Source organism: Pelagibius marinus, assembly GCF_014925385.1.
In the GTDB taxonomy this organism is placed as follows: Bacteria; Pseudomonadota; Alphaproteobacteria; order Kiloniellales; family Kiloniellaceae; genus Pelagibius; species Pelagibius marinus.
In genome coordinates, this window is the sequence record NZ_JACSDK010000008.1 from 55,615 (window position 1) to 113,285 (window position 57,671).

46 protein-coding genes and 1 tRNA gene (2 of these 47 only partly in view) are annotated in these 57,671 nt (G+C 66.9%); 25 read left to right on the plus strand and 22 right to left on the minus strand.

Features of this window, described 5'->3' with window-relative positions:
• The 5 genes from H7X47_RS08865 to H7X47_RS08885 all read left to right on the plus strand — a co-directional run.
• Window positions 1–133: the final stretch of a VOC family protein gene (locus tag H7X47_RS08865; RefSeq protein WP_193368304.1), read on the plus strand. It extends 359 nt beyond the left edge of the window; only the last 133 of its 492 coding nucleotides appear in the window; its start codon lies beyond the left edge, outside the window; its stop codon occupies window positions 131–133.
• A gap of 124 nt (window positions 134–257) precedes the next feature.
• Window positions 258–761, plus strand: coding sequence for a hypothetical protein (locus H7X47_RS08870; protein WP_193368305.1), 504 nt, complete (start codon window positions 258–260; stop codon window positions 759–761).
• Window positions 762–887: 126 nt separating this feature from the next.
• Window positions 888–1,598 carry a hypothetical protein gene (locus H7X47_RS08875; RefSeq protein ID WP_193368306.1) on the plus strand — a complete coding sequence of 237 codons (711 nt, stop codon included), beginning with the start codon at window positions 888–890 and terminating at the stop codon, window positions 1,596–1,598.
• A gap of 319 nt (window positions 1,599–1,917) precedes the next feature.
• The gene (locus H7X47_RS08880) at window positions 1,918–2,358 is read left to right on the plus strand and encodes a hypothetical protein (RefSeq protein ID WP_193368307.1); all 441 of its coding nucleotides are present in this window, start codon (window positions 1,918–1,920) and stop codon (window positions 2,356–2,358) included.
• Window positions 2,359–2,392: 34 nt separating this feature from the next.
• Window positions 2,393–3,808, plus strand: a complete 1,416-nt coding sequence (locus H7X47_RS08885) for an MbnB/TglH/ChrH family RiPP precursor modification enzyme (protein ID WP_193368308.1) — start codon at window positions 2,393–2,395, stop codon at window positions 3,806–3,808.
• A gap of 87 nt (window positions 3,809–3,895) precedes the next feature.
• On the opposite strand, the gene xsc is transcribed toward H7X47_RS08885, so the two are convergent.
• Window positions 3,896–5,671 carry a sulfoacetaldehyde acetyltransferase gene (xsc, locus tag H7X47_RS08890; RefSeq protein ID WP_193368309.1) on the minus strand — a complete coding sequence of 592 codons (1,776 nt, stop codon included), beginning with the start codon at window positions 5,669–5,671 and terminating at the stop codon, window positions 3,896–3,898.
• A gap of 330 nt (window positions 5,672–6,001) precedes the next feature.
• On the opposite strand from xsc, the gene H7X47_RS08895 reads away from it, so the two are divergent.
• The 4 genes from H7X47_RS08895 (at window position 6,002) to H7X47_RS08910 (ending at window position 13,453) form a co-directional block, all read left to right on the plus strand.
• On the plus strand, window positions 6,002–6,949 hold the full coding sequence (locus H7X47_RS08895) for a sugar-binding protein (RefSeq protein WP_193368310.1): 948 nt from the start codon (window positions 6,002–6,004) through the stop codon (window positions 6,947–6,949).
• A 105-nt stretch (window positions 6,950–7,054) separates the two neighbouring features.
• Entirely contained in the window at window positions 7,055–8,557 is a 1,503-nt protein-coding gene (locus H7X47_RS08900; protein WP_193368311.1) for a sugar ABC transporter ATP-binding protein, read from the plus strand.
• A gap of 5 nt (window positions 8,558–8,562) precedes the next feature.
• Entirely contained in the window at window positions 8,563–9,585 is a 1,023-nt protein-coding gene (locus H7X47_RS08905; protein ID WP_193368312.1) for an ABC transporter permease, read from the plus strand.
• A gap of 214 nt (window positions 9,586–9,799) precedes the next feature.
• Entirely contained in the window at window positions 9,800–13,453 is a 3,654-nt protein-coding gene (locus H7X47_RS08910) for a DUF748 domain-containing protein (RefSeq protein WP_193368313.1), read from the plus strand.
• A 30-nt stretch (window positions 13,454–13,483) separates the two neighbouring features.
• Here the strand turns inward: H7X47_RS08910 and H7X47_RS08915 are convergent, their stop codons facing one another.
• Both H7X47_RS08915 and H7X47_RS08920 read right to left on the minus strand, forming a co-directional pair.
• Complete coding sequence (locus tag H7X47_RS08915) at window positions 13,484–14,149, minus strand: hypothetical protein (RefSeq protein ID WP_193368314.1); 666 nt, start codon at window positions 14,147–14,149, stop codon at window positions 13,484–13,486.
• Window positions 14,150–14,396: 247 nt separating this feature from the next.
• Window positions 14,397–14,813 (minus strand): CBS domain-containing protein, encoded by a 417-nt coding sequence (locus tag H7X47_RS08920; RefSeq protein WP_193368315.1) that lies wholly within the window; start codon window positions 14,811–14,813, stop codon window positions 14,397–14,399.
• A gap of 287 nt (window positions 14,814–15,100) precedes the next feature.
• Here H7X47_RS08920 and H7X47_RS08925 point away from each other — a divergent pair, with 287 nt between their 5' ends.
• The 3 genes from H7X47_RS08925 to H7X47_RS08935 all read left to right on the plus strand — a co-directional run bounded on the left by H7X47_RS08925 (window position 15,101) and on the right by H7X47_RS08935 (window position 17,797).
• The gene (locus H7X47_RS08925; RefSeq protein WP_193368316.1) at window positions 15,101–15,979 is read left to right on the plus strand and encodes a 5'-nucleotidase, lipoprotein e(P4) family; all 879 of its coding nucleotides are present in this window, start codon (window positions 15,101–15,103) and stop codon (window positions 15,977–15,979) included.
• 194 nt (window positions 15,980–16,173) lie between these two features.
• A complete protein-coding gene (locus H7X47_RS08930) occupies window positions 16,174–17,151 on the plus strand; it encodes a hypothetical protein (protein ID WP_193368317.1) in 978 nt (325 codons plus the stop codon).
• Between the two features lie 85 nt (window positions 17,152–17,236).
• Window positions 17,237–17,797, plus strand: coding sequence for a hypothetical protein (locus H7X47_RS08935; protein WP_193368318.1), 561 nt, complete (start codon window positions 17,237–17,239; stop codon window positions 17,795–17,797).
• Window positions 17,798–17,868: 71 nt separating this feature from the next.
• On the opposite strand, the gene H7X47_RS08940 is transcribed toward H7X47_RS08935, so the two are convergent.
• Window positions 17,869–17,945 (minus strand) — tRNA-Met (locus H7X47_RS08940).
• Between the two features lie 266 nt (window positions 17,946–18,211).
• On the opposite strand from H7X47_RS08940, the gene H7X47_RS08945 reads away from it, so the two are divergent.
• Window positions 18,212–20,056 carry a B12-binding domain-containing radical SAM protein gene (locus tag H7X47_RS08945; RefSeq protein WP_193368319.1) on the plus strand — a complete coding sequence of 615 codons (1,845 nt, stop codon included), beginning with the start codon at window positions 18,212–18,214 and terminating at the stop codon, window positions 20,054–20,056.
• A gap of 199 nt (window positions 20,057–20,255) precedes the next feature.
• Here the strand turns inward: H7X47_RS08945 and H7X47_RS08950 are convergent, their stop codons facing one another.
• The 3 genes from H7X47_RS08950 to H7X47_RS08960 all read right to left on the minus strand — a co-directional run bounded on the left by H7X47_RS08950 (window position 20,256) and on the right by H7X47_RS08960 (window position 23,261).
• Window positions 20,256–20,567, minus strand: a complete 312-nt coding sequence (locus H7X47_RS08950) for an SCP2 sterol-binding domain-containing protein (RefSeq protein WP_193368320.1) — start codon at window positions 20,565–20,567, stop codon at window positions 20,256–20,258.
• Window positions 20,568–20,644: 77 nt separating this feature from the next.
• Window positions 20,645–21,784 (minus strand): tRNA 2-thiouridine(34) synthase MnmA, encoded by a 1,140-nt coding sequence (gene mnmA / locus H7X47_RS08955; protein ID WP_193368321.1) that lies wholly within the window; start codon window positions 21,782–21,784, stop codon window positions 20,645–20,647.
• A gap of 55 nt (window positions 21,785–21,839) precedes the next feature.
• On the minus strand, window positions 21,840–23,261 hold the full coding sequence (locus H7X47_RS08960; protein WP_193368322.1) for a hypothetical protein: 1,422 nt from the start codon (window positions 23,259–23,261) through the stop codon (window positions 21,840–21,842).
• A 168-nt stretch (window positions 23,262–23,429) separates the two neighbouring features.
• On the opposite strand from H7X47_RS08960, the gene H7X47_RS08965 reads away from it, so the two are divergent.
• Window positions 23,430–23,921 carry a DUF302 domain-containing protein gene (locus tag H7X47_RS08965; protein WP_193368323.1) on the plus strand — a complete coding sequence of 164 codons (492 nt, stop codon included), beginning with the start codon at window positions 23,430–23,432 and terminating at the stop codon, window positions 23,919–23,921.
• Between the two features lie 111 nt (window positions 23,922–24,032).
• On the plus strand, window positions 24,033–24,464 hold the full coding sequence (locus H7X47_RS08970) for a YqaA family protein (RefSeq protein ID WP_193368324.1): 432 nt from the start codon (window positions 24,033–24,035) through the stop codon (window positions 24,462–24,464).
• A 305-nt stretch (window positions 24,465–24,769) separates the two neighbouring features.
• Here the strand turns inward: H7X47_RS08970 and H7X47_RS08980 are convergent, their stop codons facing one another.
• Both H7X47_RS08980 and H7X47_RS08985 read right to left on the minus strand, forming a co-directional pair.
• Window positions 24,770–25,687 (minus strand): FxLYD domain-containing protein, encoded by a 918-nt coding sequence (locus tag H7X47_RS08980; protein ID WP_193368325.1) that lies wholly within the window; start codon window positions 25,685–25,687, stop codon window positions 24,770–24,772.
• Window positions 25,688–25,904: 217 nt separating this feature from the next.
• Window positions 25,905–26,342, minus strand: a complete 438-nt coding sequence (locus tag H7X47_RS08985) for a hypothetical protein (RefSeq protein WP_193368326.1) — start codon at window positions 26,340–26,342, stop codon at window positions 25,905–25,907.
• A gap of 819 nt (window positions 26,343–27,161) precedes the next feature.
• Here H7X47_RS08985 and H7X47_RS08990 point away from each other — a divergent pair.
• A complete protein-coding gene (locus tag H7X47_RS08990) occupies window positions 27,162–28,364 on the plus strand; it encodes a hypothetical protein (protein ID WP_193368327.1) in 1,203 nt (400 codons plus the stop codon).
• Between the two features lie 175 nt (window positions 28,365–28,539).
• Entirely contained in the window at window positions 28,540–28,818 is a 279-nt protein-coding gene (locus H7X47_RS08995) for a hypothetical protein (protein WP_193368328.1), read from the plus strand.
• Window positions 28,819–28,897: 79 nt separating this feature from the next.
• Here the strand turns inward: H7X47_RS08995 and H7X47_RS09000 are convergent, their stop codons facing one another.
• Genes H7X47_RS09000 through cysE form a run of 5 tightly spaced genes read right to left on the minus strand, consistent with a single transcriptional unit; the run spans window position 28,898 to window position 33,002 of the window.
• Window positions 28,898–29,227, minus strand: coding sequence for a ferredoxin family 2Fe-2S iron-sulfur cluster binding protein (locus tag H7X47_RS09000; protein WP_193368329.1), 330 nt, complete (start codon window positions 29,225–29,227; stop codon window positions 28,898–28,900).
• 38 nt (window positions 29,228–29,265) lie between these two features.
• A complete protein-coding gene (locus H7X47_RS09005) occupies window positions 29,266–30,480 on the minus strand; it encodes an IscS subfamily cysteine desulfurase (RefSeq protein WP_193368330.1) in 1,215 nt (404 codons plus the stop codon).
• A 10-nt stretch (window positions 30,481–30,490) separates the two neighbouring features.
• A complete protein-coding gene (locus H7X47_RS09010) occupies window positions 30,491–31,591 on the minus strand; it encodes a cysteine desulfurase family protein (protein WP_193368331.1) in 1,101 nt (366 codons plus the stop codon).
• Between the two features lie 43 nt (window positions 31,592–31,634).
• Window positions 31,635–32,165 carry an Rrf2 family transcriptional regulator gene (locus H7X47_RS09015; protein ID WP_193368332.1) on the minus strand — a complete coding sequence of 177 codons (531 nt, stop codon included), beginning with the start codon at window positions 32,163–32,165 and terminating at the stop codon, window positions 31,635–31,637.
• Window positions 32,166–32,213: 48 nt separating this feature from the next.
• Window positions 32,214–33,002 (minus strand): serine O-acetyltransferase, encoded by a 789-nt coding sequence (cysE, locus tag H7X47_RS09020; RefSeq protein WP_227010329.1) that lies wholly within the window; start codon window positions 33,000–33,002, stop codon window positions 32,214–32,216.
• Between the two features lie 312 nt (window positions 33,003–33,314).
• Here cysE and H7X47_RS09025 point away from each other — a divergent pair, with 312 nt between their 5' ends.
• A complete protein-coding gene (locus tag H7X47_RS09025; RefSeq protein ID WP_193368333.1) occupies window positions 33,315–33,980 on the plus strand; it encodes an alpha/beta hydrolase in 666 nt (221 codons plus the stop codon).
• Window positions 33,981–33,994: 14 nt separating this feature from the next.
• Here the strand turns inward: H7X47_RS09025 and H7X47_RS09030 are convergent, their stop codons facing one another.
• Window positions 33,995–35,095 (minus strand): anhydro-N-acetylmuramic acid kinase, encoded by a 1,101-nt coding sequence (locus tag H7X47_RS09030; protein WP_193368334.1) that lies wholly within the window; start codon window positions 35,093–35,095, stop codon window positions 33,995–33,997.
• 210 nt (window positions 35,096–35,305) lie between these two features.
• Between H7X47_RS09030 and tyrS the strand changes: the two genes are divergently transcribed.
• Window positions 35,306–36,562 (plus strand): tyrosine--tRNA ligase, encoded by a 1,257-nt coding sequence (gene tyrS, locus H7X47_RS09035; RefSeq protein WP_193368335.1) that lies wholly within the window; start codon window positions 35,306–35,308, stop codon window positions 36,560–36,562.
• Window positions 36,563–36,568: 6 nt separating this feature from the next.
• Here the strand turns inward: tyrS and H7X47_RS26295 are convergent, their stop codons facing one another.
• Window positions 36,569–40,102 carry a YhdP family protein gene (locus H7X47_RS26295; protein ID WP_193368336.1) on the minus strand — a complete coding sequence of 1,178 codons (3,534 nt, stop codon included), beginning with the start codon at window positions 40,100–40,102 and terminating at the stop codon, window positions 36,569–36,571.
• A gap of 79 nt (window positions 40,103–40,181) precedes the next feature.
• Between H7X47_RS26295 and H7X47_RS09045 the strand changes: the two genes are divergently transcribed.
• The 5 genes from H7X47_RS09045 to H7X47_RS09065 all read left to right on the plus strand — a co-directional run bounded on the left by H7X47_RS09045 (window position 40,182) and on the right by H7X47_RS09065 (window position 46,087).
• The gene (locus tag H7X47_RS09045; protein WP_193368337.1) at window positions 40,182–43,199 is read left to right on the plus strand and encodes a bifunctional [glutamine synthetase] adenylyltransferase/[glutamine synthetase]-adenylyl-L-tyrosine phosphorylase; all 3,018 of its coding nucleotides are present in this window, start codon (window positions 40,182–40,184) and stop codon (window positions 43,197–43,199) included.
• A gap of 43 nt (window positions 43,200–43,242) precedes the next feature.
• A complete protein-coding gene (locus tag H7X47_RS09050) occupies window positions 43,243–43,665 on the plus strand; it encodes a hypothetical protein (protein ID WP_193368338.1) in 423 nt (140 codons plus the stop codon).
• Between the two features lie 100 nt (window positions 43,666–43,765).
• Window positions 43,766–44,227, plus strand: coding sequence for a thioredoxin-dependent thiol peroxidase (gene bcp, locus H7X47_RS09055; protein ID WP_193368339.1), 462 nt, complete (start codon window positions 43,766–43,768; stop codon window positions 44,225–44,227).
• Between the two features lie 9 nt (window positions 44,228–44,236).
• Window positions 44,237–45,034: a ferritin-like domain-containing protein gene (locus H7X47_RS09060; RefSeq protein WP_193368340.1), complete on the plus strand. Its 798-nt coding sequence runs from the start codon at window positions 44,237–44,239 to the stop codon at window positions 45,032–45,034.
• An 81-nt stretch (window positions 45,035–45,115) separates the two neighbouring features.
• A complete protein-coding gene (locus H7X47_RS09065; RefSeq protein WP_193368341.1) occupies window positions 45,116–46,087 on the plus strand; it encodes a DMT family transporter in 972 nt (323 codons plus the stop codon).
• Between the two features lie 202 nt (window positions 46,088–46,289).
• On the opposite strand, the gene H7X47_RS09070 is transcribed toward H7X47_RS09065, so the two are convergent.
• The 6 genes from H7X47_RS09070 to H7X47_RS09095 all read right to left on the minus strand — a co-directional run bounded on the left by H7X47_RS09070 (window position 46,290) and on the right by H7X47_RS09095 (window position 55,015).
• Window positions 46,290–47,045, minus strand: a complete 756-nt coding sequence (locus H7X47_RS09070; protein ID WP_193368342.1) for a hypothetical protein — start codon at window positions 47,043–47,045, stop codon at window positions 46,290–46,292.
• 21 nt (window positions 47,046–47,066) lie between these two features.
• Entirely contained in the window at window positions 47,067–48,443 is a 1,377-nt protein-coding gene (locus tag H7X47_RS09075; protein WP_193368343.1) for a phenylacetate--CoA ligase family protein, read from the minus strand.
• 32 nt (window positions 48,444–48,475) lie between these two features.
• Complete coding sequence (locus H7X47_RS09080; protein WP_193368344.1) at window positions 48,476–49,720, minus strand: cytochrome P450; 1,245 nt, start codon at window positions 49,718–49,720, stop codon at window positions 48,476–48,478.
• Between the two features lie 132 nt (window positions 49,721–49,852).
• A protein-coding gene (gene prfB / locus H7X47_RS09085) for a peptide chain release factor 2 (RefSeq protein WP_193368345.1) occupies window positions 49,853–50,981 on the minus strand; the annotation gives its coding sequence in 2 pieces (ribosomal slippage) (window positions 49,853–50,911 and window positions 50,913–50,981; 1,128 coding nt in all).
• Between the two features lie 112 nt (window positions 50,982–51,093).
• Window positions 51,094–53,535, minus strand: coding sequence for a penicillin-binding protein 1A (locus tag H7X47_RS09090; protein WP_227010331.1), 2,442 nt, complete (start codon window positions 53,533–53,535; stop codon window positions 51,094–51,096).
• 253 nt (window positions 53,536–53,788) lie between these two features.
• Window positions 53,789–55,015, minus strand: a complete 1,227-nt coding sequence (locus H7X47_RS09095) for an N-acetylmuramoyl-L-alanine amidase (RefSeq protein WP_227010332.1) — start codon at window positions 55,013–55,015, stop codon at window positions 53,789–53,791.
• Between the two features lie 736 nt (window positions 55,016–55,751).
• On the opposite strand from H7X47_RS09095, the gene H7X47_RS09100 reads away from it, so the two are divergent.
• On the plus strand, window positions 55,752–57,671 hold the 5' portion of the coding sequence (locus tag H7X47_RS09100; protein ID WP_193368347.1) for an Rne/Rng family ribonuclease. Its footprint extends 963 nt past the window's final position; only the first 1,920 of its 2,883 coding nucleotides appear in the window; it begins with the start codon at window positions 55,752–55,754; the stop codon falls past the right edge of the window.

Sequence of the window (57,671 nt, forward strand, 5' to 3'; positions counted from 1 at the left end):
CGACCCCAACGGCTACGTCATCGAACTGACCGCCAAGCGGCCTGAGCACGCGGCCATGATGGACCCGGCGACCAACGGCGCCCGCGAAAAGCTCGACGCCTGGCAGAAGGCCAAGACGGAGGCGGCCGAATAGGCCGCAGCGGCTCGGAAAGGCATCTTCCAATACACCAATAATGCGATTATTGTTTCTTCGGTTGATACCTTTGATTGAGGAAGCATCCATGTCGCCTTTCGCCCGCCGCAGGAAGCGGCCGCCTGTGATTCGGGGCCTCCTGGCCGCCGCCGCCCTGCTCGCCCTTTCGGCCTGTGCCTCTTCGGAAGTGGCCAGCATCAAGGCCGCCAGCCAGGACCAAATCCACGATCTCCGGGTGTCGGAGATCACCGTCACCATCGAGACGCCCAAGCCGCACCCCGAACTGCAGGCCGAGTTGAAGAAGCAGCTTGAAGAGGCCATGCCGATCTGCGCCAAGGGCGCGATCGATCATCGTCTCAACGTCGTCATCACCGAATTCGAGGATCAAGACGTCGGCAAGGCGATCTTTCTGGGCGATGAGATCGAATTGAAGGGCCGCGCCGAGTTCGACGCCGTCGCCACCCGCGAGCAGACCGGGGCCTACTTCGTGGAGAACAGCTTTGCCTGGGGCGGCTTCATCGGCGCGGCCATGATGTCGGACGCTGAGATCTCACTCAGCAAAGGCTTCGCCGAGAACCTCTGCAAAGAGGTCTTCGACGTCGACCTGGCACAGATCCGCAAGAATTAGAGCTGACCGGACCGGCTGCCCGCAGCGGGCGGAGTCGTTGCCGTTTGTGCGTTTGACCACGCCACGGCGCGGTCTGCCGCGTTAGACTGGCGCTTCTCCCGGACCGCAATCACGGAGGGTGGAGCCATGGCAGGCGACGGCGGCAAGGACTATGTCCTGGGACGGCTGATCCTCGACTACATCAAGGCCTTCATGTGGCCGCTGGTCGCGATCATCGTGGTGTTGATCTATCAGGACGACGTCCGCCAGATCCTGTCCGAGCGCGAGGTCGATATCTTCGGCCTGCGCATCGGCGAGAAGGTGGAGCAGATCGAATCCCAGGCGATGGCGGAGATCGAGGACATCCGCCTGTTGCTGGAAGCCCAGCAGGCCGCCGAGCAGGCCGACGCCGGCAGCGAGGCGGCGCCGCAGATCAGCGAAGACATAGATGCCAAGCTCAGGAGCCTGGAGGCCAACCTGTCGCGTGAGATCGCCCGGGTTCAGGTCGAGCAGCAGGCGCTGCGCACGGCGCCGGCGGCCGAGCGCCAGGCGACGGTGGAGGCGGACAGCAGCCGCGCCGGCAAGGCGGCCGCCGCCGAGCGGCGCGGCTTCGAGGCGCTCATCGATCACGACGTCAAGGCCGCCATCGCCGCCTTCGACGAGGCGCGCCGCATTTGGCCGGAATACCACAACGTGGCGGAGATCGGCCGCGCCCTGCGTCGCCTGGAAGCCTCCCTTGCCGACCCAGAAAGCGACGCCTGGCCCCGCCTCTACCGCGAAATCATAACCCGCTATTCCTGGGGCCTGCCGGACGATCTGCGCAACGAAATCCGCGCCGGCGCCGCTGCAGCTTTCTAGGGCAGCGCACTCGTGGACAGAAGTCGATTGGGTGGTACCTCCATTTCTCCGCGACCTGGGCGAAGACCGGACATCACCCACTTCAAGAGGCAAAGTCGCAGATTTGTCATTTGCCGCCATCACGCATTCGATGTTGACTTGCCGCAGTCGGAAGAACGAAGCGCGACTTTATGAACGGATTGCGTGAGCAATCAGTCGCTGTCGACGTTTTCTTATTCAGCTGCGCTTGAGAGAAAAGCGACTCTCCTGACTCAACACTGCAAGTGTGATACCTTCTAAAACTGTACGTGCTGCGCAACTCAGGTTCGGAGGATGTCCTATGGCTGATGTCAAACATCACGCAAACCACAGCGTCCGCGTATCTATCCCAATGTCGGTCGCATCCGACATCGGCAAGTTCAAGGAGACACTGGGCAGCATTCTCGACAGGCTCGGCTGCCCAGCCTGCTGTTCGGCGCACGATATCTATTTCGAGATGCAGCGTGACTTCCGGTTTGACGGTGATCTGGATATCGCCCAAGCGGCCTTCGCACCAAAGCGCCTTGCGGCGGCCGCCTCCGTCCCCGTTGTGTCGGCCAGCCTCTCGCCGAAGCTGGCGGGTAATATCAAGGAGGTGTTCAGTGCGCTCGACCGTATTGTCGACCTCAGCGCACACCCCGCATGCACTTCGGGAGATGACCTCTTCCTGAGGGTCGAGAGCAACTTCTTGATCAACAGTGCCGGCCAGCTCGATGAGCAGGCACTGGTCATTGGCCGGTAAGAACCGGTTCCGGCCCCCAAAGCTGGGGGCCGGTATGATCTACACTCCTGCGCTACGCTCGTTTCTGCAGCCGCGTATCGATAGGTTAGGCGTGCTCGAGGTCGAGCCGCAGACGATGTGGCTGGCCGAAGATGCGATCGACGGGCCGTTTCGCGAGAACTTCGACTTCATCGAAGCGATCGCCGCCCTGCCCGTCGCCAAGCTGGTCCACAGCGTCGGCGCGCCGCTGGGCGGTACGCGCCGGCCGAACCCGGATCAGATTGCGCTGATCCGCGCGACGGCGGACCGGCTGGACAGCCCCTGGGTGAGCGAGCACCTCAGCGTTGCCGGCACACCGCACCGATCGGCGGGTTTCCTGCTGCCGCCGCTGCAGACGCCCGAGGGCGTCGAGACGGCGGCGAAGAATATCCGCATCTTTGCGGAGGGCATCGGCCGCCCTGTCGCCATCGAGACCGGCGTGTCCTATGTCGGCCGGAAGCCGTTCGAGATGGCGGACGGCGAATTCGTCGCTGCGGTGGCAGAGACCGCCGATTGCGGAATCTTGCTGGATCTGCACAACGTCTACTGCAATGAGCGCAACGGGCGCACGACACTCGATACCTATGTTGAGGCACTCCCGCTGGACCGCGTATGGGAGATCCACCTGGCGGGGGGAAACGAGGCGGAGGGCGTGTGGCTCGACGCCCATTGCGGCCAGATGCCGCCGGATCTTGCAGTGCGGGCCCGCGACATCATCCGGGCCCTGCCCAACCTCGGCGCGGTCAACTACGAGATCTATGAGACTTTTCTCGCGGACATGCCGGAGAGCACCCTCGAAGCGATCCTTGACGAGCTGGAGGACCTCTGGGGCGAAGCCGGGCGGGCAAGCACGGCAAGCAGCGGGGAAGCCGAGCGCCGCCCGAGCCCGCCCCCCGACATCGCAGAGCGCCCCTCCCCCAGCGCGTGGGAAGAAGGCATGACACAGGCGGTCTGGCAGGGAACACCCGACTGTCATCCCTTCCCGGACGACACCGCAGCAATACGGCTCTATGCCCGCCTGGCGCGCAGTTTCCGCGGCTCGATGATGCTGAGGGTGCTCAGCCGGTCTCTGCGGTACCTGATCCTGCGCGAGGCCGATCGTGGCGACGCCATTCTGGAACGATACTTCAAGGCGGTATCGCCCAAGCTGTATGCGCATCTCGAAGCCAAGGCATTCCGCGACTGGGTGACCCAGGCGGGCGAAGCCGATCCGCTGCTCGAGGCGCTCATGGACTACGACATCGTCATGGTCGAAATGTTGGCGGATCCGCGCCCGCGCGAGGTCAGGTTCCCCGGTGACCCGCGCCCGGTTTTCGAAGCCCTTGCCGCATCCCAGCTCCCCAAGTTCCCCGAGCCGCCCGCCTGGGAAATCGAGATCCTGCCCGATCAGGGCCAAACCTCGGCCTTCCGGGGGATCGATTCAGGAAGCTGAAACGCGTCCGGCGGGTCGCTTGGCGGGAAATAAGAGGCCCCGGCGCGCCAACGCCGGGGCCTCTTTCTTTCTGCGCCTTGGAAGGGATCAGGCCGGGGCCTGCGGGCGCATGTCCTTGGGGTCGATGCCGGCGACCGCGACCGGCTTCTTCATGGCGTCGCGGCGGAAGGGCTCGCCCAGTTCCTGGTTCAGAATCACCTCGATGAAGGTGGTGACGCCGTCGTCCTGCGCTTTGCAGGCCGTTTGCAGGGCGTCCGTCAGTTCTTTCTGGGTTTTGACGGTGACGCCCTTCAGGCCGCAGCCCTCGGCGACGCGCGCGTAGCTGAGGTGCGGGTCCAGCTCGGTGCCGACGAAGTTGTCGTCGTACCACAGCGTCGTGTTGCGCTTCTCCGCGCCCCACTGATAGTTGCGGAACACCACCATGGTGATGGCCGGCCACTCCGCGCGGCCGACCGAGGACATCTCGTTCATGGAGATGCCGAAGGCGCCGTCGCCGGCGAAGCCGACCACCGGCACGTCGGGACAGCCGATCTTGGCGCCGATGATCGAGGGGAAGCCGTATCCGCAGGGGCCGAAGAGGCCCGGGGCCAGGTACTTGCGGCCTTCCTCGAAGGTCGGATAGGCGTTGCCGATGGCGCAGTTGTTGCCGATGTCGGAGGAGATGATGGCGTTCTTCGGCAGGCCCGCCTGGATCGCCCGCCAGGCCTGGCGCGGCGACATGCGGTCGGCGTCGCGTGCACGCGCGCGCTCGTTCCAGGTGGTGCCGGGATCGTCGTCCTCGTGGTCCATGGAGGAGAGCGCCTGCAGCCAGGCCGACTTGGTCTGGTGGATGAGGGCCTTGCGCTCCTCGCGCCCGGCGTTGCCGGCCTCGGGCGAGAGCTGCTCCAGCAGCTGCTCGGCGACCAGCCTGGCGTCGCCCTGGATGCCGACCGAGACCTTCTTGGTCAGGCCGATGCGGTCGGCGTTGATGTCGACCTGGATGATGGCCGCGTCCTTGGGCCAGTAGTCGATGCCGTAGCCCGGCAGCGTCGAGAAGGGATTGAGCCGGGTGCCCAGCGCCAGCACCACGTCGGCCTTGGCGATCAGCTCCATGGCCGCCTTGGAGCCGTTGTAGCCCAGCGGCCCGGCGAAGAGCGGGTGCGAGCCCGGGAAGGCGTCGTTGTGCTGATAGCCGCAGCAGACCGGCGCGTCGAGGCGCTCGGCCAGGGCCTGGGAGGCGGGGATGGCGCCGCCGATGACCACGCCGGCGCCGTTCAGGATCACCGGGAACTTGGCCCCGGAGAGCAGCCTGGCGGCCTCGGCGATGGCGCGCTTGCCGCCGGCCGGGCGCTCGATGCGTACGATCTGCGGCAGCTCGATGTCGATCACCTGGGTCCAGTAGTCGCGCGGCACGTTGATCTGCGCCGGGGCCGAGCCGCGCCAGGCCTTCTCGATCACCCGGTTCAGCACCTCGGCGATGCGCGTGGGGTCGCGCACCTCTTCCTGGTAGCAGACCATTTCGCGGAACATCGGCATCTGGTCGACTTCCTGGAAGCCGCCCTGGCCGATGGTCTTGTTGGCGGCCTGCGGGGTGACCAGCAGCATCGGCGTGTGGTTCCAGTAGGCGGTCTTGACGGCGGTGACGAAGCCGGTGACGCCCGGGCCGTTCTGGGCAATGGCCATGGCCATCTTGCCGGTCGAGCGGGTGTAGCCGTCACAGATCAGGCCGCCGTTGGTCTCGTGGGCGACATCCCAGAAGGTGATCCCGGCCTTGGGGAAAAGGTCCGAAATCGGCATGAAGGCCGAGCCGATGATCCCGAAGCCGTGCTCGATGCCGTGCATCTGCAGGACCTTCACAAAGGCTTCCTCGGTCGTCATTTTCATTGGTTGAGATTCCTCATTACTGGGATTAAGCCGCGCCGGGCTCCGCCAAGCCCCACAACGATATCTGCCCCTGGTATAGGGCAACGGCTGGCCCCCTCCCAAGAGCCAGATGGCCCGGCCCTATGGAGCCAACCTTCCGGCCGCCGCTTTCGGCTTCCCTGAACGAGATCCCCTCCCGCGCGCCCTGCCGCCACCGAGCCCAGAGGCCGCCGCGCCGTCTTGTTGCAAAACTAATAAATATTATCTTATTATTAGTAATGCGATGCCCGGCTGAAAACAATTTCGACACAGCAACCAGAAGTTCCGGCATCCAACGAACGGGAGGAAAACATGAAACTTGCAAAGGCTGTGGGGCTCGTGCTCGCCGCGAGCGTCCTGGGAAGCAGTGCCGCGGCGCAGGAGAAACCGGCGCTGGCGTTCATCGTGAACGCCGCCTCCGATTTCTGGAAACTGGCGGAGGCCGGCGTAAGGGACGCGCAGGCCGAACTGCCGGGCTACGAGCTCCAGTTCCGCTACCCGGCACAGGGGACGGCCGCGCTGCAGAACGCGCTCATGGACGATCTCCTTGCGGCGGGAACGGACGCGATCATGATCTCGTCGGTCGACCCGAAGACCTCGGTTGACGCCTTCAACCGCATCGCCGCTGAGATTCCCTTGTTCACCACGGACAGCGACGCCCCCGACAGCAACCGGATCGCCTACCTGGGCTCTTCGAATACCGCAGCCGGCATCCAGGCCGGCGAGATCGCGGTAAAGGCCCTGCCGGAGGGGGGAAAGTGCATGGGCTTCGTCGGCTTCCTCGGCGCCGACAATGCCGTTGAACGCATCGCGGGCTTCCGCCAGGCGGTGGAGGGCTCGGGCATCGAACTGGTCGACGTCCGCGGCGACGACGTCGACTTCGCGCGCGCCCGCAGCAATGTCGACGACGTGCTGGCGGCGAACCCGGAAATCGACTGCATGGTGGGCTTCTACTCCTACAACCCGCCGAAAATCTACGAGGCCCTTCAAGCCGCCGGCAAACTGGGGGAGATCACTGTCATCGCCTTCGACGAGGATCCCATCACGCTGGGCGCGGTCCGCGAAGGCTCCTTTGCCGGAACCGTGGTCCAGGACCCCTATCAATGGGGCTATCAAGGCATGAAGCTGATGGCCCGCTACCTGGAGGGCGACAAGTCGATCATCCCGGAAGACGGCCTGATGATCGTTCCGACCAAGGTGATCGACAAAAACAACGTCGACTCCTTTGAAGCCGAGCTGAAAAAACGCATTAACGGATAGGATTCCCGCCGACTGGCCGATAGAGTGCCGGCGATCACCTGATCGCCGGCGCTTTCGGCGACCGTCATGCTTGCCCCGATCATCGGACCGTTCGACGGGTGACACATGAGCACTGATACGGCTTTCGAGCTGCAGCTTCAGAACATCACCAAGGTCTATCCCGGGGTCGTCGCGCTCGACGATGTCTCCCTGCGGATCTCGGCCGGCGAGGTCGTCGGGCTGATCGGGGAGAACGGCGCAGGCAAGTCGACGCTGATGAAGGTCCTGGGCGGGGTCATCGCGCCCTCCTCCGGCTCCATTACGATTTCCGGCGAAACCTACGAGGCGCTCAGCGTCCAGCAGTCCTTCGACCACGGTATCGCCTTCGTCCACCAGGAACTCAACCTCTTCGACAATCTCTCTGTCGCCGCCAACATGCTGCTCGGGCGAGAGATCCGCAGCGGCTTTCTCGGCCTTGTCGACGAGGCGGCCATGGCGCGGGCGGCCCAACCCATCCTCGACAGGATCGGCGCGCGCTTCAGCCCATCGGCCCAGGTGTCGGAGCTGTCGATCGCCGAGCAACAGATGCTGGAGATCGCGAAAGCCCTGTCGATGGACTCGCGGCTCGTCATCCTGGACGAGCCCACCTCCAGCCTGACGCTCTCCGAAACCAACAGGCTGCTCAAGATCATCGCCGACCTGAAGGCGCACGGCGTCGCCGTGCTCTTCATTTCCCACCGCCTTTCCGAGGTGGAGCAGTGCGCCGACCGGGTCGTCGTCCTGCGCGACGGCCGAGACGTCGGCCACCTCTCCCGCGACGAGATCAACTACGATGCGATGATCCGCCTGATGATCGGCCGGACCCTCGCTTCGCGCCCTCCTGAGGAAAAGCGCGCAGCAGAACCGGTCGTCGCCCTGCAGGTCGAGGACCTGCGGACCCATGCCTACCCCGCCGGAAGCGCCAGCCTGGCGGTCCGCAGCGGCGAGATCATGGGGCTCGCCGGGCTGGTCGGCGCCGGCCGCACGGAGTTGGCGCGCGCGATCTTCGGAATCGACGGCGTCCACGGCGGCACGATCAGGATCGCGGGCCGGACGCTGTCCGGCCACAACCCGCAGGAGGCGATCGCCGCCGGCCTCTGCCTCGTGCCCGAGGACCGCAAGGGCCAGGGTCTTATCCTCGATTTCTCGGTCGGTTCCAACATCTGCCTCGCCGACCTCCAGGCGGTCAGCCGCAACGGGTTCGTCGACCGCCGGCGGGAGGCCGCCCGGGCCGCCGAGCAGCGTGACCGGCTGAAGATCAAGGTGGAAAGCCTGGACCGCGCGGCGGCTGAGCTTTCCGGCGGAAACCAGCAGAAGGTGGCGCTCGGCAAGTGGCTCGCCCTGGACCCGCGGGTAATCATCTTCGACGAACCCACCCGCGGCATCGATGTCGGATCCAAGGCCGAGATCTACGGGCTCATGCGGGTCCTGACCAATCGCGGCTGCGCCATCCTCATGATATCCAGCGACATGGAGGAAGTGATCTCGGTGTCCGACCGCATCGCGGTGATGTGCCGGGGCCGCGTGGCCGGGGTCCTGGAACCGCCGGACTTCTCCGAAGAAAACGTGCTTACACTGGCGATCGGCTAAAACACATGCAGAAAAAAGACCTGGGCCTTCTCGTCCTCATCTTCGTCGTCGGCACGGTGGTCGCGTCGATCAACCCGCGCTTCCTCTCGCCGATCAATATCGCGAACACCGCGAACCTGGTGGGACTCTTCGGCCTGTTCTCGATCGCCGAAGCCTTCGTCATCGTAACCGCCGGCATAGAGCTCTCCGTCGGCTCCGTGATCGCCCTCTTGGGCGTGATTTTCGTCGACTTCGTCGTCAACCTCGGCATGCCCTGGCCGCTGGCTCTGCTCATCACCCTGCTGCTGGGTGTGGCGATCGGCGCCTTGCACGGCTTCCTCGTCACCCGCATGCGCATGCAGCCCTTCGTCGTCACCCTCTGCGGCTTGCTCGTCTACCGCGGCATAGCCCGCTTCTATACAGCCGATGCGACTGCCGGCTTCACCTTCGGCGCAAGCTTCCCCAGCCTGGAATGGGTCTTCTCGGGCCGCAGCTACGGCGTGCCGCATTCCATTGTCGCCTTCGGCATCGTCGCGGTGATCGCCTGGGTCGTGCTCCACCGCACGGTGTTCGGGCGCCACCTCTTCGCGGTCGGCAAGAACGAGGAAGCGGCACGCTTTTCCGGCATCCGCACCGCCAGGGTCACCACCATCGCCTACATAATCTGCGCCGTGCTGACGGCGCTCTCGGCGGTCTTCTTCGCCATGTACACGCGGTCCATCTCGCCGGCTTCCCACGGCAGCTTCTACGAACTCTACGGGATCGCGGCGGCGGTACTCGGTGGCTTTTCGCTGCGCGGCGGCGAGGGCTCCGTGGTCGGGGTGGTGCTCGGTGTCATCCTGCTGCAGATGCTGCAGAACCTGGTGAACCTGCTGGGCATCCCGTCATCGCTGAATTTCGCGGTCATGGGCGCGGTGATCCTGATCGGCGTCCTGGCCGACCAGCAGTTCGCGCGCTACCGCGAGCGCCAGCGCCAGGCCCAGTCCCTGAAGCGCGCAACCACCGACGGCGAGCCCGTCCCCCGGCCCGGCGAGACCCCGGCGCGGTGACCGGCAAGGCAAGCCCGGCTCGGGGCGACAGGCGGCCCACCCCGCCCGCAACTTCTAGGAGCATTTTCTCACGCTCCGCCGGATTCGGAGTCTACGAGCCCTGACTTTCTGCGTTAGTCTCTAATCGAAATCCGTAAAGAGGCCCTTGGCGGAACCGCAGGCCGCACCAGTTGATGGGGCAGGGCTGTCGCGCATTCCAGGGAGGGGTGAAGACGTGTCAAAGAAGACCGGGACCGAGACAGAAGAAGCCGGCGCGCCGCCGCCACCGGCGGCCAAGAGGCGCCGCCGCCTCGCGATCCGCCTGGGCATCGGCGCCGGGGCCTTGCTGCTTCTCTTCGTCCTGGTGGTCTTCGTCCTGCCGACGCCGCTGGCGCGCTATGTGATCGACTCGCAGCTCGAAGAGCTTGGCATTCAGCACGACGGCATCGACACCGTCGACATCGACCTCTGGGACAGCCAGGTCCGGGCCGGACCGGTGACCTTCCGCTCCGGTGAGGCGCAGCAGGGTCAGCTCGGCGAGACCGGCTTCGACTACAGCTTCGGCGAGCTGTTCAAGGGCCACGCCTTCGTGCGCACCTTTTACCTGCGCGGCGTCGACGTCTATGTCGCCCGCCGGGAGAACGGCGCCGTCGAGATCAACGGCATCAACCTGCAGGAGCTCGCCGCTGCCGAGGAAGAGGAAACCGCCGCGCCAACGCCCCCCGATGAGGAAGATGACGACGGCTTCGGCTTCGGCGGCGAAAACTTCGAGTTTACCGACAGCCGGCTGGTCTTCGAAGACGTCAGCGGCGGCACCCTGGCCGTCGATCTCGAACGCCTGACGCTGCACCGCCTGCGCAGCTGGACACCCGACGAGCCGACCACCTTCGAACTGCAGGGGCAGATCAACGAAATCGAGCTTGCCGTCGACGGCACCATTACCCCCCTGGGCGACCCGCTGCTGCTCACGATCAATACCCGGGCCAAGGGAATCACCCTGGACCGCGTCGCCCAGTTCATCGGGCCGACCGGTCTGTTGCGGCAGAACGGGACCATGGATACCCAGGTCCACTACGACTACGTGATCAATCGCGACGGCCGGATCGAGGGCGAGATCGACGGCACCTATCACTTCAACGGTTTCGACATCGCCACCGAGACCGGCGGGACCGTGACCCTGGACGACGCCACCCTGAAGGTCGATCTGCGCCAGGAACTGCTGCCCGACGGCAGCGCCACCGCCGCCGGACAGCTGAAGCTGGCGGGCGGCAAACTGGCTTTGGCCACGGCCGCCGGCGATGCCTTGCAGATCGGCGCGCTCGATTTCGCCATCGACAGCCTGGACTTCAAAAAGGATGCCAAACTGCGCGCCGTCTTGGCGGACTCGGCCCCCGAGCAGGCGGCGGCCGATGGGCCGGCGGTCAGCATCGTCCAGCTGATGATCGGCTGGGCACGCGAGCTGGGGGAGAACGCCCTGCGCCACCACCTTTCGGCCGACGGCGAGCCGGTTCTGATCCTGAAAGACGGCCTGCTGCGCGTCGCCGCGCGCGACGGTGTGCCGCGACAGGAACTCCGCTTCGACCAGGCCAGTGTCAATCTCGGTGAGGTCGCGAGCGAGGCCGTCGACGCCGGCTGGAACGCCAACAGCACACTCGATGCCGTCTTCTCCGGCCTGCGCCTGGCCGTCGAGAACGGCCGCGCCGAGGTCGAACTCGCCGAATTCCGGGCCAACTCACGCGCCATCGACTTCGACCTGACGCAGGCGGAAACGGCGCTCAATTTCGACCTCGCCCTCGCACTGCGGGATCTCGCGGCCAGGGAAGACCAGGGCGCCGCGCTGGAGCTCGGCAACTTTTCGCTCGTCACCGACAGTTTCCGGATCGGGGAAACGCCGACGACCGAAGAAGCCGGCGGGCCGCTGACCGTCAGCTTGGACGGCCTGGCCGCGACCCTGCCCGACGACAACGGCGACCTCATGCTCAACGGCGAGAAGCTGAGGGTCGATCTTTCGGCCTTCACCTTGACCGGCAAGCAGGGCGAGGCGGCCCGCGTGGCCGGGACCCTGGAGCTCTCGGAGCTCTCCCTGGAACGCAGCGGCGAGACGCCCCTCACCTTCTCCCTCGCCGCCACGCGCAGCGAGATGCAGGACGTCAGGGTCGCGCCTCTAAGCGCCGAAGCCACGGTCGAAGGCGGCCTCGCCATGAGCCTTTCCGGTATCGCCCTGACAGCCGGCGAGGGCCCCGAAGCCATCACCCTGTCGCTCGACAGCCTCGAGAACCAGGTGGCGGGCTTGAAAGCCTTCGGTTTCGACGGGACGGCGCCCAGCGTCACCCTCGCCAACGAGACCAGCCTGACGGGCCTGACGGCGCGCCTGCCGCTGCCCGGCGGCGAGGCGGTGGAAACGACGGTGGCCTCCCTGCAGGCGCCGCTGTCGGAGCTGGGCTACTCGGAGGCCGGCATCCGGGCCAAGGGCGGTCTCGAGGTCATGGGCATCGCCGCGCAGACCGCGGCGGAGACTCCACAGAGCCTCGACCTCGCCAGCCTGTCGATCACCGGCCTTGACGTGGAGAGCGCCCGCGGCGCGGCGGCCGAGCGCATCGTCCTTGGCCAGCTGGACGCCAAGCTGGCCCTGCCGCTGCCTGGCATGGCCGGAGAGAGCACCGGCGCTGACACAGCCCCGGCGGAGGGCGCGGACGCCGAAGCAAAGGCCGAAACGGCGCCGGAAAGCGCCAACCCGCCGCGCTTCGACCGGCAATTCAAGCTCGGCGAGTTCGCCCTGGCCTCCGGCTCGACGATCCAGATCACCGACCGCAGCGTGGAGCCACCGCTGCAGGCGAGCCTCCTGGTGGAACAGCTGCAGGCCGGCCCCATCGACACCAGCGCGCCGGAGACTCGCACCGATCTCAAGCTGGCGCTCTCCGTCGACGAGTCCTCCAAGGCCCGCCTCACGGGCTGGGCCGCACCGCTGAAGGCCAAGCCGGATTTCGAATTGGCCTCAGACGTGGAGGGCGTGTCCCTGCCCCTGCTCTCCTCCTATGTGGCCAAGGCGGCGGGCGTGAATGTCGAAAGCGGCCAGCTCTTCGCCGGGATCGAGGCCAAGGCCACAGCCGGCGACCTGGGAGGCGGCATCGATTTGAAGATCAACGATCTCTTCGTCACGCCGCTCGACGAGGAGCAGGCTGAGAAACTGCAGGCCGACATCGGCCTGCCGGTCGGCTTCGCAGTCTCCATCCTGAAAGACTCCGAGGGCGTCATCGCCTTCGGCCTGCCGCTGGGCGGCACGGTGGACGCGCCCGAGATCGACTACAGCGAGGCCATCGACAAGGCGGTCTCCGGCGCCATGGCCTCGGTCTTCCCGACCAACTGGTTCGGCCCCGACGGCAACACCTTCGAGATGCAGCCCGCGCCCTTCCTGCCCGGCTCCGCCGAACTGAGCCCCGACGGCATGGCGGTGGCCGACCAGATGGGCGAGATCTTCACCAACAAGCCGAGCATCAGCATCCGCGCCTGCGGGCGCGCGGGCCGCGCCGACCTGGTGACCCTGCGCGGCGTGCCGCTGGAGGACCCTTCCGATACGGTCATGCCCGCCAGCGGCCCACCGGCAGAGACTGCGGCCGGGGCGCAGGCGGAAACGGACGCCGGAACTGTGGACGAGGCGGCCGCCGCCCTGCAGCCCCCCGACAAGGGCATCGGCCCCGCCGAGGCGGAGATCCCCGCCCCCAGCGACCAGGAAGTCGAAGCGCTGCTGTCCCTGGCGACGGCGCGCGGCGACGCCGTGCGCAAGTACCTGGAGGCCAAGTACGGCATCGATCCCGGGCAGATCCCGGAATGCCGCACCGCCTACAGCATCAAGGACGGCAAGCCGCCCAGGGCCGAGTTCCAGTTTTAGAGAGCAAGGCCCCGGGGCCCCGGCGCCGGCCTACCAGGAACGGCAGACGGCGCGGGTGCGCCGGTAGCTTTCCGGCGTGTCCAGGGCCGCGTTGCGGCGATCCCGCTCCCGCTCCGCCGCGGCGAGGGCCTCTCTGAAAGGTGCCTCGAAGTAGCTTTCGGCCCTGACCTTGAGCAACGCGCCATCCCGCCCGGTATAGGGAAACAGGCCCCTGTCCAAGGCCTGCCGCAGCGCCTCTTCAAGCTTTTGCTTGTAGTCCTGAAGGGCCTCGCGCAATACCGCGACGTGTTCCATCTCGTGGGCCAGCACCGCCTTGTACTGGCAGCTGCCACGGCGGTATTCGCGGGCCACATAAACGGCGATGGGGCCGTCGTAGGCCAGCGTCGCGACCAGGCGTGACGGCCAGACGCAACGCTGCCCGCTCTGGCGCTTCTCGGTCAAGGTGTGAACGAAAAGCTGGGAATGCGCCCGCCCCGCCGTCAGGCCGAAGACGGCACTGCCTTCGGCGCGCGCATGGCCGTATTCCTCTGCCGCGTGCCGTTCCAGCTCTTTGCGCGAAAGGCTGTGATCGACCTCGAACTCAGGCGCCGAGATGCTGATCTCCACGGTAGGCGCCTCGGGCGGCTTGGTGCAGAAACTCGCGGCCCGCACGCCGTCGAGCGGGAAAAGCGCCAGCAGGGTCGCGGCAGCGGCCACTCCCAGCGCCGCCAGGGTACTTTGCCCCCGACACCTTCGCGGATTCATGCAGCTCTCTAATCCCAAACGGCCGCCCGGGACAGGTGTCCCGCCCCGGCCGGCGCTGCCGAAATGACCCCGAGAGAATGGTAGTCACGCCCCCCGGCCGATTCAAACGCCTTTACGCGCCGCCCGGCGTCGCACCGCCGGCGTTCAAGACCGCTGGCTGGGAGGGGTGCCGCGACAGCCGCAGCGGCACCCTGTTTCCTCAGTGGTGCGCCGAGACCGCCTCGGCCAGCTCGCCGGTCAGTTCCCGGCCCGCGGCGTGGCTGAGGTCGCCCAGGCTCAACATGCCGGTCATGCGCTTTTTGTCGTTGATCACCGGCATACGGCGGATCTGCTTGTTTTCCATCAGGTGGATGGCGTCCTCGATCTCCGCCTCTTCCATGCAATAGACGATGCCCTCGGTCATCACGTCGCGCGCGGTGAGCGAGGCCGGGTCACGGCCGTCGGCGAAACCGCGGCAGACGATATCGCGGTCCGTCACCATGCCGACAAGACGGTCGTTTTCGCCGATCGGCACCGCGCCGATATCGTCGTCGCGCATGATCCTGGCAATCTCGGAGAGGGGCGTATCGGGCGCGCACCAGTCGACGCCGGCATGCATTGCTTGCCTGACCTTCATGACCTGTTCCTCCTGTGTCCGAAAACAGGAGGGGGCGCCTCTGCGGGAGCGCCGGCAGGGCCACCCCCTTCTTGACGGGAAGTGTAGCACTCCCACCGTCGCGAGGCGATTCCCGCCTTCAGCTTCGGCCTCGCCGCGGCCGAATTCCAGCGCTACCCCGAATTCGGCCGCCCGCCGCCGCCCGGAAAGTTGAGTACCACTTGGTTCCTGCAGCCTGCTCGGGCAAAATCCCAGAAAGCCGGCGCGGCGGCCAGCGCCGCGGGCAAAAATGAGGAACGGAGAGGGATATGAAATCAACCAACAGCAGACGACCGCTTGGCGGGCTTTGCCTGGTGCTGGCCGGCTGCCTCCTGGCGGCCTCGGCCCAGGTCCAGGCCCAGGAGATGGCCGGCAAGCCCGCCGCCAACGACGGCACCAATGCCACCTACTGGATGCAGAACTCCGTCGAGTACAAGGCCAACACCGAGGCGCTCTACGCCCTGGCGAAGCTGCGCCTCAACCAGGCGATCGCCGACCAGGGCTGGACCGCGGCAATGGAGCAGGGATCGAACTACGAGAAGAAGCCGGTGGCGGTGATCCTGGACGTCGACGAGACGGTGCTGGACAACTCCCTCTACCAGGCCTGGATCGTGGAGAACGGCCAGTACTACAGCTCCAAGACCTGGGCGCCCTTCGTCCACACCGAGACCTCGCGGGCCATCCCCGGCAGCCTCGATTTCATCAACTACGCCACCGCCCGGGGAGTCGCGGTGTTCTACGTCTCCAACCGCAAGGCCCCGGAAGAGGCGCCGACGCGCGGCAACCTGAAGAAACTCGGCTATCCCATCGGCGACGAAGAGGACCGGGTGCTGCTGCGCGGCGAGAAGGAGGAATGGGGTTCCGACAAGGGCACGCGCCGCGCCGTCGTGGCCGAGAAATACCGCATCGCGCTGCTGATCGGCGACAACCTCGGCGACTTCCTCGACGACGTCGACGTCTCCCCGGCCGAGCGCCAGAAGCTGTTCCAGGACAACGCCGCCCACTGGGGCCGCGACTGGATCATGCTGCCCAACCCCAGCTACGGCTCCTGGGAAGGCGCCTCCTTCGGCTTCAACTGGGGCGCCCCGGCCGAAGAAAAGCGGCAGATGAAGTTCGACATCATGGACGACTGGAAGCCGGCGGAGTAGCTGGGGCGTCCCTCACACCAGACACAGACAAGACCCTGGCGCAATGGCGGCAGGGTCTTGAATGCGTTTGGAGGGCTGCGCGGGAAGCTTCGCATTGCACAACAAAAAGTACTGGAAATTAACCCTCCTACAACCGTAGCATTTACCTGGGGTCAGCAGATAGCAGGATCGCGCAGGCGGTTCGGGGGAGCACTATGCTGTGGAGACCTCTTTTTGCGGCCATTGTGCTGCTGGCCGTTGCAGGCTGTGCCTACGATGCTCCTGTAGCAGACAGCCCGGCTTTCAACGTCTATTCGAGCTATTCCGAGAAGATTCCGGGACGTTTCGCGCTCTACGTCGATGATCGAAAGGTCGGTCCGACAGCAGCAAACGTGAGAACGTACGCATGCTCCGCCCATACTTTCAGCATTGAAACAGGCGCGTCGTTCGCCACTTCTGTTCATCAGACCTTCCGAAACTTGGTGGATGAGATCGAAGTCGTACATCAACCGATTGCCGGTACAGACCTTCCGGCACATGGATTTACCGGGATGATCTCGGTCGCCTTGGAAGATGCCGAGTTCGAGTTGACATTTATCGAAGGCTTTTGGTCGGACAAAGTGGATACCGAAGCCGAGTATGTTGCTCGCATTCTGGTAGAGGGACCTCAAGGCCGCGTTCTTGGTACAACAGTCGAAGCTTCTGAAGACTACCGTGGCGCGGCTGGGTTTGCTTGCGACGGAGGTTCGGCAGCTATTTCACAAGCGTCTTCAGCCGCATTAAAGGAATTGATGGAGAGGCTGGGCGATAGACTGGTCAATGCACCGCGGGTTCGAGAGCTCACGACTGCCGGATATTCGTCCAATCAAGCGCCATTGAACGCGACAAACCAGGTGATGAAAGTAGGCACGAGCCCGGCGGGGATTGCCTGGGATGGTGAGTGGTTGGCACAAACTGGCCCATGGCAGCTTTACTTGAAAATAGAAAACGGCACTCTCACAGGCCGAGCCAGACATTTGAGGTCCCAGCCCTACGAAGTCAGCGGGCAGGTTCTGCAAGACGGTATAGTGGCAGGGCGCATCAATGGCAGCGGTGGCTCAGCCTTGGGCTCGCTAAGTGGATCTTTCCCCAGCGTTTCAATCGTCCAGAACGGGCAGATTTACGCTTCTTTTGAACTTGAGAAGAAGATCTGAGCAAGGCTGAAGTGCGGTGCGGTCTTGTGCAAAGGGGGATGTCTGTCGATCTGTCCGGAGCGGATCGAACGGGGAGGTGGCTTTTGTGATTACGCTGCGCAACCACGATCTGCTTGACGGGCAGATGATTCCGATGACGGAGTACCGGAAACTCCGCCTCATCGCGATCATCCCCGTTGCCTTCGTTCTCATGGTCCTCAATCTCATCGCCTACGAGGCATTTCTGACAGCCTGGCCGAAGGTTACCGAGGGACCGGACCTCTCGTTCCTGACCTACGTCCTTCCCGCGGCCGGCGAGGCTTACACCTTTCACGCGGCCTGCGGTTATCCACATCTGGCCTTTCTTTATGCCGCTTTCGTGATCTTCAATCTCCTGGGGATCGTGGCACTCGACATTGCCGCGCTGCGGCTGGCGGCCCGCTTGCTGCCGATCTACAAGACGGTCAGACGCCCCCTCATGCGACTGCAGGGCAACCCCATTCTGATGATCGGTGTGATGATGCTGTTGATCTCGGGCCTCGCCGTTTGGGACTCCCTCTCTCCGCACGACTGCGCCGGAATTGTCGATCCGTCTGCCCGGGCCATGGTGATCCGCGCCGCTGGCACCGCCTGGCTCGCGATGGCCATCCAATCTCTGCTCCGGTGACGGGAAGTCGATAGCCGTCTGCCAGGAGAGCGAAAGGCCCGCCAACTCTTTGAGTCAACGGGCCTTTTTGATGGTAGCGGGGGAGGGACTTGAACCCCCGACACGCGGATTATGATTCCGCTGCTCTAACCAGCTGAGCTACCCCGCCATAGGGTGTGGCCGGTCGTATATGGCCTCGGCCCCGGCCCTGTCAAGCCGAAGCTGGGCGGCGGCGGGCGGCGGGCCGCCTGGAACCCCGAGAAACCAAGGAAATTGGCTGAAACCGGAGGCTCACCCCCTCCCTGACCCTCCCCCATCCAAGGGGAGGCAATTCCGGAGGGGCCGGCCCCGCCTCTAGTGGCCCCGGCTAATCAATCGTGCTAGGGTTGCCGCCACAAATCGCACAGATCCATCGGTTCAGGGGGGACCAGACCGATGCCGGATGTTGCCGAGTGCGGTGCCGCGACAGGCGCCGAGAGCCCCGCAGGACAGCGCAAGTTCCAGGTTACCTTGATCAAGCCGTCCCACTACGACAAGGACGGCTACGTCATCCAGTGGTGGAAGGCCTGGATCCCCTCCAACTCCCTGGCCGCCCTCTACGGCCTGGTGCTGGACGCCGAGGCGCGCCGGGCGCTGGGGCCGGACGTCGAGATCGAGATCGACGCCTACGACGAGATGAACATCCTGCTGCCCTTCAAGGACATCATCGCCCGCCACAAGGCGGCCGAGGCGCAAGGCGGCGGCGGGCTCATCTGCCTGGTTGGCGTGCAGTCGAACCAGTATCCCCGCGCGCTGCACATCGCAAAGCGGTTCCGCGAGGCGGGCCTGCAGGTCGCCATCGGCGGCTTCCACGTCAGCGGCTGCCTCTCCATGCTGCCGGGTATCCACGAGAGCCTGCAGGAAGCCCTCGACATGGGTTGCTCGCTCTTCGCCGGCGAGGCCGAAGAACACCTGGACCGGGTGCTGAACGACGCCCTCAAGGGCACCTTGGAGCCGGTCTACAACACCATGGCCCAGCTGCCGGACCTGCAGGGCGCCGTCACGCCCTTCCTGCCGGAGAAACTGGTGCGCCGCTACGACGGCGTGCTCAGCAGTTTCGATGCCGGGCGCGGCTGCCCCTTCCAATGCTCCTTCTGCACCATCATCAACGTGCAGGGCCGCAAGTCGCGCTACCGCAGCGCCGACGACATCGAAAAGCTGATCCGCGCCAACTACGCCCAGGGCGTGACGCACTACTTCATCACCGACGATAATTTCGCCCGCAACAAGAACTGGGAAGCGATCTTCGACCGCATGGCCGAGCTGCGCGAAGAAGGCATCGACATCCGCTTCCTCATTCAGGTCGACGTGCTGGCGCACAAGATCCCGAACTTCATCGAGAAGGCCAAGAAGGCCGGCTGCAAGCAGGTCTTCATCGGGCTGGAGAGCATCAACCCGGAAAACCTGAAGGAGATGAAGAAGAACCAGAACAAGATCACCGAATACCGCACCATGTTCCAGCAATGGCGCGCGCAGCAGGTGGTGACCTATGCCGGTTTCATCATGGGCCTGCCGAACGACACGCCGCAGACCATCAAGCGCGACATCGAGATCATCCAGCGCGAAATCCCGGTCGACGTGCTGGAGATCACTATCCTGACGCCCCTGCCCGGTTCCGAAGACCACAAGAACCTCTATACCCAGGGCGTCTGGATGGACCCGGACCTCAACAAGTACGACCTGGAGTGCGTCACCTTTGAACACTCCCGCATGTCACGCGAGGAACTGCAGCAGGCCTATTGGGACGCCTGGGACCACTACTACACCCTGGAACACGCCGAAACGCTGATGCGCCGCGCGGTCGCCGACGGCATCAAGCCGGTGCGCATCTGGCAAAACCTGCTGCAGATCTATGGCGCCATGGGTTACGAGCGCGTGCATCCGCAGCAGTGCGGCTACTTCCGCCGCCGCGTGCGCTCCGAGCGCCGCCCCGAACTGCCGCGCGAGAACGCCCTGATCTTCTTTCCCAAGAACGTCGCCCGCACGCTGCGCAACTACGCGGCCATCGGCCTCTACGCCTGGCGACTGCACCGCCTGCGCCGGCGCGTCGAGAAAGACCCTGCGGCCAAGAGCTATAGCGACCCGGCACTGACTCCGGTCATCGACCACGGCGAGGACGAGGAGCTGGAGATGTATCACGTCAACAAGGCGGCGGAGGCCGCCGTGGCCAAAGCCAAGGCGGAAGCCGAAGCGCGCGAACGTCACCAGGCCAAGCGCGCCAAGATCGACGCGGCGGAGTAGACGCGAAGCCCCCTCACCCTCCCATTACGTGGGCCCCTCCCTCTCCCACCAGGGGAGAGGGAAACCTTCCCGAGCCACTACACCACATTGCCTCTCCCCTGGCGGGAGAAGGTTATGAAGCCTTAGCGAACCAGAACGGTGAGCTCAGGCGGAGCTGGGTGAGGGGGAACGGCGTCGGCAGAAAAAGAACACGGACGCCTCAGTCCCCCAGCATGGCCGCCAGCTTCATGGCGACGCCGGTGGAGCCGCTGATCTTCAGCTTGCCGGTCATGTAGGCGAGCGTCGGGTCCAGAGATCCGGACAGCAACTGGTCGAAGTTCTCCAACGACAGGCTGAGCACGGTGTCCGCCTCCGTATCCGCGCCGTCGGAGGGGCCGATCTCGGGCGGCGTGACCGTGCCGTCCCAGACGATGGAGCCCTCCTCGCCGAGGTTGAACTGAACACGGTAGCCGAGCGGCGGATTTATCGCCGCCTGGGATTTGAGCTTTTCGGTGAGGGAGTCGAGGGACATGGTGCGGCTCCTCCGGGGGGTGCCCGGCCATTCGCCCCTACCTGGATGCCGGCCGGATCGGTTGCGTCGCCCGCCGCTCAGGCGGCGAGACGGCTTTCGGCCGCGGCAATCCAGCCGCCGCCCAAAACCCGGCTGCCTTCATAGCACACCGCGGCCTGACCCGGCGAGATGCCGAATTGGGCTGCATCCAGGACCACCTCGGCCCCGCCCTGCCCTGCCGGGTAGAGCGTCGCCGCCGCCGGCTCGCTCACCGAACGCAGCTTCACCTCGCAGCGCCGGCCTTCTTCCACCAGCGGCTCTCCGCCCAGCCAGTTCATGTCGCGCAGGACAACCCGGTCGCGCGCCAGGGCGGCCTTGGGGCCGACGATGACACGGCGCGTCTCCGGCTCCAGGCGCACGACGAAGAGCGGTTCGGCTTCGCCGCCCACGCCCAGGCCGCGGCGCTGGCCGATGGTGTAGTGGATGATGCCCTCGTGGCGGCCCATGACCCGGCCGTCGACATGCACGATGTCGCCCGGGTCGGCGGCGCCGGGGCGCAGCTTCTGCACCACCTCGGCGTAGGAGCCCTGGGGCACGAAGCAGATGTCCTGGCTGTCCGGCTTGTCGGCGACGACCAGGCCGAAGCGCTCGGCCTCTTCACGCACCCTGTCCTTTTCCATGCCGCCCAGCGGGAAGCGCAGGAAGTCGAGCTGGTCGCGCGTCGTCGCGAAAAGAAAGTAGCTCTGGTCACGCTTGGGGTCGACGGCGCGGTGCAGCTCCGCGCCTTCCGGGCCCATCTGGCGCTGGACATAGTGGCCGGTCGCCAGGCAGTCGGCGCCCAGGTCGCGGGCCGTGGCCAGCAGGTCGCGGAACTTGACCGTCTGGTTGCAGTTCACGCAGGGGATCGGCGTCTCGCCGCGCAGGTAGCTGTCGGCAAAGTCGTCGATGACGGACTCGCGAAAGCGGCTCTCGTAGTCCAGCACGTAGTGCGGGATGCCCAGGCGCTCGGCGACCTGGCGGGCGTCGTAGATGTCCTGGCCGGCGCAGCAGGCGCCCTTCTTGGCCAGCGCCATGCCGTGGTCGTAGAGCTGCAGGGTGATGCCCACCACGTCGAAGCCCTGGGCATGCAGCAGCGCTGCCGTGACCGAGGAGTCCACCCCGCCCGACATGGCCACCACCACGCGGGTCTGCCCCGCCGGCTTGTCGATCCCCAGAGGGTTTGGGCCCAAAGCGTTCATAGGGCCGGAATATAGGGCCGGAACGCCCGGGCGCAAGGAATTGCAGGGAAGGCTACTAGGCGGCGCCCAGGATTTCCCGCAGGCGGTCCAGGGGTTGCGGCCGGCGGCCGAGGTCGAAGGCCACGGTGAAATGGCCCTGATGTCGCAGGAACAAATTCTCAGGCGGCACGCCCCAGCGCCGCGCCAGGGCCAGCCCCCCGGCAAAGGGCGTCAGGTCGTCGGCCTCGCCCAGCGCCATGACGATCTTCTCCGGCGCCATGGCCGGGGCGCCGCGCGGCTCCATCAGCGGCAGGTAGCGGTCGATGTCGGCGACGCTCCAGCCCTTGGCCTGCAGCCGGGCCGGCAGGCCGATGGCCGCGGCCAGGCTGCCCTGGAAGGCGACGTCATGCAGGCTCTCGCTGCAGGCCACCAGGATCAGCGCGTCGGGGCGCAGTTCGGCCGGCCAGTCCTTGGCCGCCACGGCGGCGAGCTGGCTGGTGAGCGCCCCCAGGCTGACCCCGCCGAGCGCCACGGGGCCGCCGCCCTGCCCCCCATTCTGTTGCCGCGCCCAGTCGACGTAGACCGGCACCTCGGCGCCCCAGGCGGCGAAGAGCTGTAGGAAGCCCAGCGGGCCGTGCGCCATGGCCGGCTCGCCGCCGAAGGTGCCGGGCCGGCGCCGCCGGCCGTGCCAGGGCCCCTCCGGGCGGATCACCCGGATGCCCTTCAGCGCCAGGGTCGGCACGATATCGATGCTGTCCATGGCCTCGCTCCAGTGCTCGCTCTCCACGCAGATGCCGTGCAGGGAGATGAGCGTCGGCGGGTTCTCGACATCTTCGGGCTCGAAGACCTGGGCCCAGGCGGTGTCGCCGGGCAGACTCGGGGCGGGAAAGCGGATCCAGCACTGCCGACCGAAGGGGCCGGGCACCCAGTGCGACCGTTCGACCTGGGGCACCCCATCCAGCTTGATGCAGGTCCCGCCGTCGCCTTGCAGCGCCTCGGGGGCCGGCATTTCCTCCGGATGCGGCAGCGCCCACTGCAGCTTGTGCACGCGTTTGCGCAGGCAGAGGAAATAGCGCCGCGCCGCCATGAGGTTGTGGGCGGCCTTGCGGCGGGCGCGCTCGGCCGCCACCAGGACGGCGGCGGGCGGCGCCTCGGCGGCGAAGAAGACATCGCGCCAATGGGCATCGGCCCCGGCGTGAACGCGCTTCAGTTCCTCGGTCCTCGCCAGGGCGCGCCTGATACGCCAGCCGCAGAAACCGCCGGGGAAGGCCTCCAGGCCCAGGGCGGCGGCGAAGGCCGCCTCGTCGGTACCGCTTTCCAGGGCCGCCGCCCAGGCGCGCGACAGCGGAAAATACCAGTGGGGCACCAGCTTCACCGCCAGGCGGTCATACCAGGGCCGCATGACCAGGCCTCCCACGGCATCCCAATTCATCGGGGAGGGCGGCGGGCCCGGCAGGCGGGCGGTTTCGGGAGCGACAGGGGACTCGTTCGACGTCATGGCGCGCGAGCATAGCCCCTGCCCGGCTTCCGCGCAGGCCTTTTACGCACCTTTTTTCGCGCCCTTTTTTGCCATCCGGACTCACGGGGAGTTGAGGCCCGCCGGGCGGCGCGGCCGCTAGACTGGCGCCTCGTCATTCCGCGCAACAAGTCCCCAGGGAGACATCCGATGATCGCCCGTTTGACGCTCTTGCCCCTGCTGAGCCTCTTCCTGCTGCTCGCGGTCCCGGCCGTCCCCGCCGAGGCGGACCCCATGGCGCAGCCCGGCTGGAAGGTGATGAAGACACCGCACGGCTACGCCGACCTGGTCGCGCGCCTGGAGAAAGCCATCGCCGACAACAAGATGGGCCTGGTGGCCCGGGCCAGCGCCACGGTGGGTGCGAAGAAGATGCTGAAGAAGGACATCCCCGGCAACACGGTGATCGGCGTCTACCGCCCGGACTTCGCCGTGCGCATGCTGGAGGCCAGCGTCGCCGCCGGCATCGAGGCGCCGATCCGCTTCTATGTGACGGAAAACCCCGACGGCACCGCCGATCTCAGCTACAAGACGCCGAGCCACGTCTTCGCGCCCTATGGCGACGGCGGCCAGGCGCTGAAGGACCTGGCGGCGGAACTGGACGTGATTTTCGCGAAAATCGCCGCGGACGCGGTGGGGGGATAGCGCGCGCAGTGCCCCGCGCGCCCCGCGCCAAACCTTAATTGATCGACGGCCTCTGCCCGCTGTGGCCCAATAGGCGCGACCTTTGTTCCGTCGTTGGTGCCATCACTCTCTATGCTTGAGCTCACCGCCTACGCAGGCATCTTCCTGATTTCCTTTCTCGCCGCAACGATCCTTCCCGCCCAGTCGGAGGCCGGGCTGGCGGCTTTGCTGCTGTCCGGTGACTATTCGACCGTGCTGCTGATCGCGGTGGCGAGCCTGGGGAACACGCTCGGCGCCGTGGTCAACTGGGCGCTGGGCCGCGGCATCGACCGCTTCAGCGACCGCCGCTGGTTCCCGGTGAAGCCGGCGCAGCTGGAGCGCGCTTCGCGCTGGTACCACCGCTATGGAAGATGGAGCCTGCTGCTCAGCTGGGCGCCCTTGATCGGCGACCCGCTGACCGTGGCCGCCGGCGTACTGCGGGAACCCTTCGGCCCCTTCCTGCTGCTGGTCGCCCTCGCCAAGACCGGGCGCTACCTGGTGGTCGCGGCCCTGGCGCTGAGCTGAGTCCGACGCCGGGCCTTCAGCCCAGCATGTTGTTCACTTCCTTGGGCAGGGCGACGACCAGGCCGTCCAGTTCCTCGGTCATGACAATCTGGCAGCCCAGACGCGAAGAAAGCCGGGAACCATCCGGATCCAAAAAGCATCGCCGCGGCTCCCTTTGCAGGCGATGTGCAATTCTCGAGTACCCGAAGCGACCTGTGGCATCCGTGGGAGCCTCGCAGGGGCGACACCACAGGCCGGCTTCGGGTTGGAGGGCCGGCTGCCTTGGCAGTCGGCCCACCGCCCGCCGGGACAACAACCCGGCGAACCTATTTGCCGGCGCTTGTCATAGGAATGAAGTCGACATCGATCCGCGCCGTCGTTGGCGGCGCATTTGCAATTTCGGTCCTGAAGCGCAGCCGCTCTCCGGCAGAAAGGTCGGATTTGCGAGGCACGATCACGGCATTGGTCAATCTGCGTCCCGCCTTGTCCAGAAGTATGGCCCGCATGCTGGGCAGGCGCTTTGCCCGCTCCGTCGTGTTGGTGACGATCCCCTGCACGACCAACGTCGTGCCGCGCCGCGTCGGGTCAACCAGAGTAATTTCCAGACCCTCGGTCGAGACATCTTGCCGCGTGACCTGATCGTCGGCGCAGGCGCGGTATTGCGACCCGGTTTCCGAGTAGCGGTCAACACAGTTCCTGGCGGCATAGCGGCGCTTGTCGATTCCATTCCAGCCCACGCCGAACCGGGCAATGCGTTCGCGTCCTCCCCTGTTCAGCTTCAGCGAATAGAGACCAGGCTGAAGTGGCCGGTCGGGAACGACGTGGACATAGCCCGGCCAGCCCTGGACGGGCTCCGCAGTGGCGGGCACTATGAAGGAATCGAGCGGCGCCACGACCCATTCGCTGCCATCGATCGGTCCGGCAAAACCACGGGAATCAATTTCGCTCCGCAGCCAGGCAACCCGCCAAATCGTGGCAAGCGAGCGATCGGTCCGCGAGTCACGCGGAATCATTGGGTCGTAGATCACGAACTCGGTAAAGCGGTTGAGGTCCGCGCGCTGCGGCCAAGACTTGACCTCCCACCGGCTATCGCCATCCAGGCGCATCAATTCATCTTCCGGCGTAATTGCATAGAGACCGGCCTCGTCGGGCAGGGGATAGGGCGGCATTTTAGGACCGGCACAGGCCGACAGGACACCTGCCAGCGCAATCGCTCCGGCGCTCGCGAAAATTCGTTCTTTCATCGGTATTGGCTCCCAATTGTAGTCACTCACGGAGACGCAGTCGGGTGCCCCACCCGACATCGCGAAATCCCCTCTCCATGCAAACTTGATCTGAAGTGTTCGAACACCGGCGCCCCTTCGCCCAGGCCCTGCTTGCTATCTCGCCCCCGGTACGAAGCTGTGGGCTGCCCCTATTCCCGGCATCGCGGCGGGCACCTCCCGCGCATTGTCAATTCTTCTAGCCGTCGCCGGGCGTCTCACTGATAGCTGGCGAGTCCATCAGGCCGCCCGCCGCGCCGGCGTGCCCCCTGGAGACCGCGGCATCCTCACCGCCGAAAGCGTCTCGCATGCGGACGTCGGCTCGGCCGCTGGCAGTAGCCTTCGTGACGCCTGGCGTCGCCAGAGCCATGGCCTTGGCGCGCGACATCGTCTTGACCTTTGTGCCGTCGTCCAGAGTCGTGATGGTCATCGACCGGGACATGCTCCGCCGGCCGAAGGGGGTGGTGATATCCTTGCTAAAGGACAACGTCCTACTGCTGAGCGCGTCCCCCGATCCACCCGATATCGACGTGTCGGCCGCGGTGTCCGCCGAAACCGCAGTGCCGGCCCCCTCGGCGGAGGCACCGGCTACGGCTTCCGAGACCGCTTGCGCTTCGACTTCGTCTTCCGTCTCCACAGCGGCTTCCGCACCGGAAGCGGCCGACACGCTGGCGCCATCTGCCTTCGGAGAGACACCCTCGTGGGGACTGTCGCCTTGTGCAGCGACAGAATGTCCCCTGCCGAGCGCCTTGCCCGGCGCAGTTTCACTCTGCTCTGCGGAGGTTTGATTCGCCTCTGCAAGCGCTCCGGAATTTCCCCTGTCGCCGTGAGACGCGGCCTGGGCCGGCACCCAACCCAAGCCAAGTGGGACAGCGCTGGCCGCTGCCAAGAGCAGCATCCGTGGTCCACCTTTCCGCATGACCTCTCCTTTCACTGCAACGTCGCCGAGATTCTTCAAGACAGACATTCACGCTCACTTTCGCGTCTTCTTCATTGCGCAGTAACTATCGTCGCTGCCCGGCCTCAAGACCGTCACTTCAAGTCGATATTCCACCCGACACAAAGTGAGCCCCCCGTGACACAGTTTTCTCTCCGGCTGACTCATTTTTCTCCCGCCATCGCCCGATTTCCGCCGTGCTCTTGACTTACCTTCCCTGGCATGGGCGAAACGCGATGACGCCGCGACGGCGATAAGAGAATGTCGATGGCGCGGCATCAGATTCCGAAGCAAAGAGAGTTTTTCGTTGCAGATACGAACGGTCGAGAAAGCAAAGCACACGACAGCTTGCGGCGAAGCACCCGAACTTCATGCGCGCTTGATCACGGAAGGAATATCAAGCGGCTCATCGTGTCGATCACCCAGGAGCCTCGCTGGACATGAGCCGGGAGAATGATCTCGCGGCTCAACCTCATTTTCTCGTGGGAGCCTCAGGAAACTTCCTAAGGAGTTGAGAGCATGAGACACAGGAACATCCGAACCTACCTGCTGGGCGCGGTCTCCGCGTTCGCCCTCGGCGCTTTTGCCGCCGGCGGCCCGGCCATGGCCGACACCTTGGACGCTTCGGCGTCCTCCAACGCCACGGCGAGCAGCAGCGGTAAGGGCTCCGCCACCGCGTCCAACGAAACCACCGCCAGCATCGGCAAGGACGCTGAGGGCAACATCAACGGCACGACGACTTCCGACTCGACGGCCAGCGCCACCGGTGACGCCACTGCCGGCGCCAGCGGTGAAGGCTCTGTCGGTGCGACCGGTGACGGCCTCGATGCCGGCGCGGCCGCCGCGACAGGTTCCGCCGTCAGCTCTTCCGGCGAAACCGGCGCCGCCAGCGCTGCCAGTGCCGCGGCTGCCGGAGTCTCCGTGAACGACGGCCAGGTCTCGGCCGGCGCAGCCGGGGCCGGCGGCTCCGCCTCCACTGAGGGCTCGGAAGCGATCGCGGGGGCCGACGCCGGCGCCCATGCGTCTCTCTCCGGTTCCGAGCTGGATGTAGGCGCCGGTGCCGGCGCGAGCGCCGTATCGATCGGTGATGACTCGTCGAGCGCCGCCAGCAACGCCAGCGCCAGTGCCGCCCTCAGCGATAACGGCACCGTCGCCTCGACCATGTCCGATGTCGGCGCCGAAGCCACCGAGGGTGGCATGGCGAATGCCGACGCCTACGGAACCGCCATCAACGAAGGCGACGGCTATGGCGTCGCGGCCAACAGCGCCGCTGCCGCTGCCGTCGAAGGAATGGGCAGCGCCCACGGCAGCTCCGGGGCGATGGCCAGCATCGCAATGACCGAGAGCGGACTGGAAACCAACTCCAGCGCCGGCGCCTCGACTGAGACGACCGGTAATGGCGAAGCCACCGCCGACGCTTCGGCTGCCGGCTACGGCACCATCGGAGAGGTTCCCGAACCTGAAGAGGACGTTGCCAGCGCGGCGGTCGAGGACAACCCGGAAGCCTGGGGTGCTGTCTCGAGCAACGCGGCCGCTTCTTCCGCCGTCTTGGGTGGCAGTGTTCCGGTCGCCGAGGCCGCCGCGGGCGGCGACGCCGCCTTCGGCAACGCTGCGGGCGGTTCCGCCAACAGCAATGCCGGTGCCTCGACGATGACCTATGCCGGCGAGCAGACCGGGGCCGAGTCCGAGGCCGACGGTTCCGCCAGCATCATCATCCAGTAACCTTGAGACGCCCATTTCAGGGCGAGGTGTTGGGGCCGGTGGGAGTTAGCTTCCATCGGCTCCTTCGCCACGCTCTGGCAACCCGCAGAGGACAGGTGCGATGATCCGAGTGACAGCGATCACTTCCCTGATAATTCTGGCGGCACTCTGGGCCGCTCCAATGGCGATAGGTGACATGACCGGAAAATCCAACGACGGCTCGAAGCAGAATACCGAAGCGCGGGCCACGACTTCGGCCTCGGCATCCGCTTCAGTTTCCTCCACGTCGTCGCCCGGCGGGCGAGGCTGTGAGGCAATCGCCAGGTCGCACGCTTCGGCCACGGCGGACGGCCGGCAGGTTTACGACAGCGACGAGAAGACGCAGCGGAGTTCCGGCGACGGCTGTACTGCGAAGGCACGCTCCAGTGCCACGGCCACGTCTGGCGGCAAGCAGAGCGATCCGCCGCAGAAGTAATTCTACGAGCGACCGCGCGAACGGATCTGCGCTTCGCCGACCCGGCATTGCTAGCGATGGATAGCAGACGGGCCGGGCCTCAGCCCAGCATGTTGTTCACTTCCCTGGGCAGCTCGACGACCAGGCCGTCGAGGTCCTCGGTCATGACGATCTGGCAGCCCAGACGCGAGGTCGGCTTGAGGCCGAAGGCGAGGTCGAGCATGTCCTCCTCGTCCTCGGAAGGCTCGCCCAGCTTGTCGTACCAGCCCTCGTCGACGATGACGTGGCAGGTGGCGCAGGCCAGCGAGCCCTCGCAGGCCCCCTCGATGTCCACGTCGTAGCGGTGGGCGATCTCCATCACCGAGAGACCGACGGGGGCATCCACCTCCTTGCGGGTCCCATCCTTCTCGATGAACGTCAACTTCGGCATAAAGTTCTGCTCCTAACTCGTCGTCTGCTCGGCCCCGGCTATTCCGCAGCCGCGCTGCCCTCTTCGCGCAGCCGCTTGACCGCCGTCCCCAGTTCCTCCACCGCCCGGTCGATCTCCGCCTCCGTATTGAAGCGGCCGATGCCGATGCGGATCGACCCGCGCGCCCGGTCTTCCGGCAGGCCCAGGGCCTGCAGCACGTAGGACGGCTCCACCGCCGTCGAGGTGCAGGCCGAGCCGGAGGAAACGGCCAGGCCCGCCAGCGCCTTGATCAGGGCCTCGGCGTCCACCCCCTCGAAGGCGAGGTTGAGGTTGCCGGGGATCCGCTGCGTGGCGTGGCCGTTCAGCGCGACCCCGGGAAGGCGGCCTGTAATGCCCTCCAGGAGGCGGGTCTTCAAGGCCGAAATGCGCGCCTCTTCCTCGGCCATCTCCTGGCCGGCAATCTCGGCGGCCTGGCCGAGGCCGACGCAGAGCGGCGTCGGCAGGGTGCCGGAGCGCAGGCCCCGCTCCTGCCCGCCGCCGTCGATCATGGGCTCCAGGCGCACCCGCGGCCGGCGTCGCACGTAGAGCGCGCCAATGCCCTTGGGGCCGTAGAACTTGTGGCCGGAGATGCTCAGCAGGTCGATGCCCAGGGCCGCCACGTCGAGGGGGATCTTGCCCACCGCCTGGGCGGCGTCGCAGTGGAAGTAGGCACCCTTGGCGTGGCAGATTTCGGCAATCTCGGCCAGCGGCTGGATGACGCCGATCTCGTTGTTCACCGCCATGATGGAGACCACGGAGGTCTCCTCGCTCACCGTCTCGGCCAGCCGGTCCAGGTCGACTAGGCCGTCGGGGCGCACCGGCAGGAAATCGACGCGGTGACCCTCGCGCTCCAGGTGGCGCACGCTCTCAATCACGCACTTGTGCTCGGTCGGCAGGGTGACGACATGGGGGCGCCTGTCGCGGTGGAAGCGCGCGGCACCCTTGATGGCCAGGTTGTTGGACTCCGTCGCCCCGGAGGTGAAGATCACCTCGCGCGGCGTGGCGCCGATCAGGGCGGCGAGCTGGGCGCGCGCCTTCTCCACCGCCTCCTCGGCGTCCCAGCCGAAGGCGTGGTGGGTCGAGTGGGGGTTGCCGAAGCGCTCGGTGAAGAAAGGCAGCATGGCCTCGACCACCCGCGGGTCGGTCGGCGTGGTCGCCTGGTTGTCCAGATAGATGCCCGGCGGCCGCCGGTTGGGCTTTTTGGGATTCGGCTTGCCGCTGTGTTTCTCCGTCATGCCCGCGCCCTCACGCCGCCTTGCTGCGGCGGTAGAGATCGCCCCAGGCGGCGATCAGCCGCTCGACGTCTTCGGGCACGCTGGCCCAGCCGAGCGACACGCGGATCGCCGAGCCGGCCTCGTCCGGGCTCGCGCCCATGGCGGTCAGCACATGGGAGGGCTGGACCTTGCCGGAGGAGCAGGCGGCGCCGGAGCTGACCGCCACCCCGGCCAGGTCGAGGGCCATGAGCTGGGTCTCCGCGGCCAGGCCGGCGACGGCGACGCAGGAGGTGTTGGGCAGGCGCGGCACGGCGCCGCCGAACACCTTAAGACCGGGTGCCAAGCTTTTGATTTCCCGTTCGAAATGGTCGCGCAGCTCACCCAATTTCTGAAGTTTCGGCAATTCTTCAAGTGCGATCTCAGCCGCGCGCCCGAAACCGACGATTCCCGCCAGGTTCTCGGTCCCGGCGCGGCGCCGGCGCTCCTGCCCGCCGCCGCGCTGCAGGGCGCTCAGCGGCAGCTCCGGGGAGGCCAGCAAGGCGCCCACGCCCGGCGGTCCGCCGAGCTTGTGGGCCGAGAGGGTCATGAGGTCGACGCCGAGGTCGATCATGCGGAAGGGAATCTTGCCGGCGGCCTGTACGGCATCGCAGTGGACCCAGGCGCCGGCGGCGTGGGCGAGCGAGACCACGGCCTCGACGGGCTGGATCACGCCGGTCTCGTTGTTGGCCAGCATGACCGAAACCAGGCTGCCCTCGGGCACGGTCTCCAGCGCCGCGGAAAGGGCGTCCAGGTCGATCTCGCCATCGGCGCTCAGGCCGATGAGCATGATCTCCGGCACCGCCTGCAGCACCGAGTCATGCTCGCCCGCGGAGGCCAGAATGCGCTGTGCCGGCAGGCCGCGCAGGGCCAGGTTGTTGGCCTCGGTGCCGCCGGAGGTGAAGATCACCCAGGCCGGATCGACGCCGGCCAGGGCCGCGACCTTGGCCCGCGCCTCCTCCACCAGGCGTCGGGCGCGGCGGCCCGGCCCATGCACCGAGGAGGCGTTGCCGGGCTCGGCCAGCGCCGCGGCCATGGCGTCGAGCGCTTCAGGCCGGATCGGCGCCGTGGCGTTGTAGTCGAGGTAGGCGGTCATGCTGGTTCGCGGCTGGCTCGCGTGGAGGCTTGCGGCCGCCGGCCTAGCCGGCGGCGCGGCAGGGGTTGCGGTCGTCGGCGGGGTCTTGGTCGGCCGAGGCGTCGCTGCCGGACACCTGCACCGCGGCGCGAGGCGCGCAGGAGCCGACGCCGCTGGTCCCCAGGATCCGACGCGAGATGACATCGTCCACGGTGACGGAGCTGAGGTAGAGGTAGATCTGGTTGCCGAGCTCTTCCCAGAGGTCATGGGTCTGGCAGCGGCTCTGGTTGCCGCGGCAACCCAGCGGCTGGCCGGGCATGCAGCGGGTGGCGCGGATCGGCTCGTCCACCGCCAGGATGATGTCGGAGATCCGGGTTTCCTCGGGCGTGTGGGCCAGCAGGTAGCCGCCGCCGGGGCCGCGCACGGAACGCACCAGCCCGCCGCGCCGCAGTTTGGCGAAGAGCTGCTCAAGGTAGGAGAGAGAAATCTCCTGCCGCTCGGCGATGTCGGCCAGGGCCACGGGACGGCCCTCGGCATGGCTGGCGAGGTCGCAGAGCGCCATCACGGCGTAGCGGCCTTTGGTGCTCAACTTCACCCTTTCTCTCCCTTCTGTGGACCCGGTGGCGTCAGCACTTGGGCGGCCTCAGCACTTGCCTTCCGGCTGCTTCGCCTCGCCCACACGGCTCAACTCACGCTCGTCGCCTTCAACGGGAAGGCCGTTGCCGGAGGTTTCCTTGCCGGAGCCGGCCTCGAGTTCGTTCACGCGGGCGCGCAGGCTCTGCACCTCGTCCAGCAGGCCGTCCAGCGCCCGGGCGACCGGGTCCGGAATATTGCCGGTCGGCGTGCCGTAAGCGACGAAGGGGGCTTTTTCGTTGTCCGGGGTCTTGCTGGTCTGAACCGCGCGGCCGGGAATGCCGACGATGGTGGCGCCCTCCGGCACCTCCTTGGTCACCACCGCGTTGGCGCCGATGCGCGCGCAGCGGCCGACCGTGAAGGGGCCCAGGATCTGGGCGCCGGAGCCGACGATGACGTTGTCGAGCAGGGTCGGGTGGCGCTTCACGTTGCGCTGGCTGTCGCTGTCGACGCTGGGCGAGGTCCCGCCCAGGGTCACCCCCTGGTAGAGGGTCACGTCGTCGCCGATCTCGGCGGTCTCGCCGATCACCACGCCCATGCCGTGATCGATGAAAAAACGCTCGCCGATGGTCGCGCCGGGATGGATTTCGATGCCGGTCAGGACCCGCCCGAGGGCCGATATCCAGCGGCCCAGCAGGTACCAGCGCCGCCGCCAGCAGGCATTGGCCAGGCGATAGAGCATGATAGCCTGGAAACCGGGGTAACAAAGCACCACCTCTAGGCGGGAGCGCGCCGCGGGGTCGCGCTGCATGGTGGCATCGATTTCGGCCCGTAGAGACTTGAACATCGCTTCGTCCATCGTGCTATTATCGCCGCCTTTTGTCGCCCCGGGCGGTCGTTGGCGCAGATCATGCGCCCAAAGGTTCCCAAGCGACAATACCTGGAGATATAGTAAGCCTGAGTAGAATGGTCAAGTTTCCGGCTGGCCAAAAAAGGTCGGAAAAATAACAAGATGCGATCAACGGACGAAACGTCCAAGCAAAACGCCTGAGATAAGCGCAGGGACATGCGGCCGCGCCGCCGGTCCCCCGGAAAGCCTTTCCGGGGCCCGCTGGAGCGCCGGGAGCCCGCCCGATCGCACCGCCGAGAAAAGAATAGGAATAAAGGGTCTATGCCTGACGTGATCTTCAATGGCCCCGAGGGCCGTCTTGAAGGACGCTACCAGCACAGCAAGCGCCCCAATGCGCCCATTGCCCTCATGCTGCACCCCCACCCGCAATACGGGGGCACCATGAACAACAAGGTCGTCTATACGCTGTTCCACGCCTTCGTCCGCCAGGGCTTCTCGGTCCTGCGCTTCAACTTCCGGGGCGTCGGGCGCTCGCAGGGCGTCTTCGACCGTGGCGAGGGGGAGCTGTCGGACGCTGCGGCGGCGCTGGACTGGCTCCAGACCTACAACGAGAACGCCGAGGGCTGCTGGATCGCCGGCTTCTCCTTCGGCGCCTGGATCGGCATGCAGCTGCTGATGCGCCGGCCGGAGATCAGCGGCTTCATCTCCGTGGCCCCGCCGGCCAACATGCACGATTTCAGCTTCCTGGCGCCCTGCCCTTCCTCCGGCCTGATCCTCCAGGGCGACAAGGACGAGGTGGTGCCCGAGCCCTCGGTGAAGAAGCTGGTCGACAAGCTGTCGTCCCAGCGCGGCATCGCCATCGACTACCGGGTCGTGTCCGGGGCCGGGCATTTCTTCCAGGACGAGATGGAAGAGCTCAGCGGCCACGTCGACGACTACCTGGCCAAGGCCCTGGCGGCCGACAAGAGCAAGACCGCCACCGGCTGAGTTCCGGAAAATACCTAGGCGTGGGCGCCTTCGGGGGCCGGGTGCAGCCGGCCGCCGCTGGCCGGGCGGCTGACGCCGGTCGTCGTCGGCAGGGTCAGCGGCAGCCCCGCCAGGGGGCGCAGGGGCAGGGAGGGGAAGGCCCGGGGCTCCCGCGCATCGCCCTGCCAGCCCACCGCCTCGACCGGCTCGACCGGCGCCTCCAGCCGCGCGGCCAGCATGGCCATGAGGGTCGGGTTGTGGCGCCCGCCGCCGGTGATCAGCCAGCGCCGGACCGGGGCCGCAAAGTGCTCGACCGCCTTGGCGATCGTCGCCGCGGTGAAGGCGGTCAGCGTCGCCGCGCCGTCCTCCAGCGACAGCCCCGCCGCCGGGACCGCCGAGAAGTCGTCCCGGTCCAGGGACTTCGGCGGGACGCGGTCGAAATAGGGATTGTCCAGCAGGCGGGCCAGCAGACCCTCATCCACCCGGCCGGCCCGGGCCAGAGCCCCGTCGCGGTCCAGCGGATCGCGCCCGTGCTGCTCCACCCAGTCGTTGATCAGGGCGTTGCCGGGGCCGGTGTCGAAGGCCAGCACCTCTCCCTCCGTTTCACCGATCCAGGCAACGTTGGCGACGCCGCCGATGTTGACCACCGCCAGGGGCCGCTCCAGGTCGGCGGCCAGGGCCGCCTGGTAGAGCGGCACCAGGGGCGCGCCCTCTCCGCCCAGGGCGACGTCGTTGCCGCGCAGGTCCGCCACCACGTCGATGCCGGTCTCCGCGGCCAGCAGGGCGCCGTCGCCGATCTGCCAGGTCCGGCCTTCCTGGGGCCGGTGCAGGATGGTGTGGCCGTGAAAGCCGATGACGCGGACTTCCTCCGCGGCGACCCCCGCCTCCCTCAGCAGGCGGCGAACCGCCGCCACGTGGCGCAGGGTCAGTTCCCGCTCGACTTCCTCGACCGGGCCCTGGCCGCCCAGGACCGAGCGCAGGCTGCGGCGCGTTTCCGGATCGTAGGGCAGGCTGAGGAAGGCGCCCATGGCCACCTGGCGCGCGCCGTCGCTGCGGATCAGCGCCGCGTCGATGCCGTCCAGCGAGGTGCCGCTCATCAGGCCCAGGGCCCAGGGCTTTGCCTCATCCGATGCCATAGCTGTCCCGTCCTTCGCTTGCTTCCAGGGCCCGGCTGAGTGGGGTTCTAGCGGGCAGAGATTACGATTCGGTCAAACAAGGTTAACGCCCGCCGCCGCTCCGCGGGACGGAAATCTTGCGGCCTCAAATTGTGATCCGGCGGCGATTGTGTTAAATGCCAGCGCCCGCCGACGGCGGCAGCCTTCAAGCCAGCAGGACCAGACAGGACCATGACAGCGCCCCGTTCCGACTTCCTGCGGACCCTCCAGGACCGCGGATTCATCCACCAGTGCACCGATATCGACGCGCTCGACGCGCGCGCGCTGGAAGGGCCGCTGACCGCCTATATCGGCTTCGACGCCACGGCGGACAGCCTGCACGTCGGCTCGCTGGTGCAGATCATGATGCTGCGCTGGGCGCAGAAGACCGGCCACCGGCCCATCGCCCTGATGGGCGGCGGCACCACCAAGATCGGCGACCCCTCCGGCAAGGACGAGTCCCGCCAGCTGCTGACCAGCGCGCAGATCGAGGCCAACATCGCCGGCATCCGCACCGCCTTCGACAACCTGCTGAGCTTCGGCGAGGGCCCCGGCGAAGCGGTGATGATGAACAACGCCGACTGGCTGGACGGCCTGCAGTACATCGATTTCCTGCGCGACGTCGGCCCGCACTTCACCATCAACCGCATGCTGACCTTCGACAGCGTGAAGCTGCGCCTCGACCGCGAGCAGCCGCTGACCTTCCTGGAATTCAACTACATGATCCTCCAGGCCTACGACTTCCTGGAGCTCAGCCGGCGCATGGACTGCTGCCTGCAGATGGGCGGCTCCGACCAGTGGGGCAACATCGTCAACGGCGTCGAGCTGGGCCGGCGCATCGACCAGCGCCCGCTCTACGGCCTGACCACGCCCCTGATCACCACCGCCTCCGGCGCCAAGATGGGCAAGACCGCCGCCGGCGCCATCTGGCTCAGCGAGAAGCGCCTCAGCCATTACGACTACTGGCAGTTCTGGCGCAACACCGAGGACGGCGACGTCGGCCGCTTCCTGCGCCTCTTCACCGAGCTGCCGCTGGACGAGGTCGCCCGGCTGGAGGCCCTGGAAGGCGCCGAGATCAACGAGGCGAAGAAAATCCTGGCCCTGGAGGCGACCAAGCTGTGCCGCGGCGCGGCGGCGGCGGCCGAGGCGGCGGAGACCGCGCGCCAGACCTTCGAGGAAGGCAAGAGCGCCGAGGGCCTGCCGACCATCGAGGTGACCCAGGCCGAACTCAACGGCGGCATCATGGTGTTTGAGCTGATGCGCCGCGCCGGTCTGGCCAAGAGCAACGGCGAAGCCCGACGCCTGATCAAGGGTGGCGGGGCACGCGTCAACGACGTTGCCATCAGCGACGAAATGGCGACGGTCGGACCCGACGACCTTAGCCCCGAGGGCAGGATCAAGCTCTCCGCCGGCAAGAAGCGCCACGCGCTGGTGAAACTGGCGGGCTGACGCGCGCTACTTGTCGATGCGCTCGCGCCACGGCAGCGCGCTCGGCGGCTCGTCGCTCGGCTGTGCGGTGAAGATGTTGCGCAGGAAGCCCGGCGTCAGGGCCGAGAGCGGGTTGACCGACACCTCCGGATCGTCGACCCCGCCCTTCACCTTGTAGACCACGGCGAAGAGCCCCTCGCCCTCGCCGCCGGTCAGCAGCGTGCCGATCAGCGGGATCTTGCTGATGAAGTTGTTGATCGAGTAGGCCGGCACCACGACCCCGGTCAGGTCGATGGCGTCGTTGTCGAAATCGATCTCGCCCTTGGCGGTCAGGCCCAGGGAGGCGCCGTAGATGCGCATCAGCTCGGTCGTCGCCACGCCGTCGTCCAGCACGAAGTCGCCGTCCATGCCCTGGAAGGGAATTCCGTCGCCGCTCAGCAGGTCGACCACACCGGTAAAGGAAGCGACGGTCAGCAGCTTGGCCATGACCGGCGCCTTGACCATGATGAACTCGCGCGCCTGCACCTTGGCATTGATGGGATGGGTCGGGCTCGGGCCGTCGCTGTGCCCGGTGACCTGGATCCGCCCGCCGACCACCGTATCGGCGATGTTGGTGGCGCGCAGCAGGGCGCCGAGATCGTCGCTCTGCGCCAGCAGGCGCTGACCTCCGCTGTCGGCATCGGGCGCGAAGGAAAACTGCAGATAGCGCCGGTTCAGCTGGGCGGTCACGGTCTCCTCGACCGGCGCTGCCGCATCGGCCGCGCTGCTCCTGCCGGCCTGCGTCTCCAGCACCTCTTTCTGCGGCAGCTCTGACTCCGGTGGCGCCACCTTGGGCGGCGGCGGCCGGCGCGGCGACCAGTACTGCTCGGGAATGCTGCCCGAGAGGCGAATGGTTTCCCAGCCGGTGGAGAGCCGGCGCAGTTCCAGGTTCACCCGCTCCAGGCGCCGCTCATCGGCGAAGTAGAGCACGTCCAGATCCGGCGCCCTGACGTTCAGCGGCTGGAAGGTGCGTGGTGTCGCTTCCTGGGCCGGCGGGGATTCTTCGGCTGCCGCCTCCGCGGCCTCCGGGCCGCCTTCCAGGAAAGGCTCCGCGTCCAGGGTGCCCTGGCCGATGGCGACGTCGATGCCGTCTTCGTCCAGCTGCACCGCCACGTCCTGCAGGTTGCTGCGGCCGATGGCGACCCGCTCCAGCTCGATTGAGCCGAGCCCTTCGCGATTGCGCCCCGGCGTCGCCTTGCCGCGGGCGGCCAGATCGCCGGCCTGCAGCACGATGTCGCGATAGGCCAGCGGACCGCTGGCGTCCATTTCGACGGTCAGGCTCAAGCTGCCGCTGGTCCCGGCCTCCTTGCGCCAATGGAGTTCCGGCAGGGAGATGGTGGCATCCTTCAGGTCGGTGGACACCTTCAGGGTCGAGAGGCCGTTGTCGCGGCTGATCATGGAGACCGTAGAGGCCAGCGGACCTTGCACCGTATCGCCGATGTCGAGGCCGAAGCGCGCGCGCTCCTCGTCGCTGCTGCGGGGGATTTCCGCCTCCAAGACGGAGCGCACCTTGGCGGTCTCGGCAAAGCTTTCCTGCCAGTCGATCGAGATCGGCACACCGCCGAGTGTCAGGGGGCCGGAGAGCTGCATCCCGCTCTCGTCGACGGTGACGGCGAGCTGCGCCTCGCTCATGTCCTGGTTCAGGAAAACGCGCTTCAGTTCGCCGCCGTGCACGGAGGCCTCGACCTGCAGGGTCACGTCGTCGAAGGAGAGCGTTTTCGCCAGGGGGAACTGAAAGCCGAGCTGTGCGGAAACCGCGCCACCGCTGCCGGCGGAGGTCATGCCGAGCCTGGAAAGCAGATCGAGACGCGGATGATCCAAGATCGCCAGCGCATCGTAGACCGGCCCCACCGCCTTGGTCTGGATGGTCAGCCGCTCGTAGATGGCCTTCTTGGCGTTGGCGGTGGAAAACCCGGTGATGTCGATCTGGGAGTCGCCGAGCGCCAGGTCCTGCAGCCGCCCGGTCTCCGCCGCGAAATGCAGGGAGTCGAGATCGAATTTCGCCGTGCCGCTGATCTTTGTGACCGACGGCAAGGGACGCAGGTAGTGCACCTCGACATCGCGGTACTGCAGGGTTCCCGTCAGGCCGATCACCTCGGTGGCCGAAAAGTCGCCCTTCGGAACGGCGGCATCCAGCGCCGCCGTCGCCTTGCCGACCGTCCCGGCGGTGACGTTCTCTATCACCCAGGGCCGCGCGTCGGAGGCGACAGATTCCGGCCAATAAGTTGCGAGGTCGGCCAGCGGCACGTCCTCCAGCGTGGCGTCGGTGTCCATGCGCCAGTCGCCGCTGACGGGATCGTAGTCGAGCACGCCCGCCAGACCGAGAACCGGTCCCGGAACCTCGGGACTGCCCAGGCTGATCTGCGCCTCGTCGAGATCGAAACGCCTTTCGTCGCTGTCGTAGCGCCCGCGCATGTTCAGGTCGCGCACGGGCAGGGCCGGCATGTCGATGCCGGGAATTCTGAGCGTCCCGGCAAAGCCCTGGATGTCGAAACCGGTGTGGCCGAGCTCGCCGTCCAGCGTCAGCGAAGTCGAGACCGAGCCGCTGATCCGCGAGGTCAGGCCGCCGACCAGCGCCAGCTCCGGGATCGCCTGCGCCATGCCGACAAGGCTGATGTCGCTGAAGCTGGCGGCAAGGTCGATGACCTGATCATCCTTGTCGAAGAGAAAGGCCGCATCGAGGGTCGCGGGGTCGAATGTCGCGGCGTCGCGCTGGCCGGCAAAGCTGAGGCTGACGTCCCCGGCCAGCCCGGCGATGTCCCGCCGCAGCGAGATCTCCGCCGATGGCGCGGCCCAGGAGATGTCCAGCATCTCATCGCGCATGTAGACCTGGCCGTCGCGGATGCGCAGCTCGTCGAGGAAGGAGAACGCATTGCCCACCTGGCGCTCCGCCAGCAATTCGCCGACAATCCCGCTCAGCACCAGGTTCTCGCCGCGACCCGCCCCGGGCTCCACCGCTTCGACGCCTTCGACGTCGGAACCGAAGCGGATCTTGCCGTCCTTGCTGCGGACAAGGCGGATGCGCGGCGCGATAATCTCAATCTGGTTGGGCGCGAGCGTGCCCTGCAGCGCGGCGCTGCTGCTCAGCTCGAAGGCGACTTGCGGCAGCGAGGCGATGAGCTTGTTGTCCGCGTCACGCACCACCACCTCGGCGGCATGCAGCACCAGGCCGCGGCTGCCTTCCTCCCAGACCAGAAAGGTGCCGCCGATATCGACGGTGTTCCTGCCCAAGTCGTTGATCGCCGCCGTCAGATAGGGGGTCAGGAAATCCGTGCGGATCGGCCCCTCGGAGAACCGCCAGGCCGCCACCCCGACGACCAGGACGGCGGCGGCGAAGAGCCCGCCGAGCAGCTCAACGCCGAAACGGATCACCCGATGGGTGCGGGAGCGCCGCGGCTTGGTCCGCCGGGCCGGCGCCCCGCCACTACCTTGCGGGCCGCCTCCTGCCGGGCCGCCGCCTGCCGGATCGCCGCCTGCCGGATCGCCGCCCGGCCCGCCCTTTTGGGCCGGCGCGGTCGCCACCGCCGGGCCCATGGCGGGCGCCGGCGCTTGACCGGGGCGCGCGCCTTCAGCAGTCTGATCCTGAAGCGAGCGGCGTGAGATGTCTAAACTCCCTTACCTACCAGATACTTCGGCTCTTCCAGGAGCCATAGAGCCCGCACGGGCGGAACCCTGGCTGGAGCGCTGGAACGCGGCCGCGGCGGCGGCTCCCGATCCGGCCGTGAGTGAACTGGCGCAAAGTCTGGCGCAAGATCCCGCGGGCCAGCGACTGCTGCAGGCGATTTTCGCCAATTCGCCCTTCCTCAGCCACTGTTTGATAGCGGATATCGGGCTCCTCGCCGATGTTTTAAAGCAGGGACCTGAATTGGTTCTAAAAAAAGTCCTGGAAGAGCTGAAAAGCAAGACCGCGATGTTGGCCGATCAAGCGGAATTGATGAAAAGCCTGCGAATTGCCCGCCGCCGCACCGCTTTTACCATCGCTTTCGCGGATATCTGCGGTTTTTGGGACGTCGCGGAGGTGACCCGCGCGCTGTCCGAATTCGCCGATTCAGCGGTCGATGCCGCCCTTGCCGGCATCCTGCGCCAGGCCGCCGCGCGCGGCGAACTCGGCCTGGCCGACGCGGCGGCTCCGACCCGGGACTGCGGGATCGCCATCCTGGGCATGGGCAAGCTGGGCGCCCGGGAGCTGAACTACTCCTCCGATATCGACCTCATCGTCATTTTCGACCCGGAAAAGGTGGATTACCGGCACTCGCGCGGCGCGCCGCAGGGGCTGGTGCGCCTGACCCGCGACCTGATGCGCAGCCTCGACGACCGCACCGGCGACGGCTACGTCTTCCGCACCGACCTGCGCCTGCGCCCGGACCCCGGCGCCATGCCGCTGGCCATCAACATCAACAGCGCCCTCACCTACTACGAGAGCCTGGGCCAGAACTGGGAGCGCGCGGCCATGATCAAGGCGCGGCCCATCGCCGGCGACAAGGGGCTGGGCGCCGCCTTTCTGGGCGAGCTTCGCCCCTTCGTCTGGCGCAAGCACCTGGACTTCTGGGCCATCCAGGACGTCCACTCCATCAAGCGCCAGATCAACGCCCACAAGGGCGGCTCGGTCATCGCCATCAACGGGCACAACGTGAAGCTGGGGCGCGGCGGCATCCGCGAGATCGAGTTCTTTTGCCAGACCCAGCAGCTGATCTGGGGTGGGCGCGACCCGGCCTTGCGCAGTTCACAGACCAAGGAGGCCCTGGCCGCCCTGGCCGAGAGCGGCCACATAGAGCCCCAGGTGGCCGAGGAACTGACCGAGGCCTACTACTTCCTGCGCCGCGTCGAGCACCGGCTGCAGATGATCGAGGACCAGCAGACCCACAGCCTGCCCGAGGACGACGAAGGCGTTGACGCCCTGGCGGTCTTCCTGGGCTACGACGACCCTGCGGTGTTTCGCGAGGAACTGCTGCGGCGCCTGCGCCGGGTGGAAGACCACTACGCGCACCTCTTTGAGGAATCGCCGACCCTCTCCGAGCCCGGCAGCCTGGTTTTCACCGGCGGCGAGCCCGACCCGGAGACCCTGGCGACCCTTGGCGGCCTCGGCTTTCGCGACGGTGAACGGGTCTGGCAGGTGGTCAGCGGCTGGCACCACGGCCGCTACCGCGCGCTGCGCTCGACCCGCAGCCGCCAACTGCTGACCGAGCTGGTGCCGGTGCTGCTGAAGGCCTTCGGCGGCACCCAGGACCCGGACCGCGCACTCTTGAAGTTCGACACCTTCGTCGCCGGACTGCCCGCCGGGGTGCAGCTCTTCTCCATGCTCTACAACAACCCCAACCTGCTGGAGCTGATGGCGGAGATCATGGGCAGCGCGCCCATGCTGGCCGACCGCCTGGACCGCAAGCCGCACCTGCTGGAGGCGGTGCTGTCGCCGGACTTCTTCGACCCCATTCCACCGGCCGAGGAACTCTCCGGGGAGTTGGAGGCGGCGCTGACCGACGCCCAGGATCTGCAGGACGTGCTCGACATGACGCGGCGCTGGGCCAACGACCGCCGCTTCCAGGTCGGCGTCCACATCCTGCGCCACAAGAGCGACGTCGACGCCAGCGGGCGGGCGCTGAGCGACATCGCCGAGGTGGCGCTGCGCGGCCTCTACGAGCCTGCGGTCGAGGACCTGGCGCGCAGCCACGGGCGCCTGGCGGGTTCCGGCCTGGCGGTAGTCGCCCTGGGCAAGCTGGGCAGCCGGGAGATGACCGTCTCCTCCGATCTCGATCTGGTCTTCCTCTACGATCTGCCGGCCCGGGAGGGACAGGGCGGCAACCTGCAGTCAGACGGCCCCAAGCCGCTGGAGCCGCAGCGCTATTACGCGCGCCTGGCGCAGCGCATGATCAACGCACTGAGCGCCCAGACCGCCGAGGGCACGCTCTACGAGATCGACATGCGCCTGCGCCCCTCCGGCAACGCCGGGCCCATCGCCACCTCCCTCGCCTCCTTCCGGCGCTACTACGAGAAGGACGCCTGGACCTGGGAGCATCTGGCACTGACCCGCGCCCGCGTCGTCGCCGGCCCCGCCGACATCTGCGCGCGCGTGGAGGAAGATCTGCTGGCCATCCGCAGCGCCCCGCGCGACCCCGAGCGCCTGCTCAGCGAGGTCGCCGCCATGCGCCGGCGCATCTACAAGGAGCATCCGGCGGCCACCATCTGGAGCGTGAAGTACGCCGAGGGCGGCCTCATCGACCTGGACTTCCTGGCGCAGTACCTGCAGCTGCGTCATGCCGCCGAGAAGCCGGAGGTGCTGGCGGTCTCGACCCAACTGGCCTTCCCCAGGCTGGCCGAGGCGGGGTTCATCGCGCCCGAGCGGGCTGAGAAGCTGGTCGAGGCCACGCGCTTTCTGCGCCAGGTGCAGGAGGCGCTGCGCCTGACCGTCGGCCCGGCCTTCGACGCCGATACCCTGTCGCCACTGCTGCAGGCGGCCTTGGCCACCAGCATCGGCATCGACAGCTTCGCCGAGCTGCGCGCCCGCCTGGAGGAGACCCTCGCCTGGGCGCACGGCATCTACGTGGAAGTCGTCGACGCCCCGGCGCCGCCCGGCGGCACGGAGCCCGACAAGGGCGTGCTGCCCTTCGCCAAGGGGGCCTAAACTGGCGTTGACCAGCAAAGTCACATGGACCAGAAGCTTGCGCTTGACCAAATCTGACCTGGGTGAAGTGACCAGCGGTTCCGGCATCTACCAAGTTCTAAGCCCCGCCTTAAAAATTGGGCGGCTAGGGGCAACAGACAAAGCCGGCATTCTCTACATCGGAGAAGCTAAGAACCCACAGCGTAGACTCAAGCTTCTACGTAGAGCACTCCTAGAGACCGATCCTGAGCGCCGCCGCGTCGAACCCCGACATGTTGCTGCCGGCCGATACCGAGCTTTGCCAAGTCATGTCATCCGCGCTATTCCAGTGGACACGCTGGAGTTCAAAGTTGCAGCTTGCATTGACCATAAAGGAGCTGAGGAAGAACTCTTGTGGGAATATTTCATGAAGTTCGGTGAAGTTCCGCCTTTGAACGGAACTCTCAAGCTGTACCCAAAAGGGACACTGAGGCCATCAGGAGCGTGAGCCCGCGCAGCCGCTTGATCTCGCCCGGCAGCGGGCAATGTCATAAAAGCATCACCATCCCCGATGCATCGTCTCGAACGGAAAACAGGAAACGTTGAACATGCCTGAACTCGGAAAGAAAGCGCCGGCCTTCACCATGCCGACCGACGGCGGCGGCGAGATCTCCTTGAAGAACCTCAAGGGGCAGAAGGTGGTGCTCTATTTCTATCCGAAGGACGATACCCCCGGCTGCACCAAGGAAGCCTGCGGCTTCCGCGACGCCCTGCCGGACTTCACCAAGGTCGACGCGGTAATCATCGGCGTCTCCAAGGACACCGTCGCCAAACACGAAAGGTTCAAGGAGAAGTATGACCTGCCCTTCACCCTGGCCTCCGACGAGGACGGCAAGGTCTGCGAGGCCTACGGCACCTGGATCGAGAAATCCATGTACGGGCGCAAATACATGGGCATCGACCGCTCGACCTTCCTGATCGACGAGAACGGCATCCTGCGCGGCGAGTGGCGCAAGGTGAAGGTGAAGGGCCACGTCGAGGAAGTCCTCGAAGCCGCCCAGGCGCTCTGAGGGGACCAGGTGATCACCCTCGCCACGCAGGCGGTCGCCATCCTGGAGACCGCCGACCCCCTGGCCAAGGCGGCGCTGGCGCGGGAAACCGCCAGCGCCTGGCGCGCCGGGACCATCGCCGAGGTCGGCAGCGCCCGGCCGCCGACACGCCCGGCCCGGCCCGCGCGCCCGGAGTTGAAGCGGCCCGGCGAGGTGCCCAAGCGCAAGATCAACCGCGGCACCGCCGGGCGCGGCGCGCTGCTGCACGCTCTGGCGCACATCGAGCTGAACGCCATCGACCTGGCCGCCGACATCGTCGCCCGCTTCACCGCCGAGGCCCTGCCCCGCCCATTTTACGACGACTGGGTGCGGGTCGCCGACGAGGAGGCAAAGCACTACCTGCTGCTGATCGAGCGGCTGACGTCGCTTGGCCTGACCTACGGCGACCTGCCGGCCCACGACGGCCTGTGGCAGGCTGCCGAAGAGACCGCCCACGACCTGCTGGCGCGCCTGGCGGTGGTGCCGCTGGTGCTGGAGGCGCGCGGGCTGGACGTCACGCCGGCGATGATCGTCAAGCTGCAGGCGGCCGAGGACGGCGACAGCGCCGCCGCCCTGCAGGTGATCTATGAGGAAGAGATCGGCCACGTGGCCATCGGCAAGCGCTGGTTCGACCATCTCTGCGCCCGGCGCGGCCTCGGCTCGCAGGAGACCTGGCACAACCTGGTGCGGCGCCATTTCAAGGGCCAGTTGAAACCGCCCTTCAACGACACCGCCCGCCACCTGGCCGGCTTTCCCGCCCACTACTACGGCGCGCTTGCAGCGGATTGAGCCGCTTCCAGCTTTCGGCATGGCTCCTCTGCCGCCTGGGCGTTTGACCGCACCGCCGCCAGCAGGTAGAGCCTCTGTCCCATGACGGCAGACGACAGCCCCCGGAAAACCGCCGCGGCGCAGGAAAAGCGCTGGCTCGGCCTCAGCGAGCACCAGCTTGCGATGATCCTGCTGTTCATCGCCCCGGCGCTGTTCTGCTCCAACATGCTGACGGCACGCCTGGTGCACGACATCTTCCCGCCGGTGGCCCTCGCCTTCTGGCGCTGGACGCTCGCCCTTGGCCTTCTGCTGCCCTTCACCGCGGCGACGCTCTGGCAGTATCGCTATGCCGCACTGAAGGAATGGCGCGATCTCCTCGTCCTCGGCGCTCTCGGCATGGGGGCCTGCGGCGCTTTCGTCTACATCGGGGCGGACACCACCTCCGCCACCAACATCGGCCTCATCTACTCGGTCTCCCCGATCCTGATCGTCATCCTGGCGCGGGTCTTCTACAACGAGCCGCTGAGCCTGCTGCAAAGCGCCGGCGTGCTGCTGTCGCTGGCCGGCGTGGTCGCCATCGTGTGCCGCGGCAACGTCGAGGTCCTGATGACCCTCAGCTTCGCGGTCGGCGACTTCTGGACCGTCGGCGCCATGGCGGCCTGGGCGGTCTACTGCATCCTGCTGCAACACCGGCGCTCGGACCTGCCGATGATGGCGCGCTTCTCCGCCATCGTCATCGGCGGCATCCTGGTACTGCTGCCCTTCACCGTGGCGGAGGGGCTCAGCGGCGAGTTGCCGGCGCTGGAGCCGCGCAGCTTCCTGATCGTCGCCTTCCTGGCCATCGTTCCGTCCTTCGGCGCCTACCAGGTCTATGGTCTGGTCCAGCGCATTCTCGGGGCGGGGCCGACCAGCCTGCTGATGTACCTCTTCCCGCTTTACAACGGCGTGCTGGCCTACCTGCTGCTCGGCGAGGAACTGCGCAGCTACCACCTGATCGGCGCCGCCCTGGTGCTGCCGGGGATCTACCTGGCCACCCGCAAGGCGGCGGCCAAAAAAACTCCGCCTCCCGAATAGCAGCGGGCCACCCAGTCCAAAGGACCGGGCAAAGCTGCAATCTCCTCGGCGTGGCGGGCGCCATGCGCAGCGGCGCTTCCCCGCTGCAACACATGTTCAGCTGCTCTCCCGAGGCAATCCCGTCGTTCGCGGCTGCCGCACCCTGACCCCGCAGGTCGCCCTCTTCGCCCAGTACGCGGGCTGCGACCACTCCCGCTTTCGCTCAGGCCGCGCCCTGCGACAAGGCGGCCTCCAAACCGCCGTCGAAGCCGGCGTCGAAGAGCCGCGCGGCCAAGGGGTTCTGGTTGCCGTGGCTGAGTTCGGTCAGGCAGACCAGCTCGTCACCGGCCGCATAGCCGGGATTGGCCTGCAGGAAAAACTGCACGTCGGGCCGGCGTCGGTCCTTTTCCGGAATCTCCGCCCAGTCTTCCTTCAGATGACCGCGGGATTCGGGGAAGTGCACGACCCCCGTTTCCGGATTGTAGAACTCCCCGAACTTCTCGGTCGCCAGCTGGTCGATCAGCGCCTTTGTTTCGGCCGGAGTCTGACGATTGTGCGCCGGGTAGAAGACCCGGTAGAAAGCCCTCAGGTAGCGGTAGGTGCGGTGGCCCTTCACCAGCAGGAGCCAGTACAGCGGCACCTCCGGCGATTCCGACTTCAGCGCGCCGGAGAAATGGATCCAGGTAAAGGCCAGGGCCTGCTGACCCCAGTGATCCTGATGCACGATGGTGTCGCCGGAGTACATGATCCGGACCCGCTTGCCGGTCAGCGCTTCCTCCCAGACCTTGATGGAGGAGAAGCCCTGCAGCGTGCCGTCGTCGTCGCGCAGGATCACCGCATACTGCTTGTCTTCGAGATCGCCGAAGAACAGCTCCTCGCTGGTGCCGCCGTAGTACTGTTCATAGAGCTTGAACATCGCCGCCCGCGTCGCCCGGTCCAGGCCCGCCGTCCGCTCCACGCGCCCCTTCAGTTCACCCATACTGCGCCGCGCTCCATGTTGCTAGACGTCCACCTTGGAGATGAACTCTTCGTACTTCCCGCGCGGGCCCAGAGGTATCTCATCGAGGTAGGTGAAGGTGATGCGAAATGGATGCCCGAGATTGCGCACCATCAGTTCGCGCGTCGCCTCTTCCTGCTCCGGCGTCAACGGTGCGGAGACCACCATGCGCTTCTCGATCTCGTCGAGGCTGTGCTGGATGAACTGGAACTGGAGAACCTCCGGCGTGATCGCCTTGTATTCGTCGTGGTTCCCGAAGTAGGGGAAGACCGTCGAGCCGTCAGGCAACGCCAGGCGGTTGCGCTGGCGCCCGAGGATGCGGTTTATGACCGGCAGGCCGCGCCCACAGGCGCAGGGCGCCCCGGCCTCCGCGTAGTCACCCAGCTGATAGCGGATCAGCGGCGTCGCGAAGTTGTGCAGGCAGGTAATGAGCACCCGCCCCACTTCGCCGGGGGCGCAGGGCTTGCCGTCGTCATCGACGACCTCCACCAACGCATTCTCCGACTGCACGTGATAGACCTCGTGCTCCGGGCACTGGATGGTCAGGTAGCCGGCCTCCTCGCAGCTGTAGGAGTCCTTCAAGGGCACGTCCCAGGCTTGGCGCACCAGGTCGCGCGCCTGCTGCGTCACCGTCTCGCCCACCGTCAGCACCTGCTTCAGGTTGGGGAATTCGATCCCCTTGTCGATGCAGTGCTTAGCCAGGGCCATGAGGTTGGAGGGAAAGGAAATCAGGTAGTCGGGCCGTTCGCGGAGCATCCAGTCGACCTGCTCGTGCAGCTCGCAGGCGATGTTCAGCATAACCGCCGGACCAGTGGGATAGATCGCCCCGGACGCAGGCCCCCAGCTTTCGCCGTGACTGCCCGCAGGCGCCATGGCCACGCCCTTGCGCGCCCAGCGGATGGCCCCCAGCTTGGCGCCGAAGTCGCGGCCCTGCCAGAAGTGCTCGCGCATGACGCCGGCGCGCCAGAACAGGCCCGTAATCTCGGTGCCGTACATGCGCACCGCCCGGCCGGTCGAGCCCGAGGTTTCAATGTGATGGCGCTTGCCGTGCGACTTCGGCAGGGCGGTCGCATGGATAGCCTCCCCGGCGGCCTGCAGTTCTTCGCGCTTCAGGATCGGCAGGCGTGCGAAGGTTTCCCGCGTCACCTCGGCGTTGGGGTCGATGCCGGCCTCGGCAAAACGCTGGCCGTAGAAGGGCACTTTCTGGCCCGCGTGGGCAAAGAGCAGGCGAAGTTGGCGCGCCTGCTGCGCGAAAAGATCCTCGGGCGACAGCCATTGGGTCTGGTCGAGCTGATAAAGCACCGACAGCAGCAGCGACGCCATGCGGCCGGGAATCGCCGGGGTAATGATCCCCGGTACGGTCGAACGTGGTATCGGCATGCTGCGTTCCCCCTCTGCGCCGCTCGCACCCGTCAGCGCCGCCGCACAACGACCGGCAGGCGCTCCAGCCCGCGGATCGAGGAATTGGACTGCCAGCAGGGTACGGCCTCGCGCAGCTCGATGGCGCTGACCCGCTCCAGCAACGCGGCGAAGGCGACCTCCCCCTCCAGCTTGGCGAGGCCGTAGCCCAGGCAATGATGGATGCCCTTGCCGAAGGCGAGGCTGGTGCCGTTGCGCCGGCCGATGTCCAGGCGGTCCGGTTCCGGAAACTGCGCCGGGTCCCGGTTGGCGGCACCGAAGATGCTGACCACGTAGCTGCCGGCCGGCACCGTCTCGCCGCCAATTTCCACCGCGTCGCGCGTCCAGCGGCCGATCTTCTGGATCGGGCTCTCGTAGCGCAGGAACTCGTCGACGGCGCGCTCCATCAGCCCCGGATCGGCGGCCAGGCGCGCAAACTCCCCGGGATGGCGGATCAGTGACAGCGTGCCGTTGCCGATCAGGTTCTTGGTCGTCTCATGCCCGGCCCACAGCAGAAAGATGCAGTTGGCCAGGAGTTCCTCCTCGCTCAAGGCGTCGTCGCCGGCGCTGTCCGCCAGCATGGCCGAGATGAGGTCGTCGCGCGGCGCGCGGCGGCGCGCGGCGATCAGCGCCGACATATAGGCCGTCAGCTCTTCGGTGGCGGGAATGCCGGTGGCGAGTTCCTCCGCGTGACCGGTGTCCAGCGCGCGGGTCAGCTGTCCGGACCAGTCCTTCAGCTTGTCGTAGTCCTCCGCCGGTACGCCGAGAATGCGCGAGATCACGATGACCGGCAGGGGATAGGCGAAGTCCGCTATGAGGTCGATGTCGGCGCCGGCCAGCGCCGCGTCGAGCAGCTGTCCGGCGATGACGCCGATGTCGCCGCGCAGGGAGGCGACCAGCTTGGGGGTGAAGGCCTTGCCTGCCAGGCGGCGCAGGCGGGTGTGAGCCGGCGGATCCATGAACACCATCCAGCGGCTCAACATGCGGTCCAGGGGCGTCGCCGCCCGCGCCTGACCGCTGATCGGATTCGCCCCGATCGGCGACTGACGCTGGAAGCGCTGGTCGGTCAACACCATGGCGACGTCGGCGAAGCGGGTCAGGTACCAGTCGCCCCAGGGGCTGGGGTAGACCGGCGCCGCCGCGCGCAAGGCATGATAGTGGGGATAGGGGTCATCGATGGTGGCGGGGGCGTCGAAGTCGATCGCAGCGCCGCCGGCCGGCGCCGCCGTTTCCGCTATCCCCTTGTCAAGCTTCACCATTTCTTCCCCCGCCGCCGCTGGTCAGCGGCCTGCAGTCTGCCAACCCCGGGTTAACAAATGCATGACCAGAGCATGACTAGAGCGTTCCGGCGCCGAGGGAAACCGTTCTGACGGGGTAAGCCCCGAGAGGATTCAGGCCTCGGCCCCGCTCTCCGCCGAGCCCCGGTCCAGGCGCGCCGCCAGGGACGCCTCCAGAAAGGCGTCGATATCGCCGTCCAGCACGCCCTGGGCGTTGCCCTTTTCCACCGCCGTGCGCAGGTCCTTCACCATCTGGTAGGGCTGCAGCACGTAGGAGCGGATCTGGTGCCCCCAGCCGATGTCGGTCTTGGACTCCGCCTCCGCCTGGGCCTCGGCCTCGCGCTTCTGCAGCTCGTGCTCGTAGAGGCGCGCGCGCAGCATGGACCAGGCCTGGGCCCGGTTCTTGTGCTGCGAGCGGTCGTTCTGGCACTGCACCACGATGCCCGTGGGCAGGTGGGTAATGCGGATCGCGGAATCGGTCTTGTTCACGTGCTGCCCGCCGGCGCCCGAGGCGCGGTAGGTGTCGATGCGCACGTCCTTGTCCTCGACCTCGACTTCGATGGCGTCGTCGACGACCGGATAGACCCAGACCGAGGCGAAGGAGGTATGGCGGCGCGCCTGGGAATCGAAGGGCGAGATGCGGACCAGGCGGTGCACGCCCGACTCGGTCTTCAACCAACCGTAGGCGTTCTGCCCGATCACCTTCACCGAGGCCGACTTGATCCCCGCCTCTTCGCCGGCGCTTTCTTCCAGCCACTCGATCTTATAGCCGTGCTGCTCGGCCCAACGCACATACATGCGCAGCAGCATCTGCGCCCAATCCTGGGCCTCGGTGCCGCCGGCGCCGGCGTTGACTTCCAGATAGCAGTCGTTGCCGTCGGCCTCGCCGGAGAGCAGGCTCTCCAGCTGCCGCTTGGCGGCGCGCGCCTGCAGGGACTCGAGCTGGCCCTGGGCCTCCTGGATGCTGTCCTCGTCGTCCTCGGCCTCGCCCAGCTCGGCCAGGGTGACGGCGTCCTCCAGCTCGCTCTCGATGGCGTGGAACTCCTTCAGCGACTGCTCCAGGTGGGTGCGCTCGCGCATCACCTTCTGGGCGCTCTCCGGGTCGTTCCAGAGCTCGGGGTTCTCGGCCTCGGCGTTCAGCTCGTCGAGGCGCAGCGTCGCGGCATCGACGTCAAAGATGCCTCCTCAGCAGGGCCAACGACTGACGAACCTCGTCTGCCACCGCTTGGATTTCGGCGCGCATAAGCACTCCTTGATCGGTCTCTAAGAAGCCGCCGTCCGGACCTCTTCCGGGCCGGCGGACGGCTTTGCCGGGAATCTTGTAGGGGTTTCAGGGCCGCGCGGACAGCCCCCCCTTAGTAAAGGCCGCCGGGGCCGCTGGCCGCGGTACTGCCGGTGGTGGGGTTGTAGCCGCCGTCCAGCACCACCTGGCGCCCGGGCGCCGGCTCGGTCCCCGGCTTGAAGGCCTCCAGAAAGACGTGCTTGTCGCCGGGGCGCGCCAGCTGGCCGGTCTCGGCGTTCAGCCGCACCAGGCGGATCCCCGGCGGGATACGGAAGGGCACGGCGTCTTCCTTGGTCAGCGCCTCGGCCATGAAAGCCTTGAACAGCGGCGCGGCGACGTTGGAGCCGGTGTCGCGCGGGCCCAGGGTGCGCGGCTCGTCGAAACCGACGAAGACGCCGACGGCCAGGTCGGGGCTGAAGCCGATGAACCAGGTGTCGATGTTGTCGTTGGTGGTGCCGGTCTTGCCGCCCAGCGGCATGCCCAGCGAGGCGATGCGCCGTCCGGTGCCGCGCTGGACCACGCCCTGCAGCATGCCGACGATCTGGTAGGCGGAGGCCGGATCGGCCACCTGCTCGCGCTCGTCGGGCAGGGCGGGCGGCGCCTGTCCCTGCCAGGCTTCGACTAGGCAGACCTCGCAGGCGCGGGTGTCGTGGCGGTAGATGGTGCGGCCATGGCGGTCCTGCACCCGGTCGATCAGCGACGGCGAGATGCGCTTGCCGCCGTTCACCAGCATGGCGTAGCCGGTGGTGATCTGCATCAGGGTGGTCTCGCCGGCGCCTAGCGACATGGAGAGCACCGGCTCCATGTCGTCGATGATGCCAAAGCGGCGCGCGTAGTCCACGACCTTCTCCATGCCGATGGTCTGCGCCAGGCGCACGGTCATCAGGTTGCGCGACTTCTCGATGCCGACGCGCATAGGGGTGGGGCCGTAGAATTCCTTGGAGTAGTTGGAGGGCTTCCACTTGCCGAGCCCGGGGCCCTGGTCCAGCACGAAGGGCGCGTCCAGGATCATGGTCGCCGGGGTGAAACCGCTGTCGAGCCCGGCCAGGTAGACGAAGGGCTTGAAGGCCGAGCCCGGCTGACGCCTGGCCTGCGTCACGCGGTTGAATTCACTGCGCTCGTAGGAGAAGCCGCCGGCCATGGCCAGGACGCGGCCGGTGTGCGGATCGAGGGCCACCAGGCCGCCGTTCACGTTGGGGATCTGGCGCAGGCCGAAGGCATTCTGGTCATAGGCCTTGCCGTCGTCGTCTTCGGTCACCGCCTCGACCAGGACGACCTCGCCGGCCTTCAGCACGTCGCTCGGCTTCTTGGGCTTGTTGCCGATGCGCTGATTCTCGATCCACTTGCGGGCCCAGGCCAGCTCGGCCATGGGAATATGCCCCGTGGTGCCGTCGGCCAGGACAATGTCCGCCTGCTTGGCGCTGGTGCCGGTCACCGCGGCCAGGCGCCAGGTCTCCGCGATGCCGATCGGGCGTTCGATCTCCTGCAGGCTCACCATCGGGTCGGCGCCCTCGCCCACCTCGATTTCCGTGAGGGGGCCGCGCCAGCCGTGGCGGCGGTCATAGGAGATGAGGCCCTCGCGCAGCACCCGGTTGGCGATGTACTGCAGGCGCGGATCCAGGGTCGTGCGCACCGACAGGCCGCCGGTGTAGAGGCTGTCGTCGCCGTAGAGGCGCACAAGCTCGCGCCGGGTTTCCTCGGCGAAGTACTGAGCCTCGACAACCTCGGTGTCGTCGCGCTCGCGCACCACCAGCGGCTCGGTCCGGGCGGCTTCGGCCTCGGCCTCGGTGATCCGCCCGTCCTCGGCCATGCGGCCGATGACCCAGTTGCGCCGCGCCACCGCGGCGTCGTGCTTGCGTACCGGATGATAGTTGTTGGGCGCCTTGGGCAGGGCCGCGAGATAGGCGGCCTCGGCGATGGTCAGCTCGTCGAGCGACTTGTTGAAATAGTTGAGCGAGGCGGCCGCCACGCCGTAGGAGCCGAAGCCCAGATAGATCTCGTTGAGATAGAGCTCGAGGATCGTCTCCTTGGTGAAGGCATGCTCGATGCGGAAGGCCAGGATGGCCTCCTTGATCTTGCGTTCCAGGGCGACCTCGTTGGTCAGCAGGAAGTTCTTGGCCACCTGCTGGGTAATGGTCGAGCCGCCGACGGGCCGGCGGTCGGAGCCGAAGTTGGCGACGTTGGTGACCACCGCGCGCAGCACCGAGACGAAGTCGACGCCGGGGTGGTCGTAGAAGTTCTTGTCCTCGGCCGAGAGGAAGGCGTTGGTCACCCGGCGCGGAATCGCGGTGATCGGCACGAAGACGCGCTTCTCGGTCGCGTACTCGGCCAGCAGGCGCCCGTCACCGGCATGCACGCGCGTCACGGTCGGGGGCTCGTAGTCGGCCAGCTGGCTGTAGTCCGGCAGGCCGCGCCCGTAGTGATAGAACACGTAGAACAGGCCGCCCGCCCCGATGACAGCGCAAATCAGGGCCAGTCCGAACAGGACGCCGAGTATCTTAAAGGCACGTCTCAAGCTATTTTCTCCGCTGGGCGCTTCCGCCCGCTTCCTGGCCGCCCCTGCCGCTGCCCCCGGACCCGATACGCCAGGGGCGCGCATGCTACGCAGTGAGGCGTTAAGGAACCTCAACCGAGGATGCAAGCCCTTTTATATCAAGGGGTAGCACCCAAATGTGGCAGCCCTGTGGTTGCCTGCAGCCCCGCTCCCGGCCCGGCCAGGTCCCTGGGGACCGCCGGCAGGCCGTCCTCGGCGCCGCCGCCGGGCCGGCTCAGCTCCGGCTCGCCGCCTTCTGCTTCTCGAAATAGCCGTCAATCGCCCGGATAATCGAAGCGACTATCTTATCCCGATGCGCCTTGCTGCGCAAAAGCCGCTCTTCCTGGCGATTGGACATATAGCCGATCTCGAAGAGGATCGAGGGCACCACCGGCGACTTCAGCACCGCGAAGCCCGCGAAGCGGTGGGTATTGCGCAAGAGCTTGGTCTCGCGCCCCACCTCGCGCACCAGATCGTTAGCGAACTTCTTGGAAAGGTTCATGGTTTCGCGCTGGGCCAGGTCGATCAGGATGTTGCGCACATCGCCGGTCTGGTCGCCCAGGTTGACGCCGGCCAGCACATCGGCGGCGTTTTCCGCCGCCGCCAGGGCCGCCGCCTCCTCGTCCGAGGCGGTCTCGGAGAGGGTGTAGATCGAGGCCCCGCGGATCTTGCCGGAGCTGTGCACGTTGGCGTGCAGGGAAATGAAGAGGTCGCCCTCGGCCTCCTGGGCCAGGCGGATGCGCTCGCGCAGCTTCAGGAAAAGGTCGCGTTCGCGGGTCAGCACCACATGATAGCGCCCGGTGGCCTCCAGCGCCGCCTTCAGGGCCTCGCCGTAGGCCAGGGTCAGGTTCTTCTCGTAGGAGCCGGAAACGCCCACCGCGCCCGGATCGACCCCGCCGTGGCCCGGGTCGATGACGACCGTCGGGCGGCTGTCGGCGGGCTTGGCCGGCGGCAGCGGCGGCACCGTCTCGGCCAGCGGCTTCAGGGGCCGGTCGGAAACCGAGGCCTCCCCGGTCGCCGAGCCCTGGGCGGCGAAGTACTGCTCGCGGCTGACCGCCTCGACGTCGATCACCAGGCGGTGCGGCTTGCCGTCGCGCGGGGGGATGACGAAGACCTTCTGCAGGTGCACCGGCCGCTTCACGTCCAGCACCACCCGGCTGGTCCCCGGCGCGAAGAGGCCGAAGCGCAGGTCGCTGATCAGGCCGCGCACCCGCGGCTGGCGGTCGTCGGGCAGCGCCCAGTCGACTTCCGGCAGGTCCAGCACCACGCGGAAGGGGTCCGGCAGCGTAAAGACCCGATAAGGCAGGTCCTCACTCAACTCAAGGACGAAACGGGTTCGCTCCGAATTCTCGCCGATGCGCGCAGCGGTCACCTGGGGCTTGGCGAGGGCGGGCTTGATCCCGAGCGCGCCTGCGGCGCCCGTCAGGAAGACTATGGCCAGCAGAAGGAGCCGGATCTTCAAATCGAGTTCCCAAATTTTGTGTAAGGTCAACGGCCCGCTACCAGATATACGCGAACCCTGGGGAGCGGGCCAAGCCCTTCCGGCGCCCCCGGCGGCGGAAATCGGCGGCCTTCCCCAGTGATTTACAGGGCAAAATGGGCGTCACCGTGGCACGGCGCAACCTCGCGCCCGGAAAATCGGGGTTTCGTCCGCCGGAACCGGCCCCGGGCCGGGGCCCCGTCCGGCCTCGCCGGGAGCCGAATATTGGCTGGTAGACCATGGTCTTGCCTGATATTATTTCGGCTGTGATTCCTCTTGCCTCCCCGAGCCTTTCCCGGAAAGTGGCGTGGCAATGTGGCGGCGGCGCCTCGTTGAGGTGGCCGCGCAGTCTGCAAGAAGCAGGCCCACGCGACAGGGGTGGAATGCCGAATCCGGGCAGGGAATCGCGAGACAACCGAGCCGCGTGGCCGCTCTCGTCAGCATAGCGCTTGCGACAGTGAAAGCGTGGCTCCCCCAAATTCACGGCCTGGCCCCTCTTATTGAGATGGTGTGTCCCGGCCGTCGAGGCGCTGGCGGCGGCTTCCACAGAAAAGCCGCATCGTCCACGACCTCGGAAATGAGAGCATGCTCGTTCCGATGACGGTCAAGACATCGATAATGTCGACCAAACGAGTTCCCAAGACTTTCGCGCCGCGGCCGGGAGACAGAAAGGCTGTCCCCGAGGACCCCGCGTTGCGCGTTCCGGAGTTTTCCCTTTATGGCCAAACGTATGCTTATCGATGCCAGCCACCCGGAAGAAACCAGGGTGGTGGTTCAGTCTGGCAATCGACTTGAGGATTTCGACTACGAAACAAGTTCCAGGAAGCAGTTAAAAGGCAACATCTACCTCGCCAAGGTTACGCGGGTAGAGCCCTCCCTTCAGGCGGCCTTCGTCGACTATGGGGGCAACCGCCACGGTTTCCTGCCGTTCAGTGAAATCCATCCCGACTACTACCGAATTCCCATTGCCGACCGCGAGGCGCTGCTGGCCGAAGAGGCCGCGCTGAAGTCGGAGCCGGCGGACGAAGCCCCCGAGGATGCGGAGATCGAGGTCCCCGACCTTGAGGAGACCGAGGACGCCGGCGGCGAGCCGTTGGAGAACGGCCTCCTGGAGGACGGCCCCCTGGAGGACGGCGAGGACGCGACGCTGGAAGGCGCCGAGGCCGCCGAGGATCAGGCCGAAGATCTTGACGCCGCCGAAGGCGAAGAGGACGGCGACGATGCCGAGAACGGCGAAGCCGCGGCCGCTGCGGATCCGGAGCAGGTCGAAACCGAGGAGCGCGTCGACACCGTCGGCGGCGACGAATTGGAAGACGCCGCCCGGCGCAGGGCCCAGCTGCTGCGCCGCTACAAGATCCAGGAAGTGATCAAGCGCCGCCAGGTGATGCTGGTGCAGGTGACCAAGGAGGAGCGCGGCAACAAGGGCGCCGCCCTGACCACCTACCTGTCGCTGCCCGGACGCTACTGCGTGCTGATGCCCAACACCAACAAGGGTGGCGGCATCAGCCGCAAGATCAGCAATGCCAGCGACCGGCGACGCCTGAAGGGCATCCTGGCCGACCTCGAAATTCCCGAGGGCATCGCCGTGATCGTGCGCACCGCCGGCAGCCAGCGCACCAAGGTGGAGATCCGCCGCGACTACGAATACCTGCTGCGGCTGTGGGACAACATCCGACAGTCCACCCTGGAGTCGACCGCCCCGGCCCTCATCTACGAGGAAGCCAACCTGATCAAGCGGGCGATCCGCGACCTCTACAGCCGGGACACGGATGAGGTGCTGGTCGACGGCGACGAAGGCTACAAGGCGGCCAAGGACTTCATGAAGTCGCTGACGCCCAGCCACGCCAAGAAGGTGCAGCAGTACAAGGACACCAACGTCCCGCTGTTCCAGCGCTACCAGGTGGAAAGCCAGCTCGACGCCATGCACTCCAACACGGTGCAGCTGCGCTCCGGCGGCTATCTGGTGTTCAACCAGACCGAGGCGCTGGTCGCCGTCGATGTGAACTCCGGCCGCGCCACGCGCGAAAGGCATATCGAGGAAACCGCCCTCAAGACCAACCTGGAGGCCGCCGAGGAAGTCGGGCGGCAGCTGCGCCTGCGCGACCTGGCCGGCCTCATCGTCATCGACTTCATCGACATGGAGGAGTCGCGGCGCAACCGCGAGGTCGAGCGGCGCCTGAAGGACGCGCTGCGCCACGACCGCGCACGGATCCAGCTGGGCCGCATCTCGCCCTTCGGGCTGCTGGAGATGTCGCGCCAGCGCATGCGCCCCAGCCTCTTCGAAAGTTCGACGGAGACCTGCCCGCACTGTAAGGGTGACGGTCGCGTGCGCACGGTGGAATCCCTCGCCCTGCAGGTCCTGCGGCGCCTGGAGGAAGAAGGGATCCGCGAAGCCGGCGGCGAGATGACGGTCACGGTACCGACCCAGGTCGCCCTCTACCTGCTCAACAGGAAGCGCGACCACCTGGTCGCCATCGAGGAACGCTACGACTTCAAGGTCTCCGTGGAGACCGACGATCACCTGGCCACCGACGACTTCACCATCGCGCGCGATGGTGCCGTCGTCGAACGGAAGGCCCCGCCCGCCGAGGACCGCCGTGAGACGCGCCGCGACTCGCGCCGGGATTCGCGCCGCGAG

What these genes read in the sequence shown, in the direction of transcription:
- H7X47_RS08995 (WP_193368328.1), top strand. Translation starts at nt 28,540, where the DNA reads ATGACCGGAAAATCCAACGACGGCTCGAAGCAGAATACCGAAGCGCGG.
- bcp (WP_193368339.1), top strand. Translation starts at nt 43,766, where the DNA reads ATGCCTGAACTCGGAAAGAAAGCGCCGGCCTTCACCATGCCGACCGAC.
- mnmA (WP_193368321.1), bottom strand. Translation starts at nt 21,784, where the DNA reads ATGAACGCTTTGGGCCCAAACCCTCTGGGGATCGACAAGCCGGCGGGG.
- H7X47_RS08885 (WP_193368308.1), top strand. Translation starts at nt 2,393, where the DNA reads ATGATCTACACTCCTGCGCTACGCTCGTTTCTGCAGCCGCGTATCGAT.
- H7X47_RS09065 (WP_193368341.1), top strand. Translation starts at nt 45,116, where the DNA reads ATGACGGCAGACGACAGCCCCCGGAAAACCGCCGCGGCGCAGGAAAAG.
- H7X47_RS08880 (WP_193368307.1), top strand. Translation starts at nt 1,918, where the DNA reads ATGGCTGATGTCAAACATCACGCAAACCACAGCGTCCGCGTATCTATC.
- H7X47_RS08950 (WP_193368320.1), bottom strand. Translation starts at nt 20,567, where the DNA reads ATGTCCCTCGACTCCCTCACCGAAAAGCTCAAATCCCAGGCGGCGATA.
- H7X47_RS09000 (WP_193368329.1), bottom strand. Translation starts at nt 29,227, where the DNA reads ATGCCGAAGTTGACGTTCATCGAGAAGGATGGGACCCGCAAGGAGGTG.
- H7X47_RS09005 (WP_193368330.1), bottom strand. Translation starts at nt 30,480, where the DNA reads ATGACGGAGAAACACAGCGGCAAGCCGAATCCCAAAAAGCCCAACCGG.
- H7X47_RS08930 (WP_193368317.1), top strand. Translation starts at nt 16,174, where the DNA reads ATGCTGTGGAGACCTCTTTTTGCGGCCATTGTGCTGCTGGCCGTTGCA.
- H7X47_RS08875 (WP_193368306.1), top strand. Translation starts at nt 888, where the DNA reads ATGGCAGGCGACGGCGGCAAGGACTATGTCCTGGGACGGCTGATCCTC.
- tyrS (WP_193368335.1), top strand. Translation starts at nt 35,306, where the DNA reads ATGACAGCGCCCCGTTCCGACTTCCTGCGGACCCTCCAGGACCGCGGA.
- H7X47_RS08900 (WP_193368311.1), top strand. Translation starts at nt 7,055, where the DNA reads ATGAGCACTGATACGGCTTTCGAGCTGCAGCTTCAGAACATCACCAAG.
- cysE (WP_227010329.1), bottom strand. Translation starts at nt 33,002, where the DNA reads ATGGACGAAGCGATGTTCAAGTCTCTACGGGCCGAAATCGATGCCACC.
- H7X47_RS09030 (WP_193368334.1), bottom strand. Translation starts at nt 35,095, where the DNA reads ATGGCATCGGATGAGGCAAAGCCCTGGGCCCTGGGCCTGATGAGCGGC.
- H7X47_RS08980 (WP_193368325.1), bottom strand. Translation starts at nt 25,687, where the DNA reads ATGAAAGAACGAATTTTCGCGAGCGCCGGAGCGATTGCGCTGGCAGGT.
- H7X47_RS08965 (WP_193368323.1), top strand. Translation starts at nt 23,430, where the DNA reads ATGATCGCCCGTTTGACGCTCTTGCCCCTGCTGAGCCTCTTCCTGCTG.
- H7X47_RS08960 (WP_193368322.1), bottom strand. Translation starts at nt 23,261, where the DNA reads ATGACGTCGAACGAGTCCCCTGTCGCTCCCGAAACCGCCCGCCTGCCG.
- H7X47_RS09070 (WP_193368342.1), bottom strand. Translation starts at nt 47,045, where the DNA reads ATGGGTGAACTGAAGGGGCGCGTGGAGCGGACGGCGGGCCTGGACCGG.
- H7X47_RS09080 (WP_193368344.1), bottom strand. Translation starts at nt 49,720, where the DNA reads ATGGTGAAGCTTGACAAGGGGATAGCGGAAACGGCGGCGCCGGCCGGC.
- H7X47_RS08925 (WP_193368316.1), top strand. Translation starts at nt 15,101, where the DNA reads ATGAAATCAACCAACAGCAGACGACCGCTTGGCGGGCTTTGCCTGGTG.
- H7X47_RS08905 (WP_193368312.1), top strand. Translation starts at nt 8,563, where the DNA reads ATGCAGAAAAAAGACCTGGGCCTTCTCGTCCTCATCTTCGTCGTCGGC.
- H7X47_RS09075 (WP_193368343.1), bottom strand. Translation starts at nt 48,443, where the DNA reads ATGCCGATACCACGTTCGACCGTACCGGGGATCATTACCCCGGCGATT.
- H7X47_RS09025 (WP_193368333.1), top strand. Translation starts at nt 33,315, where the DNA reads ATGCCTGACGTGATCTTCAATGGCCCCGAGGGCCGTCTTGAAGGACGC.
- H7X47_RS08920 (WP_193368315.1), bottom strand. Translation starts at nt 14,813, where the DNA reads ATGAAGGTCAGGCAAGCAATGCATGCCGGCGTCGACTGGTGCGCGCCC.
- H7X47_RS08970 (WP_193368324.1), top strand. Translation starts at nt 24,033, where the DNA reads ATGCTTGAGCTCACCGCCTACGCAGGCATCTTCCTGATTTCCTTTCTC.
- H7X47_RS08895 (WP_193368310.1), top strand. Translation starts at nt 6,002, where the DNA reads ATGAAACTTGCAAAGGCTGTGGGGCTCGTGCTCGCCGCGAGCGTCCTG.
- H7X47_RS09045 (WP_193368337.1), top strand. Translation starts at nt 40,182, where the DNA reads ATGTCTAAACTCCCTTACCTACCAGATACTTCGGCTCTTCCAGGAGCC.
- H7X47_RS08945 (WP_193368319.1), top strand. Translation starts at nt 18,212, where the DNA reads ATGCCGGATGTTGCCGAGTGCGGTGCCGCGACAGGCGCCGAGAGCCCC.
- H7X47_RS08990 (WP_193368327.1), top strand. Translation starts at nt 27,162, where the DNA reads ATGAGACACAGGAACATCCGAACCTACCTGCTGGGCGCGGTCTCCGCG.
- H7X47_RS09010 (WP_193368331.1), bottom strand. Translation starts at nt 31,591, where the DNA reads ATGACCGCCTACCTCGACTACAACGCCACGGCGCCGATCCGGCCTGAA.
- xsc (WP_193368309.1), bottom strand. Translation starts at nt 5,671, where the DNA reads ATGAAAATGACGACCGAGGAAGCCTTTGTGAAGGTCCTGCAGATGCAC.